This is a genomic window from Streptomyces sp. NPDC040718 (assembly GCF_055593565.1).
Window position 1 is genome coordinate 1 of record NZ_JBVIXO010000023.1, and the last position, 56,136, is coordinate 56,136.

Sequence of the window (56,136 nt, forward strand, 5' to 3'; positions counted from 1 at the left end):
AACGCCCTCCAGAACACCGGCGAAGGCGCCGCCCTCACCATCCACGCCACCACCGCCTACGGCAACATCACCGCCCTCACCGCCTGAACACGGCCACGGCGGCAAGGCCCGGCCACCGCCCGGGACCGGCTATCTCGAACGGGTCGACCGGGAGAGCCGCGGTTGACGGGCGGTCAAAGGACGTAGGTCGCCTCGTTGCGGCCCAGCAGGTACCCGAGCTGGAGCCGGTTCAAGGCTCCGAGGTCCTGTTTGATGGCGGCGATGTGGGCCTGGAGGGAGCGCTCGCTGATCCCTATGCGGCGCGCGATGGCCTTGTCGGAGTAGCCCTCCACGAGCAGCCGGCTGATGGACTCCCGGATCGCCGGAACCACCTCGTCCGCCGCCTTGGCCGCGTGCAGCGGGACGAAGGGAAAGGGTTTCGCCCGGTCCCAGGCCTTGTCGAACGTATCTCTGAGAAATCGTACGATGGTCGGTTCGGTAATGGAGATCGCCGTGGTACGGTCCTCGTTTGCCGAAATGAAGGCGACATCGTCCACAATGATCAAACGGTCAAAGAATTCTTCCAGCGTCCGTACTTGAGCACCGTATTCGGTGACGGTGCGGACGTATTCCTTCGTCGCCTCGTCGAATCTCGTCGTGTGCTGATACAGCGTCCGCATGGCGATCCCCGCCGCGATCTGCCGCCGTACGGATTCCAGGGCGTCCTTCAGCACCGCGCTCGGGCGCGCCCCGTCGGGCTGCGCCGTGAGGATGTCCCGCCGGACCGACGCGAGGGCGTCGTTGATCGCCGTCGAGATGCTGCCCAGGCCGTGCAGGTACCGGACCCCGGGCCCCACCACCTCCTCCCCGTCGGCATCCGGCGCCGCGGCCGGGGCGGGGTGCGCCGCCGCCTGCTGCGCGGCTTCCTGCGCCAGCAGGCCGAGGTGCGTTGCGAGTTCCCGCAAGAACGCCTGAGGTTCCCCCGCCGCGGCCGGGTACAGCCCCTCAGGTGCACCGCTTTGTGCGGTTTTGACGTATTTGACTACGTCCACTTGCCACCCCTGTCTGTCCGGTATGCAGGTATTTGCGGCGGTTGAGACCCCGTGGGTTCCCGCAATGCGGAAACCGGAGCCATCGTAGGTCTACCTGGTCTCGAGTCGGCAGGGGAGATTTGGTCTCACCGCAGGAACGAACACCGAGAAGGCGCACCGGAGATCAGCACCGCCGGAAACCGCCTCGGTTTGGCGTTCCTGGAATGGCCAAAGGCGAAACGACTCGAGGGGACTGGGAAAAATGGGGAAGAACCACACGGTGACTCGTCCGGCCGGCCGCGTTTCGGGAATCCGCGGCCGCGTCGTACTCGTGACCGCGGGCATCGCCCTCGGCCTGGGTACGACGGTCGCCGGCATCGCCACCCAGGGGGGCTTCTCCGCCGACTCCGCCGACCACCTGCGCCTCGGCGACGTCGGTTGGAACAACGCGAACCCGCACGTCGTGGCCGGTGGCGCCGATGACGTCGGCTGGAACAACCCGCAGCCGGTCACCACCCCCGCGCCGACGCCCTCCTCCAGCGACGACGTTGGCTGGAACTGATCCGCCCCCAGAGCCCCGTACTGCACTGCCTCACCTCCCGCCACTGACCGACCGGCAAAGGAATGGCTGATCCTCGTGGTTGCCTCCCCCTGGTTCCTGACCTCCGAGAGCGTCGCCGTTCCCGGCCCCGCCGCCCGCGTCTTCTGCTTCCCGCACGCCGGCGGCAACCCCCGGACCTTCCTCGGCTGGCAGCCCGCGATGCAGGACGACGCGCAGGTCCTCGCCGTCTGCCCGCCCGGCCGCGGCCACCGTTTCCGCGAACCGGCCCCCGCCTCCCTCGCCGGGCTCGCCGACGGCTCCGCCGCCGCCATCGCCCTCGCCGCCACCACCGACGACCGGCCCTTCCTCCTCTTCGGCCACAGCTTCGGCGCCGCCCTCGCCTTCGAGGTGGCCCGCCGCCTCGACGGCGTACGCGGCCTCGCCGGGCTCGTCGTCTCCGGCTGCAGTGCCCCCTCGCTGCTGCCCACCCCCCGCGTGGTCCAGGCGGCCCGGCTGGAGGGCCGCGCCTTCACCGAGGCCGTCGGCTTCTTCGGCGGGCTGCCCCCCGAGGTGCTGGAGGACGAGGCCGTGCAGGAGCTCCTCCTGCCGCACCTGAAGGCCGACTTCCGGATGGTCGCCGGCTACCGCTACCGGCCCGGCGCCCCCCTCACCGCCCCCGTCACCCTGCTCAACGGCACCGAGGACCCGCACGTCAGCGCCGCCGCGCTCGACGCATGGTCCCGCGAATGCGCCGCGCCGCCCGACCGGCACTGGACGGACGGCGGCCACTTCTACTTCGAGGACCGCCCCGACGCCGTCACCTCCGTCCTGCGCCCGCTGGCCCGCGCGGCGGCGGCCGGAACAACCCGCCCCGACGCTGAGTACGTTGAGCTGATCTAGCCCCCGTACCAGGCCCTGCGAGGAATCCCATGCACCCCACCACCACCCCGAGCACCGACCACGCCGCCCGGCTGCGGCGCGCCGTCGCCTTCCGCGACCTGCACGAGGGGCCCCGACCGTTCGTCGTCCCCAACCCCTGGGACGCGGGCACCGCACGCATCCTGGCCTCCTTCGGCTTCGCCGCCCTCGCCACCACCGGAGCCGGCCTCGCGCACAGCCTCGGCCGCCCCGACGGGGCCAACCAGGTCAGCCGCGCCGAGATCCTCGCCAACGCCACCGCGATCGTCGACGCCACCGGCCTGCCCGTCACCGCCGACCTGGAGAGCGGCTTCGGCGAGCGCCCCGAGGACGTCGCCGAGACCATCCGCCTCGCCGCCGGAGCAGGCCTGGTCGGCGGCTCCGTCGAGGACTCCACCGGCCGCGACGAGGACCCCGTGCGGCCCCTCGACGAGGCCGTCGAGCGCGTCGCCGCCGCCGTCGAGGCGGCAAAGGGGCTGGACTTCCCCTTCACCGTCACCGCCCGCGCCGAGAACTTCTTCCAGGGCCGCCCCGACCTCGACGACACCATCCGCCGCCTCAAGGCGTACGAGGCCGCCGGCGCCGACGTGCTCTACGCCCCGGCGCTCCCGGACGCCGACGCGGTCCGCGCCGTCTGCGCCGCCGTCGAACGGCCCGTCAACGTCCTGATGACCGCCGCCCTGAAGCTCTCCGTCGCCGACCTCGGCGCCCTCGGCGTACGCCGCATCAGCACGGGCTCCGCCCTCTCCCGAGCCGCCCTCGGCGCCCTCACCCGCGCCGCCCGCGAGATCACCGGGACGGGCACCTTCGGCTTCGTCGCGGACGCCCTCCCGTACGACGAGGCCAACGCCCTGCTGGCCGCCGCCCCCGCCCCGTCCGCCGACCCAGAGAGCGAACCGGCACCGTGAGCCTTCCGTACGCGCCACCCGCCGCCTCCGCACCGGCCGAGGCCCCCGCCGTCCACCTGTCCGCGCCCCGCTACGTACTCGGCGAGACCGCGGCCGACCACACCACCGTCGAGGGCCTGCTGGAGCGCGCCCGCGGCTTCGGGATGCCTCCCCGCGCCGACCTGTGGGGCTGGGGCACCGTCCACCGCACGGCCAAGTCCCTGGAGACCCTCGCCGCCGAGACCGCCGCCGCCACCCTCGACGGCGCGGGGGTCTCCCCGGGGGAGGTGGACTGCCTCATCCTGTGCTCCACCCGCTTCCCCGGCGGCCCCCGCACCCACGGCGCGTTCGTCGAGAACGTCATGGCCGCCACCGGCCTCGGCGCCGCCGCCTTCACCGGCCTCACCCTCGGCCGCTGCGCCAACCTCCTCGCGGGCATCCGCACCGGCCAGGCGTACGTGGCCTCCGGCATGCACCGCCGGGTGATGGTCATCACCGCCGACCGGGTCACCGACGAGGCCGTCCGCATGGAGAACTTCGCCCTCTTCACCGACGGCGCCGCCTCCTGCCTGGTCAGCGCCGACCCCCTCGGAGCCGACGCGTACGAGATCGTCGCCGGGGCCGGGGCCCAGGACCCCGCCGGACTCGACTGGTCCAACGAGATCAGCTCCGACCTCGCCCGCGAGGTCAACGAGAGGATCCTCGACGAGGCCGGCATGAAGATCGGCGACATCCACGGCGTGCTCCACGCCAACCTCTACAAGCCCCTGGTCGTCCTCAAGGAACGCCAGGCCGGCTTCACCCGCGAGCAGCTCTTCCTCGACAACATCCCGCGCGTCGGCCACTGCTTCGCCGCCGACCCGCTGATCAACCTCGTCGACCGCGACGCCGCCGGAGCCCTCAAGCCCCACGGGCACTACCTGCTCGCGTCCAGCGTCCCGGGCGTGCGGATCGGAGTCCTGCTGCGCAAGCTCCCGCACCACACCGCACCGGACACCGCGCCCACCACCGCACCGGACGCCGCACGCCTGGGGGACCACTGACATGACCGCGCCCATCACCCCCGACGAGGAGACCTCCCTCGACATGGCGCGGAGCTCCTACGCCCCCGCCTTCGCCCTCCCCGACCTGACCACCTCGCTCCCGGCCGGCCCCGTCGAGGCCTCGGCGGCCGGCGCGGACGAGGCCGCCCGGATCACCGCCGCACCGCCCGCCGACCTGTTCCGCCGGCTGATCTGCGACCAGGAGAGCGAGGCCGTCCTGCTCGCCGCCCGCCGGGTGCTCACCGCCTTCCTGCCCCCCGACGCCGACGGCACCCCCGACGAGGAAGAGGACGCCGACTCCGTCGCCGCCGAGGTGCTCGCCGCCCGCGACGGACTCGCAGCCGTCCTCGCCCCGCTGCGCACCCACCCCGACCCGGAGGTGCGCGACGCCGTCCTGCGCCAGCGCGCCCCCCTCGCACTGACCGGCGGCTGCTGGCTCGACACCCTCTCCCAGGCCGCCACCCAGCCCGCCGAGATCGTCGGCCGCCTCTTCGGCCAGCACTGGCGGCTCCAGGGCGAGGGCACCGCCGAGGCCGGGCTGCCCGCGCGCCGCCGCCGGGCCCTGGTCGCGCAGGGCGTCTTCCTCCCCGGGGTGGAGGCCGCCGCCTTCCTCGACGACGCCGCCGCCCTGCCCCTGACCGCCCTGCACGGCGCCTTCCGCCTCGCCCTGTCCCGGCTGCCCGCGTCGCACCTCCCCGAGGTCGTCGGCGTCCACTACGCCGCCCACGCCCTCGGCCTCGACGAACTCCTGCTCGGCGGCGAGCCGCTGCTCGCCGAGGGCGACGTACGCCCCCTGCTCGCCGCGTACCTCTCCCACACCCGGCAGTCACCGACCGGGCCCGACGACCGCCGCCGCACACTGGCCGCCGTACGCCTCCTCGTCCGCCTGGAGCGCGAGCACACCGCCGCCCTCGCCGAGCTCGCCGCCTGGCACGAGGGGCTGTCCCTCGACGCCCGGGTCGCGCGGATCGTCGAACGGCACGCCCCGCACGCCGGCCGCCAGCACCGCGCGGTACGCCTGGGCACCCGCAAGCTCACCGACTGGCTGGCCGACGGGCAGCTCGACGCCCCCGCCTTCGTCCGTGAGTTCCGCACCGCCCGGCAGCTCCGGCCCGCCCGCGACGGAGGCCCCTGCCGCTTCCTGAAGTCCATCAAGTTCGGCGGCCCCATGTTCGGCATCTTCGACGAGCGCGAAGCGGCCGTCCTCGCCGCCTGGGCGCGGTCCGTCGCCGACGGCGAGCCCGCCGGCGCCGACCTGGTCCCCACCACCGCCGGGCAGGACGCCGCCCGCGCCTGGAGCGAACGCCTCGCCGTCGCCGAACCCGCCGGGCTCCTCGTACGCGACCCCGACGGGCCCGGAGGCCCCGCCGACACCCGCGACCACCGCCGGTTCTTCCACCGCCTCGTCAACTTCGAGCGCCACCCCGGAGTCCTGCCGGCCGCCCGAGCCCGCGCCGAAGCCGGACTCGCCGAGGCCGAGCTGCTCTTCGAGCACGGCGCCGCCGGGCTGCTCACCGACGCGTCCTGGTTCACGTACACGCCCGAGGCCCTGCTGGAGCGGGTCGAGCGGATCTACTGGGACAAGCTCGTGGACCCGTACGAGCCGCTCACCGAGATCCCCTCCCGCGACGAGGTCGTCTTCGAGCAGTCCACGTACGCCCTCGGCAGCCTCATCGACGGCGCCTGGGCGCACCGCGTCGGCAACCTCGGCCGGCGCGGACGGCGCAGCGACGACATGCTCTTCTCCATCTACGCGGACGAGATGGGCCGCGGCGACATGGACAAGAACCACATCACGATCATCCACAAGGTCCTCGCCAGCATGGACATGGACCTGCCGCACATCCGGCAGGAGGCCTTCCTGCACCAGGGCGACCTGCCCGACCACCTCTACGGCTTCTCGATCCACCAGCTCTGCCTGTCGCTGTTCCCCGACAGCCTCTACAACGAGATCCTCGGCTACAACCTGGGCATCGAGATGTTCGGCCTCGGCGCGATGCGGCTCCACGAGATCCAGAAACTGCGCCGGCACGGCCTCGACGTCTCCTACGAAGAGGCCCACCTGTCCATCGACAACTTCTCGGCGGGCCACGCCCGCCAGTCCGCCGACATCGTCGTCGCCTACCTCGACGACGTCCGGCACCTGTCCGGCGAGGAGGCCGTCCAGCGCGAATGGCGCCGCATCTGGCGCGGCTACGCCTCCTTCGCCTTCTTCATCGAGCACGCCCTGGTGAAGAAGGTCCGCGCAGACACCCCCGCCGACCTGGTCATCTGAGGAGCGAGGCGATGGAAATGACGACGAGCTTCGACCCCGAGGTCCTCGCACTGCCCTTCTACGAGGACTCCCACCGCCGCCTCGCCGCCGAGGCGGGCGCCTGGTGCGACAGCAACCGGGTGCTGTGGGAGGAGATCCGCGGCCTCGACCCCGACGCTGCCGGACGGCGCCTCGTACGCGTCCTCGGCGCGGCGGGCTGGCTGAGCGAACTCGACCCGCGCGGCGCCCCGGTGGACGACTTCCGCGCGGTGTGCCTGCGCCGCGAGGCCCTCGCGTACACCGAGGACCTGGCCGACTTCGCCTTCTCCATCCAGGCGCTGGCCGCGACCCCGCTGCTGCGCTTCGGCAGCGAGGCGCAGCGCCGCCGCTACCTGCCGGGGATGGCCGCCGGAACCCTGATCGGGGCCTTCGCCGTGTCCGAGAAGGAAGCCGGGTCGGACGTGGCCTCGGTCGGGCTGGAGGCGGTGCGCGACGCGGACGGGGACGGCTCGTACGTGCTGAACGGCCGCAAGGCGTGGATCGCCAACGGGACCATCGCCGACGTGTTCGTGGTCATCGCCCGCACCGGCCAGGGCCCGGGGCCGCTGGGCCTGTCCGCCTTCCTGGTGCCGGCCGGCACCCCCGGGCTGCGGGCCGAGCGGATCGACGCGATCGCCCCCCGCTCCTTCGCCCACCTGTCCTTCGAGGACTGCCGGCTGCCGGCCGACGCGGTGCTCGGGCGGCCCGGGAAGGGGTTCGTGGTCGCGGTCGACCTGCTGGAGCGGTTCCGCACCACGGTGGGGGCCGCGGCCCTCGGCTTCGCCCGGCGGGCCTTCGACACGGCGCTCGCGCACGTGCTGGCGCGGGAGGCGTACGGGGCCACCCTCTTCGACCTCCAGCTGGTCAAGGCCTCCCTCGCCGACATGGAGGTCCAGCTGAACGCGGCCGCGCTGCTGGTGGCGCGCGCCGCCTGGGAGACCGACCGGGGCAGCCGCCGGTTCGCCCGGCACTCCAACATCGCCAAGGTCCACGCGACCGAGGCCGCCCAGGGCGTCGTCGACACCGCGGTGCAACTCCTGGGCGCGGCGGGCATCGTGGAGGGCTCGGTCACCGAGCGCCTGTACCGGCAGATCCGCTCGCTGCGGATCTACGAGGGCACCTCCGAGGTGCTGAGGATGGCCATCGCGGGCTCGCTGGACATGCGCAGAGCCGCCCGCGCGGTTGCCTGAGACCGCCTTACCCGTACCACCGTTCAACAGGGAGTTCCACAGTGAGCACCACCACCGTCAGCAGTCCCGTCGAGGCCGTCCGGCTCGCCGACCCGTACCCCTACTACGCGCGCCTCGTGGCCGAGCGCCCCTTCGCCTGGGACGCGGCGCTCGGGGCCTGGGTCGCCGCCGACGCGGCCGCGGTGCGCGCGGTGCTGGGCAGCGGCGCGCTGCGGGTACGGCCCGTCGCGCAGCCGGTACCGGCCGGGATCGCCGGCACGGCCGCCGGGGAGGTGTTCGGCGAGCTCGTACGGATGACGGACGGCGCCCCGGCGGCCCGGCTGAAGGGGGTCGTGGCCGGTGCGCTGGCCCGCGCGGACACCGCGTACGCGGCTTCGCTGGCGGCCCGCCTCACCCGCGAGGTGCTGGCGCAGGGCGGCGAAGTCCCGTACGAGGAGCTGATGTTCGGGGTCCCGGCGCGGGTGGTGGCCGCCCTCAGCGGCCTCACCGACGGGGCGGGCCGGGAGGCGGCCCGCGCGATCGGCGACTTCGTGCAGTGCATCCCCGCCACCGCCACGGAGGAGCAGTACGCGGCGGCTTCGGCCGCCGCCACCCGGCTCCGCGCCCTCCTGGGACCGGCCCTGGCCGAGGCCCAGGCGGCGCCACTGGCGGACCCGGCTCCCGGCCCCGGGCAACCGGCACCCGCGCCCGGCCCGGCGCCCGGGTCCGGGGCGATCGCCGCCTCCGGCGCGTCCGCCCGGGTCCCGTACTCCGCCCGGCAAGGGCAGGGGCTGCTGCGGGAGCTGGTCGCGGCCGCCGGGCGGGACGGCTGGGCGCGCACGGGGCCGCTGCTGTCCAACGCCATCGGCTTCCTCTCCCAGACCTACGACGCCACCGCCGGGCTGATCGGCAACACCCTCGTCGCCCTCGCCCGGGGCGCCGACGGCACCGATACCGGCGCCCTGGTGCGCGAGGTGGTCCGGTACGACGCGCCGATCCAGAACACCCGCCGCTTCGCCGCCGGACCCTTCGCGTACGCCGGTTCCACCGTGGAGCCCGGACAGCAGGTCCTCGTCCTCCTCGCCGCCGCCAACCGCGACCCCGCCGTCAACCCGGACCCGCACGCGCTGACCCCCGGCCGGGTGAATCCGGCCGTCTTCACCTTCGGCGCGGCGGCCCACCGCTGCCCGGGTGCGGAGCTCGCCACGGCCCTCGCCGGCGCCGTCGTCACCGAACTGCGCGCGGCAGGCTTGGGCACCACCGCGACCCCCGCCTACCGCCCGCTGGCGAACGCACGGATCCCGCTCCTCTAGCGCGCGGGCCGTCCCCGACGGAAGCCGACGCAGCCCCCGCAACCGCGATCAGGCCGGGGGCCGGTCACCCCTATGCCTTCAGACAGGACAAACCGCATCATGTCGGACAGCCTTCATCTCTGGATGCGTCACGAGGCCCGCCCCACCGAACGCCGGGCCCCCCTCACCCCCGAGGACGCCGCCCGCCTCGTCGGGGCCGGCATCCGCGTCACCGTCGAGGAGTCGGACCGCCGCGCCTTCCCCCTCACCGCCTACACCGCCGCCGGCTGCGCCACCGCCCCCACCGCCTCCTGGCACGAGCAGGCCCCCGACGACGCCTACGTCCTCGGCCTCAAGGAACTCCCCGCCGGCCCCGACGCCCCCGCCCTGCGCCACCGCCACATCTACTTCGGCCACGCCTACAAGGGCCAGGCCGGCGCCCGCGAGCTGCTCGCCCGCTTCACCGCGGGCGGCGGCGCCCTGCTCGACATGGAGTACCTCACCGACGAAGCCGGCCGCCGCGTCGCCGCGTTCGGCTACTGGGCCGGCTACGTCGGCGCCGCCCTCGCCGTCCTGCACCACCGCGGCGCCCTCACCACCCCGCTGCACCCCACCGACCGCCCCGCCCTGGACGCCCTCCTCGCCGCCGGGGCCCCCGCCACCGGCACCACCGCCCTCGTCATCGGCGCCCTCGGCCGCTGCGGCCGCGGCGCCTGCGACGCCCTCGTCCAGGCCGGACTGGAGCCCACCCGCTGGGACCTCGCCGAGACCCGGAACATCGACCGCCCCGCCCTCCTCACCCACGACCTGCTGGTCAACACCGTCCTGACCACCACCCCCGTGACGCCGTTCCTGACCAAGGCCGACCTCGACGACCCCGAGCGCCGGCTCTCCCTGGTCAGCGACGTCACCTGCGACGTCACCTCCGACTGCAACGTCCTGCCGGTCTACGACGAGACCACCACCTGGACCGAGCCCGTCCGCACCCTCCGCGAGGGCGAACGCCCCCTCGACCTCATCGCCATCGACAACCTCCCCTCCCTCCTCCCCGTGGAGGCCGCCACCGCCTTCTCCGCCGAACTCACCCCGCACCTGCTGCGGCTGGCCGAGTGGGACGGCGTCTGGGCCCGCGCCCTGCACACCTTCGAGGCGGCCGTGCAAGCCCAGGAGGCACCCCTTGACCACTGACCAGCAGCCCGCCGCGCCGGCCTCCGGCACCGTCCACTGGATAGGCACCGGCCTGTCCACCGGCCGCTCGGGCCTCTCCCTCGTCTGCGAACGCGCCCGCCGCGTGGTCCTGTGGGACCGCACCGCCGAACGCGCCGCCGCCCGCCTGGCCGCCCTCGGCCTGGCGGGCCGCGCCGAGGTCCGCGCCCTCACCCCCGCCGCCCTGGCGGCGGAGACGGGCGCGGGCGACGTCCTCGTCTCCATGCTCCCGGCCGCCGAACACCCCGCGCTGCTGCGCCTGGCGGCCGACCGCGGCGCCCACTTCGCCTGCACCAGCTACACCACCCCGGAGCTGGCCGAGCAGGCGCGGGAGGCCGCCGCACGGGCCCGTTCCGTCGTCCTCACCGAAGCCGGACTCGACCCCGGCATCGACCACCTGATGGCCCACGACCTGGTCGCCCGCGCCCGCGAGGCCGTCGGACCCTCCCCGGCGACCGCCGTGTTCACCTCCTACTGCGGAGGCGTCCCGGCGGACCCGGGCCCCTTCCGCTACCGCTTCAGCTGGGCCCCGTACGGGGTCCTGGCCGCCCTCGGCACCCCCGCCCGGTACGTGGCCGAGGGCGGCGAGGCCACCGCCGCCCGGCCGTGGGAGGCCACCCGGACCCTGACCCTGGCCGGCGAGGAGTTCGAGGTCTACCCCAACCGGGACAGCCTCCCCTTCGTCGCCCAGTACGGCATCCCGTACTACTGGCACCTCGACACCTTCGTACGCGGCACCCTGCGCAACTCCGGCTGGCGCGCCGCCTGGCAGCCGGTCTTCGACACCGTCGCCGCCGGGGACGCCGGAGCCGTCCGCGCCCTCGCCGCCGAACTCGCCGCCCGCCACCCCACCACCCCCGCCGACCGCGACCGCGTCGTGCTCTCCGCCTCCCTGGAACTGCGCACCAGGGCGGGCGGGCACTGGCGCGGCTCCCGGCTGCTCGACCTCACCGGCGACCGCGCCGAATCCGCGATGGCCCGCTGCGTCTCCCTCCCCCTCGCCTACGGCGTCACCCGGATCCTGGCCGGCGCCCTCCCCGCCGGCCTGGTCCGCGCCGCCGAAACCCCCCGGGAGGCCGGCCGCTGGCTGACCTTCCTCGGCGCCCACGGGCTCGCCGGGACCCACACCGAAACCGCCTCCACCACCGCACGAATACCCGCCTGACTCCCTCCTCACCTCACCCACCGAATCGAACGAGAGGTTCCGACAATGGGGCACGAGAGCTTCCGGCCGGGCACCACGCACTTCCGCTGCGTGGGAGTCGGCGTGGGGCCGGCCAACCTCAGCCTGGCGTCCCTGCTGCACGGCAGGCCGGACGTACCCAATCTCTTCCTCGACCGCAAGGAGTCCTTCGGCTGGCACGACGGCCAGCAGATCCCCGGCAGCACCCTCCAGGTCTCCCAGTTCAAGGACCTGGTCAGCCTCGCCGACCCCGCCAACCCCTTCTCGTTCCTGTCGTACCTGCACGCCAAGGGACGCGTCTACCACTTCCTCAACGCCCAGTTCGACGACGTGCCCCGGCTGGAGTTCCGCAACTACCTGGCCTGGGCCAGCCGCCGCAACGAGAACGTCGTCTTCGGCGAGGGCGTCCGCGAGGTCGACTTCGACGACGGACTCGGAGTCTTCACCGTCCGCACCGACCGGCGCACCGTCACCGCCGACAACGTGGTGGCCGGCGTCGGCAGCCGCCCCTGGGTACCGCCACAGGGCGAACACCTGCTCGGCCCCACCCAGTTCCACGTCGCCGACTACGTCCACGCCGCGCGCGACGTCGGCGGCAAACGGGTCGTCGTCATCGGCGGCGGCCAGTCCGGAGCCGAGGCCTTCCTCGACCTGATCTCCCGGGGCGGCTGGGAACTGCCCCGCCGGGTCTCGTGGATCTCCCGGCGGCAGAACTACTTCCCCATCGACGACTCGCCCTTCACCAACGACTACTACATGCCCAGCCACGCCGACTACTTCTACGGACTGCCCCGCGAGCGCCGCCAGTCGCTGAACTCCCGCAACGTCCTGACCAGCGACGGGATCTCCGAATCCACGCTGCGCGAGATCTACCAGACCATCTACGTCCACCGGTTCGTCGAGGGCAACGAGGACCTCGTCGCCCTGCACCCCGGCCGCGAGGTCTTCGACGTCCGCCCCGGCCCCTTCGGCGGCTGGGAGGTCTGCGCCCGCCACACCGGCGAGCCCGAGTCCGCGGAGAAGTTCGAGGCCGACGCCATCGTCTGGGCCACCGGCTACCGGCCCGCCGCCATGGACTTCCTCGCGCCCCTCGCCGGACGCCTGGAGCACGAGGGGGAGGAGCTGCGCGTCGACGAGGACTACGCCGTCCGCTGGGACGGGCCCGCCGACCGCCGGATCTTCGTACAGAACGGGGTCCGCGGCCAGCGCGGCCTCGCCGACCCCAACCTCAGCCTCAACGCCTGGCGCAGCCGGCGCATCGCCGACCGGCTGTGCGGCGTACGCGGCGACGAGCAGCTCGCCTCCTTCATCGAATGGTCCTCGAAGGCCCCCCAGGAAGAACGGTGGACCGCCTGATGAACACGGACAGCACCCGCCCCTGCCGCACCCTCGCCACGGACCTCCTCGCCACCCCCGTGACCACCGACCCCGCCGACCCCGCCGTCTACCGCGCCACGGCCGCCGCCAGCGGCGGCCCCGCCGGGGCCCGTACCGACGTCGCCGTCGTCGGCGCCGGAATCCTCGGCGTCCTCATCGCCCGCGAGGTCCTCACCCGCGACCCCGCCGCCACGATCACCGTCCTCGACCGCGACATGATCGGCTCCGGCGCCACCCGCCGCTCCGCCGGACTGCACTTCCCGCGCGGAGCCAACGACACCGTCCGCGCCCTCGCCGCCGAGAGCGAGCGCTTCTACGCCGACCTCCACACCGCCCGCCCCGACCTGCCCATCCACCCCCTCGGCATGACCGTCCTCGCCCCCGAGGCCGCCGAGGCCCGGCTCCGCGAGGTCTACCTCCCCGAGGCCAAGCTCCGCTGGACCACCGAACTCCCGCCCGCCGTCCCCGCGCTGCCGCGGGACTTCGGGGCCTGGGAGGGCGACGGCTGCCAGTACGCGGACGTCCACGCCCTCACCCAGCTCCTCGCCGCCGAACTGCGCCCAGCGGTCTCCTTCCGCGAGGGCGTCGCCGTCGAGACCGTCGCCGCCGGTCCCGGCGGCGCCCGCCTCACCCTGACCGGCGGCGCCACCCTGACCGCCGGGCACGTGGTCATCGCCCCCGGGCCCTGGCTCGCCGAACCCGCCTGGCGGGAGCTCGTCGCCCCGCTCGGAGCCCGCGTCAAGAAGATCGTCGCCCTGCACGTGGAAGTGCCCCCGGCCCCCGGCGACCGGGCCCTCGTCCTGCACACCGAGGACGCCTTCCTGCTGCCCCTCCACCACCGCGGCCACTGGCTCTTCAGCTACACCTGCCGGGAGTGGGACGCCGACCCCGCCACCGTCGACCCGGCCCTCACCGCCGGCCACCTGCGCGAAGCCCGCGCCCTGCTCACCCGCTACGCCCCCGGCCTGGCCGCCCACTGCCGGTCGGGCCGGGTCTTCTGCGACGCGTACGGGCCCGACGGCACGCCGCTGGCCACCCGCCTCGACCCCTACGGCCGGCTCCTCTTCGCGGGCGCCGCCGGCGGCTCCGGCTACCGGCTGGCCCCGGCCCTCGCCGCCCGGGCCGCCGACCTGATCCCCTCCCTCCCGTCACCGCGAAAGGCCACGACATGATCATCGCGAGTTATGACGCCGCCGCCCTGGAGCAGGCGTTCGGCATCGGCATGAGCGACGTGGAGGGCCTGGGCACCGGCGCCGGCTGGGGCCGCGTAGCCCCCGGCGGCGCCACCGACGGCCACCACCACGACGAGACCGAGCTGTTCGTCATCGTCTCCGGCAGCGGCGAGCTCGTCGTCGACGGCGAGACCCACCCCGCCGCCCCCGGCACCGTCGCCCTCTTCGAACCCTTCGAATCACACGTCCTGCGCAACACGGCCGGCGACGGCGCCGACCTCGTCTTCTTCACCCAGTACTGGCGCGACGCCGAACGGGCCGTGGCCTCCGCCGCCGCCCCCGCCCGCGAGGGCTTCGCGGGCCGCCCCGTCTTCGTCTTCTCCACCCCGCCCACCCCCAACGGCGACCTCCACCTCGGCCACCTCTGCGGCCCCTACCTCGGCGCCGACGCCTTCACCCGCTTCCAGCGCATGAACGGCGCCGAGGCCTACCACCTCACCGGCAGCGACGACTACCAGAGCTACGTGGTCGGCGCCGCCCGCGCCGACGGCCGCACCCCCGCCGATACCGCCGCCCACTACAGCGCCGAGATCGCCGAAACCCTGCGGCTGATGGACATACCCGTCGACCAGTACACCGTCACCGACCAGGACCCCGGCTACCGCGAGGGCCTGAAGGACTTCTTCACCAAGGTCACCGCCTCCGGCGGGGTGTCCGTCGCCGAACACGACGCCCTCTTCGACGCCCAGACCGGCCGCTACCTCTACGAGGCCGACGTCAAGGGCGGCTGCCCCGGCTGCGGCAACGACACCTCCGGCAACATCTGCGAGGAGTGCGGCGAGCCCAACACCGTCACCGACCTCGCCGAGCCCCGCTCCGCCGCCCCGGAGGCCCCGGTGCGCGGCACCTCCGCCCGCTGGACCCTCCCCCTGCACACCTTCTCCGGCGAGGTCCGCGACCACCACGGGCAGGGCCGCGTGCCCGCCCGGCTGCGCGAACTCGCCGACCGGCTCTTCGCCCGCCCGAGCCTCGACATCCCGATCACCCACCCCTCCGCCTGGGGCGTCGAGCCGCGCGAGAGCGACACCGACGGGCAGGTCATCTGGGTCTGGCCCGAGATGAGCTACGGGTTCCTGCACGGCATCCAGTCACTCGGCAGCCGGCTCGGCCGCCCCTGGCGGGCCGCCGCACCCACCCCCGACTGGAAGATCGTCCACTTCTTCGGCTACGACAACAGCTTCTACCACTCGGTCCTCTACCCCGTCCTCTACCGGCTCGCCTTCCCCGGCTGGACCCCCGACATCGACTACCACGTCAACGAGTTCTACCTGCTGGAGGGCGAGAAGTTCTCCACCAGCCGCCGTCACGCCATCTGGGGCAAGGAGGTCCTCACCCCCGACACCGTCGACGCCGTCCGCTGGTTCCTCGCCGCCACCCGCCCCGAGGGCCTGCGCACCGACTTCCGGCGCGCCGACTACGAGGCCGCCCTCGACGACACCCTCATCGGCACCTGGCAGCAGTGGCTGACCGACCTCGGCGCCCGCACCGCCAAGCACCACGGCGGCCGCGCCCCCGACGCCGGGAACTGGACCCCCGAGCACACCGCCTTCCTCGCCCGGCTCGGCACCCGGCTCACCGCCGTCACCGCCGCCCTCGGCAAGGACGCCTTCTCCCTCAACCAGGCCGCCGCCGAACTCGACGGCCTCGTCCGCGACACCGTCCGCTTCGCCCGCGCCGAGAGCCTCCTCACCGACACCCCCGGCTGGGAGGCCGAGAACCGCACCGCCACCGCCCTCGAACTCGCCGCCGCCCGCCTCCTCGCGCACGCCGCCGCCCCCGTCATGCCCCGCTTCGCCGCCCGCCTGGCCGCCGCCCTCGGCCAGGACGCCCCGCGCACGTGGCCGCGTACCGTCGAACTCCTCGCACCCGGCACCGCGATCGCCCTCGCCGACGCCGTCTTCTTCCGGCCCGCCCCCGACACCGGCGGCGCACCCGACGCCGACCCCGTCCTCACCCCCTGGCTCACCCGGATCGCCCGCACCGCCCTGCGCCTCGGCGAGGACGAGCAGATCGCCCACCGCACCCTCACCCAGCTCGCGGCCGGCTCCCTCCAGGCCGTCACCGTCCAGTACCAGATCCTCGACGCCCTCGACGTCGACCTCTCCATGGACGAACTCCTGCACGGCGGCACCCTCGCCGAACTCGCCGCCGTCATCGCCGAGCGCGCCGAGCCCTCCGCCGTCGCCGCACTGACCTCGGGGGACGCCCGATGAACACCCGCCAGATCCTGCGCGAGATAGCCGAACGCGGACTGTCCGTCGCCCTCGCCGACGGCGACCTGCGCCTCCAGGGCAACCGCGAACGGATGGACGCCGAGTTCATCTCCCGCGTCAAGGCCGCCAAGCCCGCCCTCGTCGCCCACCTCGCCCGCGAGGCCGAACACGGCCCCGGCTTCCCCCTCACCCCCCTCCAGCGCAGCTACTACGTCGGCCGCAGCGGCGTCTTCGAGATCGGCGACGTGTCCAGCCACGTCTTCCACGAGATCGAGGGCGACTGGGACCTCGACCGGCTCCAGAGCTCCCTCGACACCGTCGTCGCCGCCCACAGCGCCCTGCGCTCCCGCTTCCTCTCCGACGAACGCCAGGCCACCGAACACGGCGACGCCGCCACCCCGCGCATCGGCGTCCTCGACCTGCGCGCCCACAGCCCCCGCCAGCAGGAACTGATCCGCACCGAACTGCGCGAGATGCGCTCCCACCAGGTGCTGCCCGCCGACCAGGCCCCGCTGCTCACCGTCGACGCCACCATCCTCGACGACGACAAGATGGTCCTCCACGTCGGCCACGACGGGCTCGTCATGGACGGCATCAGCATGTTCCTGTTCTTCCGCGCCTGGTGGCACGCCTACCGGAACCCCGCCGCCGAGGTCCACGAGGAACTCCCCTACGAGGACTACCTCGCCGCCCTCGAAGCCGCCCGGGACCGAGCCCCCGCCCGCCGCTCCCGCGAGTACTGGACGGCACGCGCCGACGACCTCGCCCCCCACCCTGACCTGCCGCTGCGCACCAGCCCCGCGGCCCTGACCGGCACCCGCTTCACCCAGCGCGCCGTCCGCCTCGACCGCGCCGCCTGGACCGCCCTGAAGGAGCGCGCCGCGAGCAGGGGCCTGACCCCCTCCGCGCTGCTCCTCGCCGCGTACGCGGAAACCCTCGCCACCTGGGGCGCCGGCGAGCGCTTCACCCTCACCACCACCGTCGCCAACCGGCCGCCCGTCCACCCCCGGGTCTTCGAGGCGATCGGCCAGTTCTCCGACACCCTCCTCGTCGAGGCCGAGATCGACCGCTCGCTGCCCTTCGCCGCCCGCGCCCAGGCCCTCCAGACCCGCCTGCACACCGACATCGACCACCGGCACTTCTCCGGCATCGAGGTCCTCAAGGAACTCGCCCGGCGGCGCGGAGGCCTCGCCGGAGCCCGCATGCCGTACACCTTCAACAGCGCCATCGGACACGTCAGCAGCGAGGTCGACGGCTCCGCGCTGGAACTCTTCGGCAAGGAGGTCTTCTCCGTCAGCCAGACGCCCCAGGTGTGGCTCAACGCCTTCGCGATGGAGCAGCACGGCGAGCTCGTCGTCCAGCTCGACGGCATCGACGAACTCTTCTGCGAAGGCCTCCTCGACGACCTCGCCCACGGCTACGAGAGCCTGCTCCGCACCCTCACCGACGAGGACGCCTGGCAGCGCCACGCCTTCGACCTGCTGCCGCCCGCCCAGCGCGAACGCCGCGCCGCCGCCAACGACACCGCCGTACCGCGGCCCGAGGAGATGCTCGGCGACGCCGTCGTCGCCCAGGCCGCCCGCACCCCCGCCGCCCCCGCGATCCTCACCGCCGACCGCACCGTCAGCTACGGCGAACTCCTGCACCGCGCCGCCACCGCCGCCACCTGGCTGCGCGAACAGGGCGTCGGCCGCGGCGAACTCGTCGGCCTCGTCATGCGGCGCGGACCCGAGCAGATCGTCGGCATCCTCGCCACCGTCCTCTCCGGAGCCGCCTACCTGCCCGTCGACGCCGGTCTGCCCGCCGCCCGGCAGGAGTACATGCTCGCCGACGGGCAGGTGCGCTGCGTCCTGACCAACACCGGCTGGACCTCCGCCGGCTCCATGGCCGCCTTCGACCTCACCCGGCCCTGCTCCGGCCGCGCCGAACTCCCCGACCGGCTCCCCGGATCCGGCCCCGACGACCTCGCGTACGTCCTCTACACCTCCGGCACCACCGGCGCCCCCAAGGGCGTCATGGTCACCCACCGCAACGTCGCCAACGTCGTAGCCGACTGCCAGGACCGCTTCGGAATCACCCCCGAGGACCGGTTCATGGCCGTCAGCGCCTTCAACTTCGACCTGTCCGTGTGGGACGTCTTCGGCGCCCTCTCGGCCGGCGCCGCCCTGGTCATGCCCGACCACGACCGGGCCGTCGACCCCGCCCACTGGCTGGAGCTGTGCTGGCTCTACCAGGTCAGCGTCTGGAACTCCGTCCCCGCCATCGTCGGCCTGCTCCACGGACAGGCCCGCGCCGACGGCGACGTACCGCCCGGCCTGCGGCTCGTCATGATGAGCGGCGACCGGCTCCCGCCCGCCCTGCCCGCGCAGCTGCGCGAGATGATGCCCGGCCTTGAGGTCGTCTCCCTCGGCGGTCCCACCGAGACCACCGTCTGGAACGTCCTCCACCCCGTCGGCGAGGACGAGGACGGCAGCGAATCCATCCCCTACGGCCGCCCCAACGCCAACAACCGCGCCTACGTCCTGGACCGCGACGGCCTCGACGCCCCCGACTGGGTCACCGGCGAGATCACCGCCGCCGGCACGGGCCTCGCCCGCGGCTACTGGGGCGACGAACAGCGCACCGCCGAACGGTTCTACGAGGACCCCGAGCGCGGCGAACGCATGTACCGCACCGGCGACCTCGGCCGCTACCTGCCCGACGGGAGCATCCAGATCCTCGGCCGCACCGACTTCCAGATCAAGATCAACGGCTACCGGATCGAAGCCGGCGAGGTCGAGACCCGCCTCGCCGCCCTCGCCGAGGTCTCCCGCGCCGTCGTCGCCGCCCAGGGCAACCGCCTCATCGCCCACCTCGTCCCCTCCGGCGGCCACCGCCCGCCCCTGACCGAGCTGCGCCGGGCCCTGCGCGCCGACCTGCCGGACTACATGCTCCCGGCGGCCGTCCTCTGGCACGAGGAGCTCCCGCTCACCAGGAACGGCAAGGTGGACCGTACGCGGCTGGCCGCGCTCGGCGACGAGCAGGGCGCCGTCCGGGAGAGCGGCGGCAACGCCCCCGCCACCCAGGCCGAGAAGATCCTCTGCGACATCTGGTCCACCGTCCTGCGCCGCCCCGACATCGGAGCCCTCGACACCCTCGCCTCCCTGGGCGGGGACTCCATCGCGGCCGCCCGCATCCTCACCGCCGCCCGCAAGCGCTTCGGGGTCACCATCACCCTCGACCAGTTCTCCGAGATGGACACCGTCCGCGCCATGGCCACCGCCCTCATGCCGGAGCCCGCCCGATGACCCCCCAGGGGCGCGCAGAACCGCGCGACCAGCCACAGCCGCCCCGTCAGGGGCGCGGGGAACCGCGCGACCGGCCACAGCCGCCCGGCAGCCGACACACGACCCTCCCCGCGGAGCAGCCGGCGCCCGACACGATCCGGCGCATCGTCTCCGAGGAACCCGCCGGCGGCCACCTCCACGTAGCCCGCCTGGAAGGCACCCGCACCGTCCCCCTGCGCGAGCTCCACGCCCGCTCCGGCCGCCTCGCCCACCACCTGCGCGAGCACTACGGCATCGGCAGGGGCGACCGCATCGGCGTCCTCGCCGCCAACAGCCTCGAATGGGTCCTGCTCGACCTCGCCGCCCTGCGCCTCGGCGCGCAGACCGCCGGCCTGGAACCCGGCAAGTTCACCCCGTCCACCGAACTCGTCGACGGCTACGGCCTCCACCTCCTCTGCACCGACCAGGACACCGGCGGAGTCCCCGGCACGATCCCCATGACCGGCCTGTGGGAGCTGACCGCTCCCGGCGACGGCCCCGACACCCCGCTGCCGCCCGTCACCTGGGCCGCCGAGGACGTCACCACCATCAAGTTCACCTCCGGCAGCACCGGCATCCCCAAGGGCCTCGGCGCCACCGCCGGCAGCATCGACAGCTCACTCCGGGCCGTCCAGGAGATCTTCGAACACACCCCGGACGACCACCTCTTCGTCTTCCTGCCCCTCTCCCTCCTCCAGCAGCGCTACTGGGTGTACTCCGCCCTCCTCCACGGCCACGACGTCACCATCACCACCTACGAGGCCGCCTTCGCCACCCTGCGCCGCGTCCGCCCCACCGTCGTGATGGGCGTACCGGCCTTCTACGAGAGCGCCCGCCGCCAGATCGAGGCCCGCCTGCGCCGCACACCCGACCGCACCCCCGCGGAGGTCGCCCGGACCCTCTTCGGGGACCGCATCCGCTACCTGTGGACCGGCTCCGCCCCCGCCTCGCCCGCCGTGCTGCGCTTCTTCGACGACACCGCCGGCCTGCCGCTCTACGAGGGCTACGGACTCAACGAGACCTGCATCGTCACCAAGAACCACCCCGCCGCCCACCGCGAGGGCAGCGTCGGACGGGCCGTGCGCGGCAAGGAGGTGCTGATCGGCGACGACGGCGTCATCAGCGTCCGCAGCACCCACCCCGTCAACAACCACTACGAGTACGCCCGACCCGGCGACTCCGAGAAGGTCTTCTCACCCGACGGGACCGTCCGCACCGGAGACCTCGGCCACCTCGACGAGGACGGCTTCCTCTTCGTGCACGGCCGCGCCGACGACGTCATCGTCCTCGACAACGGCAAGAAGGTCATCGTCCGCCCCATCGAGGAACTCATGCGCGCCGACCCGGCCATCGCCGAATGCGTCCTGTTCAGCCCCACCCAGACCGACCTCGTCGCCGTCGTCTCCCCGGCCGCCCTGCCCGCGGACCACCACGCCATCGCCGCCCGCCTCGCCGCCGTCAACGCCGCCACCACCCCCGACGAGCGGATCAGCCGCGTCGTCGTCGCCGACCCGCCGTTCAGCATCGAAGGCGGCCTGCTGACCTCCCAGTACAAGCCGAAGCGCCCCGACATCCGGGCCGCCTACCACTCACCGCTGCACACCCAGGAGGCCGGAATCCATGCCTGACACCACCGACACCCGCGCGGCGATCGAGGCCGCGGCCCGCGACCAGCTCTCCCTCGTCCTGGTCCCCGAGGTCGAACCCGAAGCCATAGACCCCGGCGCCGACATGGTCTCCGCCTACGGACTGACCTCCCTCAACAAGGTCCTCTTCCTCACCGAGGTCTGCGAGGAGACCGGTGTCGACCTCGCCCACTTCACCGAGCACGACCTCGCCGACATGAAGACCCTGCGCGACGTCACCGAAGCCCTCGCCCGCCACCACCACGCCACCGCCACCACCACCGGAGTCTGAACGATGAGCGCCCTGAGCTGGACCGAGCACACCGCCGCCGTCCTGGAGAACGACCGGGTCCGCCTCACCCCCGTCACCGAGGCCGACCGCGAGGGCGTCCGGGCGGTGGCCATGGACCCCGACATCTGGCGCTACTTCGTCGCCGCCGTCGACACCGACGCCGACTTCGAGGCCTTCTTCGACGCCACCCTCGCCGACCACGCCGCCGGCCGCCGCGCCGTCTGGACCATCACCGACAAGGACAGCGGCCGCATCGCCGGCAGCATGAGCTTCGGCAACATGGCCGAGGCCGACCGGCGCCTGGAAGTCGGCTGGTCCTGGCTCGGCCGCGACTTCCGCGGCCGCGGCGTCAACCACTGGGCCAAGGCCCTGCTGCTGGAGCACGCCTTCGAGGTGCTCGGCGCCGAACGCGCCGAGTTCAAGACCGACGTGCTCAACGTCCAGGCCCGCCGCGGCCTCGCCAACATCGGAGCCACCGAGGAAGGCGTCCTGCGCAGCTTCAACTACATGCCCGGCGGCCGCCGCCGCGACGCCGTCTTCTACAGCGTCCTGCGCTCCGAATGGCCCGCCGTCCGCGCACTCCTCGCGCAAGGCCCCAAGAAGGCCGTACCGGCATGAGCGAGGACACCGCAGACCCCGGCATCGCCCACATACGGGCGTCCGGCACCCCCTGGGACATCGGCCGCGCCCACGGCACGGCCCTGGCCTCCCCCCTGAGGGCCTTCCTCGACGACGGCCTCGCCCGCCTGGGCCACCTCGTCGACCGGCCCCCGGCCCTGCCCGCCCTGCTGCCCTCGATCGCCGCCCACCGCGACGCGGTCGAGGCTGCCCTGCCCGACCTCGCCGAGGAAGTCGCAGGCCTCGCCGACGGGGCCCGGATCAGCGAGGACGAGGCCTGGCTGCTCCAGCTGCGCCGCGAACTGACCGGCTACTCCAGGATCCGGACCGGCGGCGACTGCACCACGTACGCCCGCACCGGCCCCGGCGGCCCGCCCGTCCTCGCCCAGACCGTCGACCTCAGCGGCAACCTCGACACCCACGTCGCCGTCCTGGAGACCGCCCGCGCCGGCGCCGCCCGCAGCTCCCTCGTGCTCAGCTTCGCCGGACTCCTCGGCTACCTCGGCGTCAACAGCGACGGCCTCGCCGTCGGGATCAACCTGGTCCTCGGCGGCACCTGGCGCCCCGGCGTCCCCCCGTACCTGGCCGTCCGGCACCTCCTCGACACGGCCGCCACCGCCGAACAGGCCGTCAAGGTCCTCGCCGACCTCCCGCTGACCAGCTCCCGCTCCCTCATGCTCTGCGACCACGAGCGGGTCCTGTACGCCGAACACCTCGACGGCGACCTGCGCGTCACCGAAGCCGCCCCCGGCGCACTCGCCCACACCAACCACTACCTCCACCCGGACTTCGCCCCCGCCGACGAGCTGAACGTCTTCGCCCGCAACTCCTCGCTCCGCCGCCTCGCCGCCGCCCGCGAAGGGATCGCCGCCCTCCCCGGCGACGCGGACGCCGAGGACCACTTCGCACTGCTCGCACGGCCCCCCGTACGCGTCCCCGACCGGGGCGACATCCGTGCCGAACGCACGGTCGCCGCGGCCGTGCTGTTCCCGGCGGCCGGGCGGCTCCACCTCCGGCCCGGCGACCCCGCGCGCTCCCGCACGAGGGTGTTCACCCTGTAGCCCCACGGCAGGGACAGCAGGGATGTGTCCGAGAAAGGAGAATGATGGACGCATGGCTGGTCGACCTCGACCAGGTCGCCCCCACCGAGATCACCGCGCGCTATCCCGAGGGCCTCACCGAGGACGAACTGCGGCGCGGCGCCGAGTTCGTCCACGCGCGTGCGGCCCACCGCTTCTACCGCGCCCGGCTCACCGTCCGCCGCCTGCTGGCCGAACGCCTCGGCGTCGACGCGCACGACCTGCGCATCCACTACGACCCCGCCGGCAAGCCCTACCTGCCCGACCAGCCCGGCACCCACGTCAGCTGGTCCCGCTCCGACGGACTGCTCCTGCTCGGCGCCACCGAGACCGGACCCATCGGCGTCGACGTCGAGCTGGTCCGCCCGGCCTCCAGCAGCCTCGACGTGCTCACCTTCATCTACCCGGGGGTCCCGGACGGGGTCGGCCCCGAGACCTTCTTCCACGCATGGACCCTGCTGGAGGCCGCGGTCAAGGCCACCGGCCGCGGCCTGACCGACGGCGCCCGCGAAGTCGACCTGGCCTTCGGCCCGGACGGCTCCGTCGGCCTGCGCGGCATCACCGGCCACGGCGCCCTGCCCTGGCACGGCCACACCGCGCTCCAGCCGACCCGGCAGGACTGCCCGTGGGCGATGACGGCCTTCGTCTCCCGGGAACTGCCCCCGGTCACCGTCCTGACCTGGCCGGACCGGGCCGGCGACCTCGTACGGCCACCGGCCCGGGCGCCCTCCGGGCTCACTCCGCGCTGACCACCGGCGAACCGTCGGGGGCGATCGCGGAGAAGCCGGCGTACGGAACCAGCGCGGGCGGCACGGCCACCGAGCCGTCCGCGCGCTGGTACTGCTCCAGCAGTGCCACGAGCGTCCGCCCCACCGGCAGCGCCGAACCGTTCAGCGTCGCCGCGAACCGCTTGCGCCCGTCCCGGTCGCGGACCTTGATGCCGGCCCGGCGCCCCTGGAAGTCCCCGCAGTCGGAGCACGAGGAGATCTCCCGGTACGTGCCCTGCCCCGGCAGCCACACCTCGATGTCGTAGGTGCGCCGCGCGGCGAACCCCAGGTCCCCCGCCCGCAGTTCCACCACCCGGTGGGCCAGCCCCAGCCGCCGGAGCGCCGTCTCCGCGTGCCCGGTCAGCAGCTCCAGCTCCGCCGCCGAGTCCTCCGGCCGGCAGATCCGCACCAGCTCCACCTTCTCGAACTGGTGCAGCCGCACCAGCCCCCGAGTGTCGCGGCCGTACGAGCCGGCCTCCGCCCGGTAGCAGGGCGTGAACGCGGTCAGCGCCAGCGGCAGTGCGTCCTCCCGCAGGGTCTCCCCCCGGTACAGGTTCACCAGCGGCACCTCGGCCGTCGGGATCAGCAGCAGGTCCCGGTCGGCGGCGTTCGTCAGGAACAGGTCGTCCTCGAACTTCGGCAGCTGCCCGGTACCCGTCATCGTCTCCCGGGTCACCAGGTGCGGCACCCCGTGCTCGGTGTACCCGTGCTCGGTGGTGTGCAGGTCCAGCAGGAACGCGGCCAGGGCCCGTTCCAGCCGGGCCCCCGCCCCCCGGGTCACGGCGAACCGGGACCCCGACAGCCTGGCGGCGCGCACCTGGTCCAGGATCCCCAGCCGGGTCCCGATGTCCACGTGGTCGCGCGGGGTGAACTCGAACCCCGGGACCTCCCCCCAGGTCCGCCGCACCACCGGCGGGTCCTGGTCGGTTCCGTCGGGCACGTCCGGGTACGGCCGGTTGGGGACGGCCAGCAGCAGCGCGCCGAGCCCCTCCTCCGCCTCCCGGAGCTCCTCCGACACCGACTTCAGGCGCTCCTTGGCCTCCGCCATCCGGGCCCGGGCCGCGTCGTCGGGGCGGCTCCCACCACGGGCGGAGCGGTTCTGCTCGGCCCGCAGCTTGTCCCGCTCGGCGATGAGCCGGGCGCGCCGTTCGGTCAGGTCGCGCAGGGCGGCCCGGTCCAGGACGTGTCCGCGGCGGGCCAGATCGGCCCCGGCCGCCTCCTGGAGCAGGCTGTGCGGGTCGTGCATGACGGCTCCTCAGTCCTCGTCGGTGACGTGCGCGGTGGCGATGGCCCGGTACCGGCCCGGCCGGCGGGCCCGCAGCCGACGGGCGCGGCCGAGCCCGCCCAGGGCGGCGACCGCCACCAGCCACGGGATCCGGTTCACCCAGGGCGAGGTGTTCCCGGTGACCAGCGCGAAGTTGTCCAGCAGCAGCCAGAGCGCCCCCACCAGCCCCACCAGGGCCAGCACGGGCGCCAGCCGGGTCCGCCACCAGTGCGCCTCGGGGTGCCGGCGGAAGAAGACCGGCACCGCCACGGCCACCGCCGCCTGGAGGGCGACGATCCCGACCGTGCCCAGCGCCAGCATCGTGGTGGCCAGGTTGGTGTACGGATGCGCCCCCGCGAGCGCGAACACGGCGCACACGGCGGCCGTGGCCACCGACAGCACCACGCTCGCCCGGTGCGGGGAGCCGTGCCGGGGGTGCACCCGGGCCAACGAGCCCGGCAGCACCCGCTCCCGGCCCAGGACGAACAGGTACCGGTTCGCGGCGGTGTGCAGCCCGAGCAGCGCCCCGAACAGGCTGGTGCACAGCAGCACCTGCATCACGCCCGTCGCGAAGCCGCCCAGGTAGTCGTCCGACAGGTGGAAGAACAGGTCGCCCAGCTCCTTCCCGGCGGTGTCCGCGACCCGGTCCGCGCCGACCGCCCCGACCGCGGCCCAGCTGATCACCGCGAAGAAGACGGTGATCAGCGCGACGGAGGTGTACGTGGCGACGGGCACGCTGCGCTTCGGGTCGCGGCTCTCCTCGCCGTACAGCGCGGCCGCCTCGAAGCCCACGTACGAGATCAGCGCGAACATCAGCGCCACCCCCAGCCCCGGGGCGAGGACCGTCTCCGGCCGGAACGCCGCCGCGGGCAGGGTGTCCGTCCCGTGCCGCACCCCGATGGCCAGCGCCAGCAGCCCCAGCACCGCCACCTCGGCGACCATCAGAACCGCCAGCAGCCGGGCGCTCAGGTCGATCCGCCGGTAGCCCATCACCCCGGTCAGGGCCAGCGCCCCGCCCGTCCACACCGGCCACGGCACCGGCAGGCCGTGCGCGGCGGAGACCAGCCCGGCGAAGTACCCGAACGCCCCGCCCACCCCGGCGACGGCCGCCGTGTACGCGAGGACGGCCGTCAGCCCGGCCGCGACGGCCGGGGGCCGCCCGAGCCCCTGCCCGACGTACGTGTAGAAGCCGCCCGCGCCGACCACGTGCCGGCTCATCGCCGCGTACCCCACGGAGAAGCACAGCAGGATCAGCCCGGCCAGGGCGAAGGTCGCGGGCACCCCCGCGCCGTTGCCGATGGCGTACGCGAGGGGGACCGAGCCCACCACCCCGGACATCGGGGCGGCCGCCGCGACCACCAGGAAGACGATCCGGGGAGTGGTCAGCGTCCGCCGCAGCCCGGGCACCGGGGAGGCTTCCTGCTCCGTCGCCCGGACGGGGATCGTGGAGGTCACCGGATCACCTCGGGTGGTTGCGGATGATGTCGACGGCCTCCGGGACGCCCATGTACGGCAGCCGCACCTCGGCCATGTCGTCGGTCCACTGCTCGGCGAGGTCGTAGCGCTGCTCGGGCGTGGTCTCCAGCAGCCTGCAGCCGGGGAACACCTCGTAGTCCTTGAGCAGCTCGGCGTGCGCGAACATGCCCTGCTGGAACAGTTCCTCGCGCTCCAGCACGAACTCCTGCGACGGCAGCTCGTCCCACAGCCGCCGGCCGCGCCGGATCAGCTCGATCAGCCGCGGCCGGTACGAGGGGTTGCGCGCCAGGTGCTCGCGGACGATCGAGCTGCCCACGGTCAGGTGGCGGATCTCGTCGATGGACGCCCCGCGCGCGATCTCCGCGGCGGCCGGGTCCAGCAGCGTCCACTTGCGCTCGCTCAGCTCGGCGGCGGGCGCCAGCACCCCCTCGATGACGATGGTGAACACCGCGACCGCGCCGATGAAGTCGCCCTCGTCGCGCACCACGCCCGTGGCGAACTCCGCGATCGGGTTCAGCACCCGGCGGGTGTAGTCGGCGCCCTGCTCCTCGATGAACCCGAGCAGCCCCGCCGCGGGCACCCCGAGGTCCACCAGGTGCTTCCGGAAGATCATCGCGTGCCGGGCCTCGTCGATCACCTGGGTGGTGAAGAACTCCTGCTCCACCACCCCGGGCGCGCCGATCACGTAGTGCGACAGCACGTCCACCGCCCGGGACTCGGCCAGCGACCGGTTGCCCAGCTCCAGCACGAGCGCCTGCCGCAGCGGCCCGTCCTCCTTCATGTGCGCCGGCGTCCCGGCGTCGTGCCCGGCCTCGGCCCGCCCGCGCAGGGTCCCCTGGGCGACGGCCGACAGCCAGTAGCCCAGATCGCACTCCTCGGCGGTCAGGGTCATCTCCTGCGCCCCGTCGAGCAGGTTGGGCGCACGGTCCCAGTCGGCCTCTACGGGGATCTGCGGAAGGGTGGTCATGACGCAACCTCACTGGGGGAAGCGGGAACGGAGACGGAAGCGGCGGGGGTGACGCAGGCGCTGTGCATGCGGCCGGCGAAGCTGAGCATCGGGGAGTCGACGGTGTGCGAGCCGCCCGTGACCTCGGCCAGGAGCATGTCGTGGTCCCCGACCTGGTGCCAGCCCAGCACCCGGCACGCCATGTGCGCCAGGCTCCCGCCGATCAGCGGGGCGCCGGTGAGCGGGTCGGCGGTCCAGTCGAAGCCCTCGAACTGGGCGTCGCCGAGCGGGCGGGAGGGATTGGCGAAGCGCCGGGCCACGTCCTGCTGCGCCGAGCCCAGCACGTTCACCGAGAAGCGGCCCGCCCGCCGGACCATCCCCGCGAAGGTGGACGTCGGCCGCAGGCACGCGCCCAGCACCAGCGGGTCCCGCGACAGGGTGACCACGGCGCTGGCGGTGGTGCCGTGCCGGACCCCGTCGCGGCTGACGGTCAGTACCGTCACGCTCGACGCCAGCCGGCGCAGCGCCAGCCGGGCCGCGTCCGGGTCCTCGTACCCCTCGGCGGCCGCCGAGGGGCCGCGGTCCGTCAGCCAGGCCGGGTAGCGGCTCACCGGTGCGCCCCGACGGCCGGGGCCGCGGCGGTGGCGGCGATCGTGGCGGGGTGTTCGTCGTACGGCAGCGGGACCGGGCCGGCGGTCGCCGAGCGGCGCTTCAGCATCGCCGTCAGCTGGTGCACCAGCGGCGTGTCCTCCGGCTCGAACGGCAGCCCGAACGGCTTCAGGAAGTTCCCGAAGACGCCCCGGTCGCCGAACACGTGGAACGGCAGCGCCAGCAGCGCCCACTCCGGCCCGATCAGCCACATCCACAGCAGGCCCACGGCGGCCACGCTGAGCAGGCTGTGCATCGAGTTGTAGAGCACGTAGTACGCCTTGTGGATCCGCCCGTCCCCGCTGCGCCGGTAGGCGATCGCGCCCGGGATGTAGCCGAGCAGGTCGATGTACAGGAACAGGCCGATCGCCGCGAACCAGTTGATGTCCGTGAAGTGCCACAGGACGAACCCGATCGTCACGGCGAACGCGACCAGGTACTCCAGGCGGTGCAGGTTGAAGGTCACCGGTGACTCGACCGGGTTCTTGATGTCCATGAGGGGTCGTCCTTCCGACGGGCCGGGGCTGCGTGGCGGGCTGGGCGGGGTCAGGACAGCCGCAGCGGACCGCCGGCGAACCAGCCGGCCAGCTCCGCGGCGACGCTCGCGCGCGACGGCGGGTGGAAGGCCAGGGCGCGCACCGCCGAGGACAGGTACGCCACGTCGGCGGAGCGGATGAAGGCCATCCCGCCGAGCATCTCCACGGCCTGGTCCACGGTCTGCGCCAGCAGGTCCTGCGTCGCGTAGCGGGCGGTGAGCACCGCCGCGACCGCCTCGTCGCCCTCCGTGCCGTCCTCCAGGGACCGGGCCGCACCCTCCACCAGCGCCACCGCCGCCTCCAGCCGCACCGCGAGCTGCGCGCGCTCCGACGCGCTGCCGCGGCCGCCGTCCAGCACCTGGGCGACCAGCGCGGACGCGGCCCCCACGTACGAGGAGGTGGCCAGCAGCTCGAACCAGGTGAACCCGGCCGTCTGGAGGTCGTCGAGCCGTTCGGCGTCCTCGGGCGTGCTGTGGATGACCAGGTCGTCCGGCACCTCCACGTCGGTCAGCCGGACCTCGTCGCTCTGCGACGCCGCGAGGACCGGCGTGGCCCAGAACGGCCGGGTCCCGATCCCGGGGGAGGAGGCGGGGATCAGCATCAGCGCGAGCGAGGAGCGCCCGTCGTCGTGCGCCACCATCACGCTCGCCGTCAGCACGTCCATCGAACGCGACAGGCTGCACGGCTTCTTCGACCCGTTGACCAGGTAGCCGCCGCCCGGGGCGCGGTCGGCCACCACCGCCGGCGCCAGGATGTTCTGGTCGGTACGCCCCTCCGCCCAGCCCGACGCCAGCAGCAGCCCGTCGGAGGCCACCGCCGACATCAGCTTCAGCTGGGCGGGGGTGAGCCGGTCCGCGACCTCCGCCAGCCGGAACAGCATCGCCACCGTGAAGTGGTGCATCACCGTGGCCACGCCCAGCGAGGGCGAGGCGGCGGCGACCGCCCGCTGCACCCGCACCGCCTGGAGCGCGGAGGCGGCCGCGCCGCCGTACGCGGCCGGTACGAGCAGCCCGGGACCGCCGTGCTTGCGGTACAGCTCCAGCACCGGGCTGTCCGCGGCCTCCCGGGCCATGAGCGGCAGCTCTTCGAGTGCGTCGAGAAGGCCTGCGTGGAATTGCTCGCAGACCCCGCGCGCTGTCGTCAGGGAACGCATCGCCGTGTTCTCCTCGGGCTGTCTCGGAATTCTCCTTCCGCGCCGGGCGGGGATTCGCCTCGACTCGAAAGTGAATATGCGGTGAGAAGTCTTTCACCCGCTGTCTGACTGAGGCCTGACACTCATCTGACCAGCGTTTTCAACTGACCCACCACTGACCGGCAGCTGACCGCAAGGCCGTCCGGGGGTTGTGGTGCATGGCCTCGCATGCCATAAGTGAGGAAGTTGTCGGCGCGAGAATGGATCTGAAATGACCGGAACGGTTCTGGATACGGATGCCGCGCTCGACGCCATCCGGAAGTACGCCGACGCGGGAAATCCCAGCGCGTATTTCGCCTTCAGCGACGGGAACAGCCATTTCCGGCTCCCGGACGTCCCCGGGGTGATCGTCCACCGCCCCGTCGGCCGCTACCTCGTCCAGTTCGGCGGCCCGTTCGCTCCCTTCGCCCCCGCCGGCCCCGACGGCCCCCGGGCCCGGCTGCTGGCGGGCTTCACCGCCTTCGCCGCCGAGCAGGGCCGCGAGATCGTGTCCGTACAGCTCCAGGGCGCGGACGCCGACGTCTACGTCGACCAGGGCTTCACCGTGAACCAGATGGGCGCCTCGTACGCCGTCGACCTGGAGACCTTCACCCTGGCCGGCACCAAGTTCATGCAGCTGCGCAACAAGATCTCCCGCGCCCTGCGCAGCGGCCTGGAGATCAAGGAGGTCGAGTACGACGACTACGCCGACCGGATCGCGGCACTCGACACCGCCTGGCTCTCCACCAAGGGCGAGGGCGTCAAGCCCCTGGAGTTCCTCGTCGGCCAGACCGGCGGCCGCTACCAGCACCTGCGCCGCCTGTTCGCCGCCGTCCGCGACGGCGAACTGATCGGCTACGTCTCGTACGCCCCCGTCTACGGTCCGCAGGCCGGCTGGATGCACGACCTGAGCCGACGGCAGCCCGACTCCCCGCCGGGGGTGATGGAGGCCCTCAACAAGGCCGCGATCGACGTGTTCACGGCCGAGGGCACCCGCTGGCTGCACTTCGGCTTCACCCCCTTCACCTCGCTGACGGCCCCGCGGTTCCCGGGCCACAGCCTCGGCTTCCACTGGTTCATGGAGCACCTCTGGGAGCACGGCGCGCACATCTACCCGGCGCGCACGCAGCTGGAGTACAAGCAGAAGTGGGCGCCCTCCGCCGTGCTGCCGGAGTACATCGCCTTCCAGCACGGCGCGAGCCTGCCCGCGCTGGTCCACGTCTTCCGCGCCTGCAACGCGGTCTGAGAGGGAGGTCGTACGTGATGCCGTCGCACGTGACGCCGTCGTACGTGACGCCGCAGGAGATCCAGAACCAGGGCCTGCTGGTCGTGGAACGCTTCCAGGCCTGCGCGGCCGCCCCCGACGACCTGGAGGCCGCCCGCCTCTGCGAGACGGACCTCGCCCGCCTGGACGAACTGCTGCGCGCGGCCGAGGAGTAGGGGAGCAGAGGAGCAGTGGGCTTCGCGCGGCCCCGCCGGCACGGCCGGCGGGGCCCTTCCGCGCGCAAGCGCGCGAAGGAGGGGGCGGCGGGGAGAGTGCTCCCCACCGCCCCCTCGGGGGTGCCCCGGCGCTGTCAGCGCAGCGCCGGGCGGGTGCTGATCAGGGTGCCGGCCGGGCCGCGGACCAGCATCGGACGCCTGCGCAGGGCCGGTTCGGGGCCGGCGGGCCGGGCCACGTGGGCGACCAGCAGGTCCTGCACCACCGGGCCGGCCGGGCCCGCCACCAGCTCGTGGCGCTCGTGCGTGACCGCCCGTCGGTCGAACAGCAGCCCCTGCCCCGGAACCGGAGCCGCCTCCAGCAGGGGCGCCGTCCGCCCGGCACCGAACAGCCGCACCCGGCCCGACCCCGCCCCGGCCCGCCCGACCACCGCCACCAGCCCGAACCCGCCGCCGCCCGCGCCCGGCGGCCGGGGCAGCCGCACCGGGACCGTGGTCCCGGCCGGTGCCACGGTCCGGACCCGGTGCAGCTCGATCAGCCAGTCCGCGTGGACGTCCAGCCACGGCCCGCCCAGGGCCCGCCGCAGCAGCGCCGCCATCCCCGCCTCCAGCCGCCGGTCGGCCCCGTCGTACGGGACGTCGTACGGGACCTCGTACGAGGGGACGGGCAGGAACAGCCAGTCGTCGTCCGCCGTCCAGGACATCCGCAACCGCACCACCCGGTACGCGGGCTCGGCGAAGGCGGACACGACCGCCCCCGGGACGGGCTCCAGGCCGACGAACGCGAAGCCGTGCTCCCGCAGTGACACGGCGGCTCAGCCCGCGGCGACCGGGGTGCGCTCGGCGAGCGCGCCGCCCTCGGCGCCGGGCCGCGCCAGCTCCAGGCGCTCGTCGAGGTGGCGGGCGGAGGAGTTGGCGCGCCACAGCGCGCCGCGGGCGATGCCCCGGCGCATGTAGGCGGAGTCGGCGCTCGGGATGACCACGTTGTGGAACCAGCCCGCCGCGTGCTGGGAGTCGATGGTGATGTGCAGCCGGTGGTAGGTGATCCCGACCTCCGGCAGCCCGAGCCGCTCCCAGGCCCGTACGACGTTGCGGAACCGGTCGGGCGCCAGCCACTCGGTCATCCCGAGGAAGCCGACCGCCTCCGGGTACAGGTGCCGGTAGCGGCACAGCAGCACGGCGAGGTTCCCGGAGTGCAGGTCGGTGGTGGTCATGGCGGCTTCCAGGTCCTCGGCGCGGACGTCGAAGACCTCGTAGATCTTGTTGAAGAGGTGGGTGTGCACGGCCTCCGGGTCGCCGTTGCCCATCTCGTCCCAGTAGTTGCCGGCGATCTCCATCTTGCTGGCGCCGACCGTGCCGATCTGCATCATCGCGAGGAAGTCGTCGAAGCGGCCGTCGATCAGCGACTCCTGGATGACGTACGTGCGCAGGTCCTCGCTGCGCGCCTCGCGGTTGATGAAGTCGGTGTAGTACGGGTGCTTGAAGGCCCGGTGCTTGCGGACGATGCCCTTGAGCCAGGACAGGAACTGCTTGGGATCGGCGGGCGCCGACTCCAGGAGCCCCGGCTCCAGGTGGGCGTCCTCGGCCTGGAGGGTGGCGTTCTCCAGCAGCCGGGTCACCTCGTGCAGCAGCACCGAGCCCTCGGCGGAGGGGCGGTCGGGTATCTGCATCACCGTCTGGTAGATCCGCGACAGCAGGAGCTGCTGGTGGTAGTGGGCGTCCTCGCGGCCGGGGCCGGCGACGGCCGCGGCGTTCATCTCGGTGACGGCCTCGACGATGCGGGAGCGTTCGCCCGTGAACTTGGCGTCGATCTCGTCGGCGTCCACGGTCAGCCAGGACGAGACCTCCTCCACGAGCGCGGCGGCGTCGGTCCTGCGGATGCGGATCGCGGGCATGCTGGGGTGGTCGCTGGTGGGCAACTGCGTCTCCATGTCTCTCGGGGTCCCTCGGGAAGACGACGCCGTGATCGGGGTCGCGCCGGGTTGCGGAAGAGGGAAGAGGAAGGAAGGACATACGTCTCCGCCGCGCGGACCCGCGCGTACGGGCGGCCCCTCATGCCAAAGCACGCGCATCCCTCGTCGTCCTATCGGGATGCGCGTGCCTGGGATGAGCACCTGCGGAGAGGGCAGGATTCGAACCTGCGTGGGCAGAGCCCGTCCGGCGAAGGGCCGGACCCCATTCGGCCGCTTTGGGTACCTCTCCAACGGCCTTTCTCTGCCATCAGCTTGGCACGGTCCGGCTGACGGGCTGCTGATGAATTTCTGAGACGGCAATTGCGGGTTGGGTGGGAAATCGGTCAGGGGCCCATCAGCGTCGACCGGGATAGTGGAAGGCGGTCGATCGAACTACTTCGCAGGGAGTTTCCGTGAGCGTCGCCGAGACCGCAAAGATCGCCGTTTCCCGTCTCTACAACGACGAGAACGGCGAATCGCATTTCATAGACGAGACGCTGGAGGTGACGGCCCTCAATTTCGCCCCGCCCGCGCCCTCGCTCTTCGTCTCCGAGGGCATACCGGCCAAGCAGGCCGTCTACCTCTACATCCCGGCCGGCTGGTTCGGCGACTTCCACCCCGCCCCGCGCCGCCAGATCATGACGCTGGTCAGCGGCAAGATGGAGTGCGGGGTCAGCGACGGCACCTGGCGCACGTTCGTGCCCGGCAACACCCAGCTGGTCGAGGACACGAAGGGCAAGGGGCACGCCACCAGGGCCCTGGAGGACTGCGTGATGATCGTCTCGCAGCTCGCCGACTGAGGCCGACCGGCGCCGTCCGTACGCACGGGAAGGGGCCCGGCCGGAATTCCGGCCGGGCCCCTTCGCTCTCTTTCGTTCTTCGGGGTGCTTATCCCTTGACGTATCCGAAGCTCTCGGCGAGGAGACCGTTCTCCAGGCGGTGCACGTTCACCCCGCGTACGAAGTCCCGCGCCCCGCTGCCCCAGCGCAGCGTCCAGCGGCAGACCGAGCGCTCGCCGGCCACCCAGACGTCCTCGACCTCGAAGGTCATGTGCTCGTTGCCCGCGATCGAGGTCCAGAACTGCAGACATTCGTCATAACCGGCGTGCTTCGAGCCGTCGGGGGCGGGGCCGGAGTTCTCCAGCCGGCAGTTCGGGGCGAGGATGTCCTTCAGCAGGCCGGGGTCGTGCAGCTGGAATGCCTGGTTGAACTGTTCGATAACCTTGCGCGTCTGCTCATCGGACATCGGGACTCCTCATGTCTCATGGCTCATGACTCGGCACGGATGGCGGCAGGTTGCCTGGGGCAGCCAGGGCCACAGGAGAAAGTAATACAGTCCAACGGGCCCCTGTCCAAGGTTTCGGAAGTTCCGGCCATTCGAGTCAGTCGCACGTCAGTGCCAGCCGCCTAGCTTTGTACTATGACCACAGCAGACAGTGCGCCTCTCGCATTGGCCTATCAGCAGGCCATCGAATATCTGGCGGGTCTCGCCGATCGTCCGGTGGGTGCCACTGCCGGCTCCGAACAATTGCTGAAAATGTTCGGTGGCCCGCTGCCCGAAGGCCCGGCCGACCCGACCGGGACCGTCGAGGTCCTGGGCCGCGCGGTGGCCGAAGGCGGCATCCCGACCGCCAACGGCCCACGCTACTTCGGCTACGTCACCGGCGGCACCCTCCCGGTCGCGATCGCCACCGACTGGCTCGTCGCGGCGTACGACCAGACCGCCAGCCTCTACAACCTGTCCCCGGCCATCGCCGTGGCCGAGGACGTGGCCGCGCAATGGGTGCTGGAGCTGCTGGACCTGCCCGCCCACGCCTCCGTCGGCTTCCCCACCGGCTGCACCATGGCCCACCTGACCTCGCTCGCGGCCGCCCGCCACAAGCTCCTCGCGGAAGCCGGCTGGGACGTGGAACGCGAGGGCCTGGGCGGCGCGCCCGACGTGGCCATCGTCGCCGGCGCCCAGCACCACATGACCATCGACCTGGCCGCCCGCTACCTCGGCTTCGGCACCGCGCGCATCCGCAACGTGCCGGTCGACGACAAGGGCCGCATGATCCCCGCGGAGCTGGAAGCCGCCCTCGAGGGGATCGACGGCCCGGTGATCGTCTGCGCGCAGATCGGCGACGTCAACTCCGGTGCCATCGACCCCGTCGGGGAGATCTGCGACATCGCCCACCGGTACGGAGCCTGGGTCCACGTGGACGGCGCCTTCGGCCTGTGGGCCGCGGCCAGCCCGAAGCTCCGCCCGCTCGTCGAGGGCGTGGAGCGGGCCGACTCCTGGGCCCTGGACGCCCACAAGTGGCTCAACGTCCCCTACGACTGCGGCATCGTCGTCATCGCGCACCCCGAGGCCCACCGCGCGGCCATGCTCAACGAACGCGCCGGCTACCTCCCGCCGGGGACCGATGGCGAACGCGACGCCATCGAATGGGTCCCGGACTTCTCCCGCCGCGCCCGCAGCCTCCCGGTCTGGGCGGCGCTGCGCACCCTGGGGCGGAGCGGTGTGGCCGACCTGGTGGAACGCTGCTGCGCGCACGTGAGCCGCTTCGCGGAGCGTCTCGCCGGGGTCCCGGGGGTCGAACTCCTCAACGACGTGGTCCTCAACCAGCTCCTGGTCCGCTTCGGGGACGACGACGAGACGACCCGCCGGGTCATCGCCCGCATCCAGCGCAGCGGCGAATGCTGGTTCGGCGGGACGCTGTGGGAGGGGCGGGCGGCGATGCGCGTCTCGGTGGTCAACTGGCGTACGACGACGGCGGACGTCGACCGGAGCGTGGGGGTCATCCTGCGGTCCCTGGCGGAGGAACTGGCGGCTGGCTGAGCGGGCCGCTCTCTCCCGTCGAGGTACCGGGCTCGGTCGGTGGTTGCCCACCCCTCCCCGTCTGCGGGCCGGTGGGGTGGGGGGCGGGGTGCCGACTGGGCGGTCTCAGAGCCGGTTTGGGGGTTTCCCGTCAGTCCCATCGTCCTTCCGTGTCGGGCAGGCCTGTCAAGGGCGCTCCCTTCGGTCGCGTCACTTCGTGATCGCCTTCGGCGACCCTTGACAGGCCGTCCCGCCCCGGAAAGCCGAAAGACTGACGGGAAGCCCCCAAAAGAACGGCACGGTCCAGAGGGGGAGAGGCGGGTCTCTCAGCGATGCGGCGAGGGGCCGGGCGTTGGCCCGCCGGGCATCCGGGGCCCTCAAAGCCGAGATTCGGGGCTGGGGCCGCGACTACCCGCACGAGAGGCCGACCAGAGCGACCTCCGGAGCACCCGGACGCGACAGATCGCTACGCGCTCCTCATTTATCGGCGTCCGCCGACCGTCTGGGGCTGGTCATTCGCGCGTCAGGCGCGTCAGCGGTCGGACCATCGCCGTGAGCACGGGGGAGTCGGGGGCGGGCTGGACGGGGCCGATCGCCTCGTAGCCCCAGGACTCGTAGACCCGCTGGACCTTTCCGTCTCCGGCGGCCGGATTGACCATGAGCGATGCGTACCGGTCCTCGCGGCCGGCCAGCAGCTCGTCATGGATCCGCCGGGCCAGTCCCGTCCCCTGGTGAGGAGCCGTCACGCCGATCTCCCTGAGTGCCAGGGTCGGCGCACGGGTGTACTCCTCGTCCAGGTCGTCGCCGATTCGCTTCCACCAGAGGTCCCCGGCCTCCACGGTGTTGCCGTAGGCGTACCCGACCGGCCGCTCCTCGGCGTCGAAGGCGAGCACGACTGTGAAGCCGGGCGTTGGGCCGTAGCGCTCCAGACGCTCGGCCAAGGTGGGCACCGAGTAGTTCGGCAGGTGCAGCAGCGGTGCGCGGACCTCGGCGTACGCCTCGATGAGCGGGCCGCGGGCCTGCTCCACGTGAGTGAAGCGACTTAGTCGGTGCGTCATGTGATCCGCCTTCGGGTGTCGCGGCTACGGTTCCCGGACCATGATCGCGTAGACGGGCGAGTCGTCGGAGGGCTTGGCCTCGTCCCGCTTCTCGTAGCCCCACCTCTCGTACAGGGCCTGCACCTTCGCGTGGGTGGAGTTCACGAGGAGCGTCGCGAAGTCCACGTCCATCGAGTGGAGCAGAGCGTCATGGATCCGTTGTGCGCGGCCGGTGCCCTGCCACTTGGGTGTCACCATCAGCTCGGACAGGGCGAAGATCCGGCCCCGCACGCCCTTGGGCCGATCCTTTCCCTTCCACCAACCGCCCGGCTTGAATTTTGATCCGTACGCGTATCCGACCGGCCCGCTGTCTTCCCAGCCTGAGACACACGTCCAGTCCTCGCGCCCCGACCACAGGTCGACGAAGTAGGAGAACCGCTCGCGGGAGTGGAAGGGGTCGGGATCGTTCGCGTACACCTCGTCGTGGATGTCCAGGAGCAGGGACCGGACGTCCGACGCGTCGGCGTGCGTGTACCACTTCAGGTCCATTGTCGTGACTCCTCGATCCAGCTCGGAGCGCCAGGTGCCCGTGCAGTCAGCGGCCGGTCAGGCCGTTCAGCATCACCGCGTACACCGGCGAATCCGCGAACGGCTGGTTCTCCCCGATCTTTCGATAGCCCCATTCCTCGTACATCGCCTGGAGACGCGGTCGCTTGGTGTCCACGGTGAGTACCGCCAGCGCCTCCGGTCGCCCTGCGAGGAGTGTGTCGTGCAGGCGCGGGCCCAGCCCGGTCTTGCGCCACTTCGGGCGCACCATCAGCTCCGAGACGGAGAACGTGGAGACCTGTTCTGGTGAGGTGTCGAGGTGGCCTTGCCACCACTCCCGGCCCGGGGCGGCGGGCGCGCCGTAGGAGAAGCCGACCGCCACGAGCCCCTCCCAGGCGATCACGCAGGAGAAGCCGGGATTCCCGCCCCAGTGGTCCACGAACCAGGGGAAGCGTTGTACGAACTCCTCGTGCCGGCGGTCCGCGTACGCGTCCTCGTGCACGTCCAGCAGGGTCTGGCGGATGCCGCCGAGATCGTCGTGGCCGTAGCGCTTCAGCTCGATGGTCACCCAGTGCTCCATTCGGTGCGGTAGCGGTCCGTCCATTCCCGGGCCACCTGCGCGGAGGCGGCAACCGTGAACAAGGCCCGGTGGAAGTCCCCGATCATCGTGCGGAGACGGCCGGGGAGCGGGTCACCGGCCATCAGCTCGAAGATGGTGCTCGTCGTCGCACATGCCTGTTCCACCTCGCCCTGGTGGAGTTGGGCAGCGCCGAGCCGGGCGATGGTCATCGACCGGTTCCGCCTCAGCTCCTCGGGCAGGGAGGAGAGGGCTCGGTGAGAGGCTGCTTCGGCATGCGCGTGCTTGCCGAGCAGTTCGTGCACGATCGCGGCGAGCGCCGCGAGCTCGGCCGGCCCGTAGAACCCGATCCACGGGGCCCGAGGGGCTGCCGGGTCTGCCTTCGCGAGGGCGGCTTCAGCGTGGTCCAGGGAGTGCAGGGCCGGATTGCGGTCCCCGCGGGACGCGTGCCCGATCGCCGTTCGGGCGTGGGCCAGGGAGGACAGCAGGGGGTCGCGCCTCGCCGCTGCCGTGGACTGGGCGGCCTGCGAGGCGGCGATGCCTTCGCCGTACTCGTGCCGCTGGTGCGCGAGCATCGCGGTCGAGTTCCAGACCCGCAGCTGGGCCACTGAGTCCTGGGCCATGCCCGCCAGACGCAGGGCCTCGTTCAGGTGGGCGCGGGCCCGGTCGAACTGCCTGGCGTCGACGCATGACCATGCGGCCGTCGACGTGTAGTGCGCGGCCACGGACAGAAGGCGCTGGCGCACGGTCTGAGACACGGCGTTCCGTTGCAGCCGCAGCGCTTCGGACGCCCGGGTGAGGGCGGCACCCTCCAGTGCCACATGCCCTCCCCGGGACTGGTCGAGAGCCGTCAGTGCCACCATTCCGTCCCGCAGGCGGATCACGTCCGACATGCCAACGGACCGGCCGTTCGTGATCCCCGGAACGGGCGTGGCGAGGGCGCCGGCCGTGGCGGCGAGGAAGGAGCGGCGGAGCACGGGGTCCTCCGGAGGTCTGGTGGCGGCAGCCGGTACGAACCCTAGTTCCGTGCTCGGGCAGCCGAACACCTTCTCAAGTGCCGCACGCGTCCGCCCGATCGGCCGCCGGGTGGCACCGCTGAGCAGGTTCCGCACCGTGCGGGCGGAGACGTCACCGAACCGGCCGGTGATCTCCAGCAGTGCGGCGTTCATCTGACCTGCCAGCTCCTCTTGGGTGAGCCCCAGGTCAGCCATTCGTGCCCGTAGTACGGCGTTCCCGGCCATGCCGCCGAACGTAGCCCCGGCCTCATACGGCGGACAAGAATGCCCGTAAAGGGCAGACAAAGTCTTCCGGTCCCCGGCCGGGCGGAGACAGAGAGCCCTTCCTGTTCCGCCCGGGTCGTCGGCCGTTCACTGGTCACAGTCACGCGAGGCGAGGACGCTTCGCGGCCGCCTCTCGTCTGACGACGGTTGGGAGCCCCTTTGACCAGTCCACTTCCGCGCGACGTGCTGAGCCTGGACACCCCCGACGGAACCGGGACCCGCACCGCCCCGCTGTCCTTGCCCAGTGCGGAACTGCTCGCGCGGGCCCACGTCGGGTGGGAGCACTTCCTCCTCGGCATGAGCTCGGAGGCGCCGAATGAGTGAGTGCTACGAGTACGTGCCGCACCGGCTGCTGCGCAAGCGTGTTCGCGATGTCGCCTCCGGTGTCGAGGGCGAGCTGATGGCCGTGGTCAACGAGAACGTCTCCGACACCGGGATCGAGCGGTGGATGGAGCTCGCGTACATCCGGGGCGCGTCCGGGCGCGAGTTCACCACCGCCGTTGGCAACGTCGAGCTCGCCCAGGATCAGGAAGAAGCTGTCCGGCGGGGTGCCGCGGACATCTCGGAGTGGACAGACGCCACAGGGTGTTGATCCGAATCGACCCTGCCTGTGGGCTGGTTCATGCATCCGATCGACAGGGGGACACAGTCATGCCGGGCCCGGAGGCCAGCGGTCCCCTTGCAGGACCGCGAAGAACAGAACGGGGGGCATGCGGCCCGTGGTGACGTCAGACCTTCTCGGCGGTCACGCGGGGGTGCTCGGCTGTGAGCATGGAGATGTCATCGACGTCGGACGTCAGGATCGTGACCTGGCCCGGCTGTGCGAGGGCCGTGGCGCAGAGCATGGCGTCGATCGCGTACTTGTGGCCGTGCAGGCCGGCGGCGCGCAGCAGGGCGGCGGCGGACTGGGCGAGGGTCTGGGTGAGGGGCTCGACCCGGAGGCGGGACAGCGTCCATCTGAGCGCCGCGTCGTTGATCCGGGGATGGATCACCTCGACCAGCACTGCGGCCGAGGTGATCACCGGAAGGTCGGCGGCGTGGGCGGCGGCGAGCCACTCGTGGATCTCCCGGTCGCGCTGCACGGCCTTGGCGAGGCCCTCGCTGTCCAGGATCAAGGCACCACTCACGCCGCCGCCCCGGCTCCGGTGGAGGCGCCGCCGGTGAGTTTGGCCCGCTTGGCGGCCACGGCCTCGGGATCGGCGGGACCGTTGACCGCCTCGAACTCGGCGATCAGCTCCTCGAGGTTGTCACGCTCGATCTGCCGTTGGGCCGCCTTCTCGAGGTAGGCGGACACGCCCCGCTTGCCGACCCGGTCCCTGATCGCTTGCAGGGTGCCTGCGGTGAGCGAAACGGAGATGCCGCTGCTGGGGCCGTCGCCGGGTGGGAAGTCGATGTCGTCTTCAGCCATGACACGATTATGCCATTTCCAATGCTAAACGGCGTGCCGAGTCGCGCCGTCCCCTGACCCGGTTCATGGGTCGAGCCCGTATGCGGTGGGCTCGGCGGGGGCTACTGGAGGGACGACTCGTCGCAGCGGGTGACCCAGGCCGTGAAGGATTCCGACGGGTCAGTGCGGTCCGAGAGGTAGGTGCGGGTGAGGCGTTCGACGTAGTCCGGGAGGTCCGCCGCCGTCGTTTTGAGGCCGCGGAGTTTCTTGCCGAAGCCGCCCTCCTGGTCGGCGGAGAGGGACAGGGTGCCGCCCAGGTGGACCTGGAAGCCTTCTACCTGGCGGCCGTGCTCGTCCGCCACCAGCTGGCCCTTGAGGCCGATGTCCGCGACCTGGGTGCGGGCGCAGGAGTTGGGGCAGCCGTTCACGTTGATGGTGAGGCCCGCGCCGACGTCCTCGCCGGCCAGGCGTTTTTCGAGTTCTGAGATCAGGGTTGCCGCTCGTTCCTTCGTTTCCACGATCGCCAGCTTGCAGTACTCGATTCCCGTGCACGCCATCGTGTTGCGGCGCCAGGGGGAGGGGCGGGCCTGGAGGCCGATTTCGGCCAGGTCCGTGATCAGGGGTTCCGGGTCCGCCACGTCCAGGACCAGGAGCTTCTGGTACGGGGTCAGGCGGACCCGGCCGCTGCCGTGGGTTTCGGCGAGGTCGGCCAGGGCCGCGAGCTTCGTGCCCGAGAGGCGGCCCGCCACCGGGGCCGCGCCGACGTACGACAGGCCGTCCCGCTGCGGGTGTACGCCGATGTGGTCGATCGGGGCCGGGGGGAGCGAGGGGGCCGGGCCGTCGAGGAGAGGACGGCCCAGGTACTCCTCCTCCAGCACCCGGCGGAACTTCTCCACGCCCCAGTCGGCGACCAGGAACTTCAGGCGGGCACGGCCGCGCAGCCGCCGGTAGCCGTAGTCGCGGAAGAGGCGGGCCACCGCCACCCACACGTCCGGGACGTCCTGGAGGGGGACCCACACGCCCACGTGCTGGGCCAGGATCGGGACCGTGGAGAGGCCGCCGCCCACCCACATGCCGAAACCCGGGCCGTGCTCCGGGTGGACCGCGCCCAGGAAGGCCAGGTCGTTGATCTCGTACGGGACGTCCGGCAGCCAGGACACCGCCGACTTGTACTTGCGCGGCAGGTTGGAGAGGGACGGGTCACCGATGTAGCGGGCGGCGATCTCCCGCACCGCCGGGGTCGCGTCCAGCACCTCGTCCGCGCCCACCCCCGCCACCGGGCTGCCCACGATGACGCGCGGGCAGTCCCCGCACGCCTCGGTCGTCGACAGCCCGACCTCCTCCAGCCGCCGCCAGATCGCCGGGACGTCCTCGATCCGCACCCAGTGCAGCTGGATGTTCTGCCGGTCGGTGACGTCCGCGGTGTTGCGGGCGAACCGCATCGAGATGTCGGCGATCGCCCGCAGCTGGGCGGCGTCCAGGGTGCCGCCGTCGCTGCGCACCCGCATCATGAAGTGCTCGTCTTCGAGCTCCTCCGGGGCGAGGGAGCCGGTCTTCCCGCCGTCGATGCCTGGCTTTCGCTGGGTGTAGAGGCCCCACCAGCGCATCCGGCCGCGCAGGTCGTCGGGGTCGATCGAGGCGAAGCCCGTCTTGGAGTAGATCTGCTCGATGCGCTCCCGGACGAGGAGGGGGTCCTCGACCGCCTTGAACTCCTCGTTGGAGTTCAGGGGCTCCCGCTCGCCCAGCGCCCACTGGCCCTCGGGGCGCTTGGGGGCGGCGGGGCGCGCGGTTCTGGCGGTCCGGACCGGCGGCGCGGTGACTGTTTCCGTCATGTCCTGCTCCTTGTCAGGTGGTGCCCAGGGGCGAGACCGGGACGATCATGCCGCTGGGGAGCCAGCTCGCGGACGCGGTGTGGTGATGGCCGCCGCCCGCCGACGGGCCTCCGCTGCCGGGTACGTACAGCACGGCGGCGGCGTACAGCTTCGCGGGCGCCGGGCCCGCCGAACCGCGGGCCGTACGCCACGCCTCGTACCCGGCGGCGGTGGGCACCTCGCCGGGCAGCCGGGCGCCGAGCGCCGCCGCGTACTCCACGGCGGCCGGGCTGTTCGGGGCGTACCGCAGCGGGATCAGCTGGCCCGCGCTCGGTGAGAGCAGCGGCGCGGTCAGCAGCCAGGGCGCCAGGTACGTCCCCTCGGCGACGGTACGGCCGGCCTCGACGTCGCGTACGGCGGTGTCCGCGCCCGCCCAGCCGGCGGTGACCACGAGCGGCCGGCGGGCGGAGGCGTCGGGCGCCCCCACGGTGATGCCCGCCCGGGCCGCGGCGGCACGTACCTCGGCGGCCGCGGCCCGCCCGCGCGGCGAGTCGTCCCCGACCAGCGCCAGCGAACGCGCCCCGCGCCCCGCGAGGAACCCGACGGTGTCCCGCAGCGCGGCCGCGTCCGCCTCCGCCAGGGCGTCGGACGGGCAGCCGGCCGGCGCCTTCGCACTGCCGCCCAGCACCGCCCCGGCGGCGGCGCTCGCGCACTCCGCCCCGTCGGCGCCGCTCAGCCCGGCCGGCGCCGGCTCCCCGCCCGCGCGGCCCGTGTCCACCGCCAGCGGCGCCGAGGACCCGCCGGCCGACACCCACACCTGCCCGGGCCCGGCCGGCAGTTCCACCGGGATCCACGTCAGCGTCGACCCGGGACGCACTCCGCCCCGCACGAGCCGCGCCCGGTCCGTCCCGGCCGAGGCTCCGGCGGCGGCGACGCCCACCAGGTTGTGTCCCGGCCGGTTCGGCACCACCAGCACCGGCACCTGCTCCCCGCCGAGGCCCAGCGAGCCCAGCAGCGGCCCGGCCGACACCCGAGCGCCCGCACCGCCGCCCGAGGGGCCGAGGGTCCCGGCGAGGGCCGCGCACGCCACCGCCGCGGCGAAGTACGCCGTGGCGGTGGTGCGGCGGGCGAGGAGCCGCGTGCGGAGCAGCAGCAGTACGCCCACCGCCAGGGCGGCGGTCAGCACGACCGCCGCCAGGAGGACCGCGTTCACCGTCGGACGGCGCTGTCGCTGACCACGAACAGGACGCCGTGCGGCTGCGCGTCGCCGAAGTCGCCGTGCGGCCACGACGCCCGGTTGAAGCCGACGCACGGCTTGCCGGTGTTCTCGTCCCGGAAGGACCGGTCGAGGGTCACCCGGCCGCGCCGGTCGAGGTCGAACATGCACACCCGGTGGTCACCGCCGCCGCCGAAGGACCCGGCGACGAAGTAGTTGGCGACCGCGATCCGGCTCACCTGCGTCGTCTCCCGGTAGACGCCGTCCGCGCCGCGCTTGAAGTTGTCCATGGCGCCCCAGTGCGGGCCGCCCGCGCTGACGTCGCGGATCGGGACGGTGCTCACCAGCTCCGGGCAGTCCCGCTCGCGCCCGCCCCGGCTCGCCTCGGCGAGCTCGTCGACCGAGCACTTCGCGCCCGTCCCCGCCGCGAGGAGCTTCTGGATGTCCAGGACGTAGATCATGCCCGTGGTCTCGTCCAGCGGCTTGCCGTACGGAACGGACTGGCCCATCACCGTGTGGAAGAGGAAGCGGTCGTCGGGGCTGACGGCCAGCCAGCTGCCGTTGTCCCCGCTGCCGGTGATCTCCTTGTCGCGCTGGAAGGACCGGTAGGCGGTGGTGTCGTCGAAGACCTCCTTCCACTGCGGTGCGGGCGCGGTGATGTCCGGGGTGTAGAAGACCGCCCCGCCGGCCATCGAGGAGACGAACGCGCCCTTGTGGCCGGGCCGGTTGGTCAGCGCGGTCTCCATGACCACGCGGGACTCGCGGAAGAAGGCCCGCTGCTCCTGCGCCCCGCGCGGACCGTCGGCGACCTTCGACACCGACTTCAGGGTCGGGTCGTCGCGGTTGGTGATGTCGAAGACGCGGACGGTCTGGCGGGCCAGGTTCTCCTTGAGCGCCGAGTCGGGCGTCATGAAGTTGCGGGCCTCGGCGAAGTCGCTCGCCACCATGATGTTGAGGTCCTCGCGGACCGCGATGCCGTGCGGGTTGGCGCAGGTCGCCGCCGGCAGTGCGGGCACGTTCCCGCACTGCGCCGGGTCCTCGCCGGCCGCGGTGGCCGCCGGGATCTCCGCGATGGTCCTGCCGTCCTCGCCGATGCGCACGATCTCGCCGGGCGAGCCCGCCGCGCCGTTGCCGACCCGCACCTCGCCGTTGGTGTAGGTGCAGGGGCCGGTCACGTTCGGCCCGCCCATGTACGTCCCGTACGCGGTCCCGTCGCTCAGCACCTGGTAGGCGTCGGGCAGGGTCCCGCAGGGGGTGTCGGCGGTGGTGTTGACCCCGGCGATCGTCAGCGCGGGCAGGGCCTTCGCGTCGAAGACGAAGGTGGTGTCGCTCATGATGCCGCCGGCGTAGATCCGGTCGCCCTTGTGCCACACGTACTGCATGTGGTGCGGCTCGTTGCCGTTGTTCGGGCCGACGGTGACCGTGTTGGCGACCTTCCCGTACGTGGGCGAGCCCGGCGTGGCGTCGATGACGGTCAGGAAGTCGGGCGCCGGCTGCTTCGCCGGCCCGGACCAGACGAGCATCCACTGCCGTCCGGGCCCCCGCGAGGCGTCCACCAGGTGGTTGGTCGCCGTGTACGTGACGCCGTCGCCGCCCTGGAAGCTGGAGGTCCAGGTCTCCGGCGAACCGGCGGCGGCGGGGCCCGCCGCGGTGAGCATGGAGGCGGTGAGTCCCACCGCCGACAGACAGAGCGCGAGGCGGCGTATCAGCCTTCCTCGGCGTAGACCTTGCAGACCTTGCAGGCTCATTTCTCCGCGTGCCCTCTCCGGGGTGTCGGTCGAATTGCCGAGTGATTTTCGGATCACTGTGGCACAAGGGCGCTGGCGGTCCGCTGATAGGAGACTTACCGTGCCCTGACATTCGTCAGGAGGAACTCCGCAAAGCCCCCAATATTCTGTGTAACGGCTGGTGAGAGGTGTGGGGTGGCCGGTTCTCGTCGAAAGTGCCGCGATCAGCGGACCGTCAGTGCTTTATGTGTCGGCATTGCTAGTCTCGGCGCAGAGAATTCCTGCCCGTTCGCCGCGTTCCCCATTCGAAGGAGCCGCCGGATGACGACGACTCAAGTGCACGGAAATGTGAGAGAACTCGCCGAACGGGCGGGCCGGGACCTGGAGGACGCTTCCGCGCTGGATGTCCTGCGGTGGGCGGTGGAGACCTTCGGGAAGGGGTTCTGTGTGACGTCCTCGATGGAGGACGCGGTCGTCGCCCACCTCGCCTCGCGGGTCGCTCCTGGTGTGGACGTGGTGTTCCTGGACACCGGTTACCACTTCGAGGAGACGATCGGCACGCGTGACGCGGTGGAGGCGGTGATGGACGTCAACGTCATCACGCTGACTCCGCGCCGGTCGGTGGCCGAGCAGGACGCCGAGTACGGGCCGAGGCTGCATGACCGTGACCCGGACCTGTGCTGTGCGCTGCGGAAGGTCAAGCCTCTGGAGGAGGGTCTGACCGGGTACGCGGCGTGGGCGACGGGGCTGCGCCGCGACGAGTCCCCGACCCGGGCGAACACCCCGGTCGTCGGCTGGGACGAGAAGCGGGGCAAGGTCAAGGTCTCCCCGATCGCCCGCTGGACGCAGGACGACGTGGACGCGTACGTCGCCGAGCACGGGGTCCTGACCAACCCGCTGCTGATGGACGGCTACGCCTCCGTCGGCTGCGCCCCCTGCACCCGCCGGGTCGCGGAGGGCGAGGACGTACGGGCCGGCCGCTGGGCCGGACGCGGCAAGACCGAGTGCGGACTCCACGGCTGATGACCACAACACCTACGGACACCACGGAACTTACGGAGAAGCGGATGAGCGTGACCGGCCAGGGAGCCACGGTGTGGCTGACCGGTCTGCCCAGCGCGGGCAAGACCACCATCGCGTACGCGCTGGCCGAGCGGCTGCGCGCCGAGGGCCACAAGGTGGAGGTGCTCGACGGGGACGAGATCCGCGAGTTCCTCTCGGCGGGCCTGGGCTTCGGCCGCGAGGACCGGCACACCAACGTGCAGCGGATCGGCTTCGTCGCCGAACTCCTCGCCAGCAACGGTGTGAAGGCCCTCGTCCCGGTGATCGCGCCGTTCGCCGACAGCCGCGAGGCCGTCGCGAAGCGGCACGCCGCCGCTTCGACGCACTACCTCGAAGTGCACGTGGCCACCCCGGTCGAGGTGTGCTCCGAGCGCGATGTGAAGGGCCTGTACGCCAAGCAGGCGGCGGGCGAGATCTCCGGTCTGACCGGCGTCGACGACCCCTACGAGGCACCGCAGCAGCCGGACCTGCGGATCGAGTCGCACACGCAGACCGTCCGGGAATCCGCAGCGGCGCTCTTCGCGCTGCTCGAACAGAGGGGTCTCGCGTGACCACCGTCATCCCCATCAACAGGGCCGCGAGGGCGCTGGACCACCTGGACTCCATGGAGTCGGAGGCGGTGCACATCTTCCGTGAGGTGGCGGGCGAGTTCGAGAAGCCGGTGATCCTGTTCTCCGGCGGCAAGGACTCCATCGTCATGCTGCACCTGGCGCTGAAGGCGTTCGCGCCGGCGGCGGTGCCGTTCTCGCTGCTGCACGTGGACACCGGGCACAACTTCCCCGAGGTCCTCGCCTACCGCGACCGCGCCGTGGAGAAGCACGGCCTGCGCCTGCACGTGGCCTCCGTCCAGGAGTACATCGACGCCGGCAAGCTCCGCGAGCGCCCCGACGGCGTCCGCAACCCCCTCCAGACCGTCCCGCTCACCGAGGCGATCCAGCAGCTGAAGTTCGACGCCGTCTTCGGCGGCGGCCGCCGCGACGAGGAGAAGGCCCGCGCCAAGGAGCGCGTGTTCTCCCTGCGCGACGAGTTCTCCCAGTGGGACCCGCGCCGCCAGCGCCCCGAGCTGTGGCAGCTCTACAACGGCCGCCACGCCCCCGGCGAGCACGTCCGCGTCTTCCCGCTCTCCAACTGGACCGAGCTCGACGTGTGGCAGTACATCGCCCGCGAGGAGATCGAACTCCCCGAGATCTACTTCGCGCACGAACGCGACGTCTTCCAGCGGGGCGGCATGTGGCTCACCGCCGGCGAATGGGGCGGCCCCAAGGACACCGAACCAGTGGAGCGCCGGAGGATCCGCTACCGCACCGTCGGTGACATGTCCTGCACCGGTGCCGTCGACTCCGACGCCGCCGACCTGGACGCCGTGATCGCCGAGATCGCCGTGTCCCGCCTCACCGAGCGGGGCGCGACCCGCGCCGACGACAAGCTGTCCGAGGCCGCGATGGAAGACCGCAAGCGCGAAGGGTACTTCTAACCATGGACGACACGACGACGCTGCTGCGCTTCGCGACCGCGGGTTCCGTGGACGACGGCAAGTCCACCCTCGTGGGCCGCCTGCTGCACGACTCCAAGTCGGTCCTCGCCGACCAGCTGGAGGCCGTGGAGCGGGTCTCCGCCGACCGCGGCCAGGACGCCCCGGACCTCGCCCTCCTCACCGACGGCCTCCGCGCGGAGCGCGAGCAGGGCATCACCATCGACGTGGCCTACCGCTACTTCGCCACCGCCCGCCGCCGGTTCATCCTCGCCGACACCCCCGGGCACGTGCAGTACACGCGGAACATGGTCACCGGCGCCTCCACCGCCGACCTGGCCGTGGTCCTCGTCGACGCCCGCAACGGCGTCATCGAGCAGACCCGCCGCCACGCCGCCGTCGCCGCCCTCCTGCGCGTTCCCCACGTCGTCCTCGCCGTCAACAAGATGGACCTCGTCGGTTACGACGAGGGCGTCTTCGCCGCCATCACCGCCGAGTTCAACGGCTACGCCGCGGACCTCGGCCTCGACGACATCACGGCGATCCCCATCTCGGCCCTCGCCGGCGACAACGTGGTCGAGCCCTCCGCCCACATGGACTGGTACGGCGGCCCCACCGTCCTGGAGCACCTGGAGACCGTCCCGGTCAGCGACGAGCTGACCGCCGGACCCGCCCGCCTCCCCGTCCAGTACGTGATCCGCCCGCAGACCGCCGAGCACCCCGACTACCGCGGCTACGCGGGCCAGATCGCCTCCGGCGTCCTGCGCGTCGGCGAGCCCGTCACCGTCCTGCCGTCGGGCCGTACCTCCGTCATCGAGGGCATCGACGCCCTCGGCGAGGCCGTCGAGACGGCCTGCGCCCCGCAGTCCGTCACGGTCCGCCTCGCCGACGACGTCGACGTCTCGCGCGGCGACCTCATCGCCCCCGCCGGGGCCGCCCCGACCACCACGCAGGACGTCGTCGCCACCGTCTGCCACGTCGCGGACCGGCCCCTCGCCGTCGGCCAGCGCGTCCTCCTCAAGCACACCACCCGCACGGTCAAGGCGATCGTGAGGGAGATCCCGTCCCGGCTCACCCTCGCCGACCTGTCCCAGCACCTCGACCCCGGCCGGCTGGTGGCCAACGACATCGGCCGCGTCGTCGTCCGCACCGGCGAGGCCCTCGCGCTCGACGCGTACGCCGACTCCCGCCGCACCGGATCCTTCCTCCTCATCGACCCCTCGGACGGAACCACCCTGACCGCCGGCATGGCGGGCGAGGCCTTCACCGGGCACGAGCACGAATGGACCCTCTGACGATGTCCCCACCGCACCGCCGCCCCCATCTCCTGCTCCGCCCCCGGCCCATCGCGGCCCTCGCGCTGCTGCTCGCCGCCGCCCTCACCTCCTGCGGCTACGGATCCCGGGCGGTCGGGGTCCCGGACGCCGCCCCGGCCGGCGCGGCGGGCCGGAAGCTCTCCGTGTCCGAGGTCCGCGTCGGCTACTTCCCGAACCTGACCCACGCCACCGCCCTGGTCGGCGTACGGGAGGGACTGATCCAGCGGGAGCTGGGCGGGACCGCCCTGAAGACCACCACCTTCAACGCCGGGCCCGCCGAGATCGAGGCCCTGAACGCGGGCTCCGTCGACATCGGCTTCATCGGCCCCTCGCCCGCCGTCAACGGCTACGTCAGGTCCAAGGGCTCCAACCTGCGGATCATCTCCGGATCCGCCTCCGGCGGCGTCAAGCTCGTCGTGAACCCCGACAAGATCAAGACCCTGGACGACCTCAAGGGCAGGAAGATCGCCACCCCGCAGCTCGGCAACACCCAGGACGTGGCCTTCCTCAACTGGATCGCCGCACGCGGCTGGAAGGTCGACGCGGCCGGCGGCAGGGGCGACGTCTCCGTCGTCCGCACCAACAACACCATCACCCCCGACGCCTACCGCTCCGGTGCCGTCGACGGCGCCTGGGTGCCGGAGCCCACCGCCTCCAAACTCGTCGCCGAGGGCGCCGCGGTCCTGCTCGACGAACGGGACCTGTGGCCCGGCGGGAAGTTCGTCATCACGAACGTCGTCGTCTCGCAGAAGTTCCTCAAGGAGCACCGGGACGTGGTCGAGGCCGTACTGCGCGGCACGGTGAGGACCAACGAGTGGATCAACGCGGATCCGGACCGGGCCAAGGCCTCCGCCAACGCCGCCCTGAAGACCCTCAGCGGGAAGGAGCTGGAGCCCGAGGTCGTCGACGCGGCCTGGCCCGGGATCGTCGTCACCGACGACCCCCTCGCCGCGACGCTGAAGGCCCAGTCCGACCACGCCGTCGCGGCCGGGCTCCTGGAGGAACCCGACCTCGACGGCATCTACGACCTCGGACCGCTCAACGAGGTACTCGGCTCCCTCCACAAGCCCACCGTCGACCACGCGGGTCTCGGCACCGCCGACCAAGGAAGGTGACCCGCCATGGCGACCGCCCTCATCAACGCGGAGCACAGCACCGCCACGGCCCGCACGGCCGTCCGCGTCGAGCACGTGTCGAAGTCCTTCCCCGGACCCGCAGGCCCCCAGCCGGTCCTGGAGGACATCAGCCTGGACGTGGCACCCGGCGAGTTCGTCACCCTCCTCGGCGCCTCCGGCTGCGGCAAGTCCACCCTGCTGAACCTGGTGGCCGGCCTGGACTCCCCGACCGCCGGCACCATCGCCACCGAGGGCCGGCCGGCCCTGATGTTCCAGGAGCACGCCCTCTTCCCGTGGCTCACCGCGGGCAAGAACATCGAGCTGGCCCTGCGGCTGCGCGGAGTGCCCAAGGCCGAGCGCAGGCCCGAGGCCGAACGGCTGCTGGAGCTCGTCCGCCTCGGCGGCGCCTACGGCAAGCGCGTCCACGAACTCTCCGGCGGCATGCGCCAGCGCGTGGCCCTCGCCCGGGCCCTCGCCCAGGACAGCCGCCTCCTGCTGATGGACGAGCCCTTCGCGGCCCTCGACGCCATCACCCGCGACGTCCTGCACGGCGAACTCACCCGCATCTGGGAAGAGACCGGCCTGTCCGTCCTCTTCGTCACCCACAACGTGCGCGAGGCCGTCCGCCTCGCCCAGCGCGTCGTCCTCCTCTCCTCCCGCCCCGGCCGCGTCGCCCGCGAATGGGCCGTGGAGCTGGCCCAGCCGCGCCGCATCGAGGACGCGGCCGTCGCGGACCTGTCCCTGGAGATCACCGAACACCTGCGAGGGGAGATCCGCCGCCATGGCCGCCAGTGAGCTCAGGCCCCGTGAACCCAGGTCCAGTGAACCCAGGTCCAGTGAACCCAGGACCCGTGAGCCCAGGACCCGTGAGCCCAGGACCCGGACCGCCGCCAACGAGCTGGCCGGGCTGGACGCGCTCGAAACCCGCCAGGGAACCAGCACCCCGCTGCGCCGGGTGCTGTTGGCCAAGGCCCTGCCCCCGCTCACGGCCGTGCTCCTGGTGCTGACGGCCTGGCAGGTCCTCGCCCTGGCCGAGGTCACCGACGCCCACAAGCTGCCGCCGCCGTCCGCGGTCTGGGACAGCCTGGCCGACCTCTGGTTCAAGGGCACCCTCTTCGACGTCCTCTGGACCAGCGTCTGGCGCGGCCTGTCGGGCTTCCTGCTGGCCCTCGCCATCGGCACCCCGCTCGGCCTGGTCGTGGCCCGGGTGAGGTTCGTCCGCGCCGCCGTCGGCCCGGTCCTGTCCGGGCTGCAGTCCCTGCCCTCGGTGGCCTGGGTGCCCCCGGCGGTGCTCTGGCTGGGCCTGGACAACTCGATGATGTACGCCGTCATCCTGCTCGGCGCCACCCCCTCCATCGCCAACGGCCTGGTCTCCGGCATCGACCAGGTCCCGCCGCTGTTCCTGCGCGCCGGCCGCTCGCTGGGCGCCACCGGCCTGCGCGGCGCCCGGTACGTCGTCATGCCGGCCGCGCTCCCCGGCTACCTGGCCGGGCTCAAGCAGGGCTGGGCCTTCTCCTGGCGCTCCCTGATGGCCGCCGAGATCATCGCCAGCTCCCCCGACCTGGGCCTCGGCCTCGGCCAGTTGCTGGAATCGGGGCGCGAGACCTCCGACATGGCCCGGATCTTCCTGGCCATCATCCTGATCCTGCTCGTCGGCATCGCCGTCGAACTGCTCGTCTTCGCCCCGGCGGAGCGGCGGATGCTGCGCCGCCGCGGCCTGCGCGGCTGACCCGCCGCGGCCCGGACCGGCGCCGGTCAGCCCGTCAGGGCCAGGGCTGCCGCCCGGGCGGCGTCGTAGCGGAGCAGTACGAGCCGCGCCAGTTCCGGCGCGGCGCCGAGCACGGCGCCCAGGTGGTCCGCCCCGGCTTCGGCGGCGCCCGCCGCGATCCGGTCCGGGAGCCGGCCGGGTGCCAGGACGTACGGGGCCACCGCGATCCGCTCCGCGCCCTCGGCGCGCAGCGCCCGTACGGCGTCCTCGGTGCGGGGGAAGGCGCCCCCGGAGGAGAACGCGGGCCGTACCGCCCGCCATCCGGTGCGCTGCCACCGCCGGGCGATCCCGGCGAACGAGGCGGCCGCCTCCGGGTCGGAGGTGCCCGCGGCCGCGAGGACCACGGCGGTCGCCGTACGCGCTTCCGGGCCGAGGCCGGCCCCGTACAGCCGGAGCTCCAGTACCGCGGTCAGCAGCGGGTCCGGGCCCAGTACCCCGGCCTGCCGCACCGTCAGGGACGCCGGCGCCCGGCGCAGTACGCCGGGCAGGTCGACCGAGGCGTGGAAGGCGCGGGTCAGCAGCAGGGGCTGTACCACCACCCGCCGTGCCCCGTGACGGGCCAGCCGCGTCAGCTCTCCCGGAACGGAAGGCCGGTCGAAGTCCAGGAAAGCCGCGCTGACGGGCAGTGCGGGCCGCGCCGAGCGGATCCGCCGGGTGAGCGCGCGTACCGTCCTCGCGTGCCGGGGATCGCGGCTGCCGTGCGCGACCAGTAGCAGGAACTCGTCCACGCCCTAGCCCGCGACGAGGGCCGGCACCGGCCAGTAGGGCTCGTCCTGGAGCAGCATCGGGTCGTGGGTGAGGATCGCCCGCTCGTACTGGCTCAGGACGGGGGAGGGCTCGATGCCCTGGGACTCGATCATGTTGTGCCGGCACTGGCGGTAGACCGTCAGCGCGTCGAGCTGCCGGCCGGAGCGGTACAGGGCGCGCATGAGCAGCATGCAGAACTGCTCGTGGTTCGGGTTGCGCGAGTACAGCTCGGTCAGTTCCGGGAGGATCCGTTCGTGTCCGCCGGTGCGGAGTTCGAGATCGTAAAGCAGAATGAGCGCCGAATTCCGTGCCTCCAGATATCGCGTGGAGGCGGTCCGGCAGATGGGCCCGCCGGTCAGTCCGCCGAATACGGGTCCGCGCCAGTGGGATAATCCCTCGCGGAGGTCGGCGATGTTCCGGCGGTGGCCGGCGAGGGTGTCCGTTCCCGAACGCGCGTGGATCGCGTCCACGGTGTCGAGGAACACGTAGGCGTCGAGTTCCCACCGGTCGAAGAGGAACTGGTAGCCGGAGGTGCTCGTCACCACCCGTGAGCCCTGGCGTTCGGGCTCCACCGCGGCGAGGGTCCTGCGGACCCTGCTGACCTGCGCCTGAAGGGCGTTCTCGACCTTGTTGGGGGGTGTGGTCCCCCACAGTTCGAGGATGAGGGAGTCGACGGTGACGAGCGATCCGCCGGCCGCGAGCAGGGTCGCCAGGAGCGTCTGCTGCATGGCGCCGCCGAGCCTGACGGCGACTCTGTGTTTCATTATTTCCATGGATCCCAGGACTGAGAACAGCAACACAAACATCTCCCCGCGAGATGGAAAGAGAACGGTGTCGTGTGCGAGCTGGTGATGCTCTGAATTCCTAGTGGACCGATCGGTCCCGACCGTACTTGCTCAGATGCGAGCGTGTCAATGAAGCCCCCGCGTCCCCGCGCCCCACCGGCTGGGATGCCGCACAGGTGAGCAAACGCGACAAAGGCCGTGCAACACGCCCGGCACCGGATGCGGGGGATCCAATGGGTGCGCCGGACGTGCTGCACGGCCGTTCGGGGGAGGGGGCGCCGCCGCGGCGGCGCCCCCTCCGGTCAGGCGGCGGTCTTCTGCCGGTAGCGGGCGGCGCCCGCCAGGGCCACGAGGGTCACGCCGAGGGTGAGGACCGTGACGGTCCACAGACCGGCCCGGTAGGGGGCGATCCCGCCGGTGCTGAGCGAGAACACGGTCGCGGTGAGCGCGATGACCACGCCGTTGCCGATCTGCGCGCCGGCGTTGAACAGGCCGGAGACCAGGCCCTGCTCGTCCGGCGAAGCCGTGCCGACGGCGGCGATGTTCAGCGCCGGGTAGACGGCGGCGAAGCCGAGGCCGCCGAGGAGCTGCTGCGCGAACAGGGTGACCAGCGGGTCGACCTGGCCCATCAGCAGGACCCAGCCGAGGTAGCCGATGCTCAGCAGGACCAGGCCGCCGGTCGCGACCGGCCAGGCGCCGTACTTGGTGACCAGCGCGGCGCCGTAGCGGGCGGTTCCCGCGGTCAGCACGCCGCCGAGCAGGAAGGCGAGGCCGGCCTCCAGCGGGGTCCAGCCCAGCTGCTCCTGGTAGTAGAGGGTCAGTACGAACTGGAAGGAGACGTAGGCGCCGAAGAAGAGCATCGCGATCAGGGACCGGGTCAGCTGGCCCTTGCGGAAGACCGACAGCGGCACCAGCGGGGCCGGGTGGCGGCTCTCGACGACGGCGAACAGCGGGAAGAGGACGGCGGCGGCGATCAGTGAGCCGATGGTCTGGGCGTCGGCCCACCCGTCACTGGCGGCCCGGCTGAGTCCGTACACCAGGGCCACCGCGCCCGCCGTCACCGTGACGGCGCCGAGGATGTCGAGGCTGCCGCTCTTGCCCTTCTCCTGCTGCGAGGGGACGACCGACGCGGCGAGCAGTGCGACCAGCACACCGGCGACGGCCGGGGCGAACAGGACGAGCCGCCAGGAGACGCCCGCCATCAGACCGCCGAGGATCAGGCCGAGGGAGTAGCCGGCCGAGGCCACGGCCAGGAACGTGCCCAGGGCTCGGTTGCGTGACTGCTCGTCACGGAAGGCGTCGAGCAGGATCGCCATGGCGGCCGGTGCGGTGATGCCGGCGCTGACGCCCTTGAGGAGACGGGCGACGACCAGGACCACGCCGTCGTCGGCGATGCCGCCGAGGACGCTCGCGACGACGAACACCACCAGCCAGCCGATCAGCAGCTTCTTGCGGTTGTAGAGGTCGGCCAGCCGGCCGCCCAGGAGCAGGAACCCGCCGAAGCCCAGCGCGTACGCCGAGACGACCCACTGGAGTGCGGAGGTCGACATCCCCAGGTCCGCCTGGACCAGGGGGAGGGCCGGTCCCATGCTCGCGATGTCCATCGCGTCGAGGAACTGCACCGCGCACACGACCAGGAGCAGCAGGGGCAGGCTCTTGACCGCGGGGGCGGGCGGGACCACCCGTGCGATGGGAGGAGAGGTCGGGGATGCCTCGGTCATGATCAGACTCCGATCGGAGTGTCGTCGGAAGCAGTGAGCTCTACGGGAACGCTCGGAAACGCACCAAGGGAACAAATGACGGACCGATCAGTCCAGGACTGATCGGTCCATTTCTAGCGCTCACAAACCCCGGTGTCAAACGTATGCTGGGAACCGCGGGGGAGAGGCGAAGGAGTTGAGACATGGCGCGCACACCGGCACCAGGCACGAGGCGGCGGATCCTGGAAGCCTCGGCCAAACTCTTCGGTGAGCAGGGGGTCCGGGCCGTCGGCATGCAGCAGGTGATCGACG

Annotated in this window: 54 protein-coding genes and 1 tRNA gene (1 of these 55 only partly in view); 32 read left to right on the forward strand and 23 right to left on the reverse strand. The window is 72.7% G+C overall.

Translation table 11 applies throughout. The features are described 5' to 3' along the window. Positions 1-173: 173 nt before the first annotated feature. Positions 174-1,031: a helix-turn-helix transcriptional regulator gene (locus ACZ597_RS33560; protein ID WP_471338784.1), complete on the reverse strand. Its 858-nt coding sequence runs from the start codon at positions 1,029-1,031 to the stop codon at positions 174-176. A 241-nt stretch (positions 1,032-1,272) separates the two neighbouring features. Between ACZ597_RS33560 and ACZ597_RS33565 the strand changes: the two genes are divergently transcribed. The 18 genes from ACZ597_RS33565 (at position 1,273) to ACZ597_RS33650 (ending at position 24,032) form a co-directional block, all read left to right on the forward strand. Beyond that, positions 1,273-1,572 (forward strand): hypothetical protein, encoded by a 300-nt coding sequence (locus tag ACZ597_RS33565; protein WP_471338786.1) that lies wholly within the window; start codon positions 1,273-1,275, stop codon positions 1,570-1,572. A 75-nt stretch (positions 1,573-1,647) separates the two neighbouring features. Then, complete coding sequence (locus ACZ597_RS33570; RefSeq protein ID WP_471338788.1) at positions 1,648-2,451, forward strand: thioesterase II family protein; 804 nt, start codon at positions 1,648-1,650, stop codon at positions 2,449-2,451. 29 nt (positions 2,452-2,480) lie between these two features. Beyond that, positions 2,481-3,377: an isocitrate lyase/PEP mutase family protein gene (locus ACZ597_RS33575; protein WP_471338790.1), complete on the forward strand. Its 897-nt coding sequence runs from the start codon at positions 2,481-2,483 to the stop codon at positions 3,375-3,377. Then, positions 3,374-4,399 carry a beta-ketoacyl-[acyl-carrier-protein] synthase family protein gene (locus ACZ597_RS33580; RefSeq protein WP_471338792.1) on the forward strand — a complete coding sequence of 342 codons (1,026 nt, stop codon included), beginning with the start codon at positions 3,374-3,376 and terminating at the stop codon, positions 4,397-4,399. Before ACZ597_RS33575 ends, ACZ597_RS33580 begins: the two co-directional genes overlap by 4 nt. A 1-nt stretch (position 4,400) precedes the next feature. Further along, entirely contained in the window at positions 4,401-6,674 is a 2,274-nt protein-coding gene (locus tag ACZ597_RS33585; RefSeq protein ID WP_471338794.1) for an iron-containing redox enzyme family protein, read from the forward strand. Positions 6,675-6,691: 17 nt separating this feature from the next. Next, positions 6,692-7,882 carry an acyl-CoA dehydrogenase family protein gene (locus ACZ597_RS33590; protein WP_471338902.1) on the forward strand — a complete coding sequence of 397 codons (1,191 nt, stop codon included), beginning with the start codon at positions 6,692-6,694 and terminating at the stop codon, positions 7,880-7,882. A 41-nt stretch (positions 7,883-7,923) separates the two neighbouring features. Further along, complete coding sequence (locus ACZ597_RS33595) at positions 7,924-9,174, forward strand: cytochrome P450 (protein WP_471338796.1); 1,251 nt, start codon at positions 7,924-7,926, stop codon at positions 9,172-9,174. A 99-nt stretch (positions 9,175-9,273) separates the two neighbouring features. Beyond that, on the forward strand, positions 9,274-10,341 hold the full coding sequence (locus ACZ597_RS33600) for a saccharopine dehydrogenase (RefSeq protein ID WP_471338798.1): 1,068 nt from the start codon (positions 9,274-9,276) through the stop codon (positions 10,339-10,341). After that, complete coding sequence (locus ACZ597_RS33605; RefSeq protein ID WP_471338800.1) at positions 10,331-11,524, forward strand: saccharopine dehydrogenase C-terminal domain-containing protein; 1,194 nt, start codon at positions 10,331-10,333, stop codon at positions 11,522-11,524. Before ACZ597_RS33600 ends, ACZ597_RS33605 begins: the two co-directional genes overlap by 11 nt. 45 nt (positions 11,525-11,569) lie before the next feature. Beyond that, positions 11,570-12,898: a lysine N(6)-hydroxylase/L-ornithine N(5)-oxygenase family protein gene (locus tag ACZ597_RS33610; RefSeq protein WP_471338802.1), complete on the forward strand. Its 1,329-nt coding sequence runs from the start codon at positions 11,570-11,572 to the stop codon at positions 12,896-12,898. Then, on the forward strand, positions 12,898-14,091 hold the full coding sequence (locus tag ACZ597_RS33615; RefSeq protein ID WP_471338804.1) for an NAD(P)/FAD-dependent oxidoreductase: 1,194 nt from the start codon (positions 12,898-12,900) through the stop codon (positions 14,089-14,091). The genes ACZ597_RS33610 and ACZ597_RS33615 overlap by 1 nt, the downstream gene beginning before the upstream one ends. Beyond that, on the forward strand, positions 14,088-16,364 hold the full coding sequence (locus ACZ597_RS33620; RefSeq protein ID WP_471338806.1) for a class I tRNA ligase family protein: 2,277 nt from the start codon (positions 14,088-14,090) through the stop codon (positions 16,362-16,364). Before ACZ597_RS33615 ends, ACZ597_RS33620 begins: the two co-directional genes overlap by 4 nt. Next, positions 16,361-19,651 (forward strand): non-ribosomal peptide synthetase, encoded by a 3,291-nt coding sequence (locus ACZ597_RS33625; protein ID WP_471338808.1) that lies wholly within the window; start codon positions 16,361-16,363, stop codon positions 19,649-19,651. Before ACZ597_RS33620 ends, ACZ597_RS33625 begins: the two co-directional genes overlap by 4 nt. Further along, positions 19,648-21,297, forward strand: coding sequence for an AMP-binding protein (locus tag ACZ597_RS33630; RefSeq protein ID WP_471338810.1), 1,650 nt, complete (start codon positions 19,648-19,650; stop codon positions 21,295-21,297). Before ACZ597_RS33625 ends, ACZ597_RS33630 begins: the two co-directional genes overlap by 4 nt. Next, the gene (locus ACZ597_RS33635; protein ID WP_471338812.1) at positions 21,290-21,586 is read left to right on the forward strand and encodes an acyl carrier protein; all 297 of its coding nucleotides are present in this window, start codon (positions 21,290-21,292) and stop codon (positions 21,584-21,586) included. The genes ACZ597_RS33630 and ACZ597_RS33635 overlap by 8 nt, the downstream gene beginning before the upstream one ends. Positions 21,587-21,589: 3 nt before the next feature. Then, positions 21,590-22,204: a GNAT family N-acetyltransferase gene (locus tag ACZ597_RS33640; protein ID WP_471338814.1), complete on the forward strand. Its 615-nt coding sequence runs from the start codon at positions 21,590-21,592 to the stop codon at positions 22,202-22,204. After that, positions 22,201-23,265, forward strand: coding sequence for a C45 family autoproteolytic acyltransferase/hydolase (locus ACZ597_RS33645; protein WP_471338816.1), 1,065 nt, complete (start codon positions 22,201-22,203; stop codon positions 23,263-23,265). The genes ACZ597_RS33640 and ACZ597_RS33645 overlap by 4 nt, the downstream gene beginning before the upstream one ends. 44 nt (positions 23,266-23,309) lie before the next feature. Continuing rightward, complete coding sequence (locus ACZ597_RS33650; RefSeq protein WP_471338818.1) at positions 23,310-24,032, forward strand: 4'-phosphopantetheinyl transferase family protein; 723 nt, start codon at positions 23,310-23,312, stop codon at positions 24,030-24,032. Here the strand turns inward: ACZ597_RS33650 and serS are convergent. The 6 genes from serS to ACZ597_RS33680 are packed head-to-tail and all read right to left on the reverse strand — an operon-like array spanning position 24,019 to position 30,073. Continuing rightward, positions 24,019-25,296 (reverse strand): serine--tRNA ligase, encoded by a 1,278-nt coding sequence (serS, locus tag ACZ597_RS33655; protein WP_471338821.1) that lies wholly within the window; start codon positions 25,294-25,296, stop codon positions 24,019-24,021. The genes ACZ597_RS33650 and serS overlap by 14 nt on opposite strands. A gap of 9 nt (positions 25,297-25,305) precedes the next feature. After that, complete coding sequence (locus ACZ597_RS33660) at positions 25,306-26,769, reverse strand: APC family permease (RefSeq protein WP_471338823.1); 1,464 nt, start codon at positions 26,767-26,769, stop codon at positions 25,306-25,308. A gap of 4 nt (positions 26,770-26,773) precedes the next feature. Next, positions 26,774-27,757 (reverse strand): ferritin family protein, encoded by a 984-nt coding sequence (locus tag ACZ597_RS33665; RefSeq protein ID WP_471338825.1) that lies wholly within the window; start codon positions 27,755-27,757, stop codon positions 26,774-26,776. Then, positions 27,754-28,347 carry a flavin reductase family protein gene (locus ACZ597_RS33670; protein ID WP_471338827.1) on the reverse strand — a complete coding sequence of 198 codons (594 nt, stop codon included), beginning with the start codon at positions 28,345-28,347 and terminating at the stop codon, positions 27,754-27,756. Before ACZ597_RS33670 ends, ACZ597_RS33665 begins: the two co-directional genes overlap by 4 nt. Further along, positions 28,344-28,880 carry a hypothetical protein gene (locus ACZ597_RS33675; protein ID WP_471338829.1) on the reverse strand — a complete coding sequence of 179 codons (537 nt, stop codon included), beginning with the start codon at positions 28,878-28,880 and terminating at the stop codon, positions 28,344-28,346. The genes ACZ597_RS33670 and ACZ597_RS33675 overlap by 4 nt, the downstream gene beginning before the upstream one ends. A gap of 50 nt (positions 28,881-28,930) precedes the next feature. Further along, positions 28,931-30,073: an acyl-CoA dehydrogenase family protein gene (locus tag ACZ597_RS33680; protein ID WP_471338831.1), complete on the reverse strand. Its 1,143-nt coding sequence runs from the start codon at positions 30,071-30,073 to the stop codon at positions 28,931-28,933. Between the two features lie 250 nt (positions 30,074-30,323). On the opposite strand from ACZ597_RS33680, the gene ACZ597_RS33685 reads away from it, so the two are divergent. Then, positions 30,324-31,337 (forward strand): bifunctional lysylphosphatidylglycerol flippase/synthetase MprF, encoded by a 1,014-nt coding sequence (locus tag ACZ597_RS33685; RefSeq protein ID WP_471338833.1) that lies wholly within the window; start codon positions 30,324-30,326, stop codon positions 31,335-31,337. Positions 31,338-31,354: 17 nt separating this feature from the next. Next, complete coding sequence (locus tag ACZ597_RS33690; RefSeq protein WP_471338835.1) at positions 31,355-31,531, forward strand: hypothetical protein; 177 nt, start codon at positions 31,355-31,357, stop codon at positions 31,529-31,531. A gap of 134 nt (positions 31,532-31,665) precedes the next feature. Here ACZ597_RS33690 and ACZ597_RS33695 read toward each other — a convergent pair whose 3' ends face one another. The 3 genes from ACZ597_RS33695 to ACZ597_RS33705 all read right to left on the reverse strand — a co-directional run bounded on the left by ACZ597_RS33695 (position 31,666) and on the right by ACZ597_RS33705 (position 33,730). Continuing rightward, entirely contained in the window at positions 31,666-32,337 is a 672-nt protein-coding gene (locus tag ACZ597_RS33695; RefSeq protein ID WP_471338837.1) for a hypothetical protein, read from the reverse strand. 6 nt (positions 32,338-32,343) lie between these two features. Further along, positions 32,344-33,459: an iron-containing redox enzyme family protein gene (locus tag ACZ597_RS33700; protein ID WP_471338840.1), complete on the reverse strand. Its 1,116-nt coding sequence runs from the start codon at positions 33,457-33,459 to the stop codon at positions 32,344-32,346. Between the two features lie 186 nt (positions 33,460-33,645). Further along, positions 33,646-33,730, reverse strand: a tRNA-Lys gene (locus ACZ597_RS33705). A 163-nt stretch (positions 33,731-33,893) separates the two neighbouring features. Between ACZ597_RS33705 and ACZ597_RS33710 the strand changes: the two genes are divergently transcribed. Next, the gene (locus tag ACZ597_RS33710) at positions 33,894-34,280 is read left to right on the forward strand and encodes a cupin domain-containing protein (RefSeq protein ID WP_471338842.1); all 387 of its coding nucleotides are present in this window, start codon (positions 33,894-33,896) and stop codon (positions 34,278-34,280) included. Positions 34,281-34,368: 88 nt separating this feature from the next. Here the strand turns inward: ACZ597_RS33710 and ACZ597_RS33715 are convergent, their stop codons facing one another. Continuing rightward, positions 34,369-34,725 (reverse strand): nuclear transport factor 2 family protein, encoded by a 357-nt coding sequence (locus tag ACZ597_RS33715; RefSeq protein ID WP_471338844.1) that lies wholly within the window; start codon positions 34,723-34,725, stop codon positions 34,369-34,371. Between the two features lie 291 nt (positions 34,726-35,016). On the opposite strand from ACZ597_RS33715, the gene ACZ597_RS33720 reads away from it, so the two are divergent. Continuing rightward, positions 35,017-36,300: a pyridoxal phosphate-dependent decarboxylase family protein gene (locus ACZ597_RS33720; protein ID WP_471338846.1), complete on the forward strand. Its 1,284-nt coding sequence runs from the start codon at positions 35,017-35,019 to the stop codon at positions 36,298-36,300. Between the two features lie 491 nt (positions 36,301-36,791). Here ACZ597_RS33720 and ACZ597_RS33725 read toward each other — a convergent pair whose 3' ends face one another. Genes ACZ597_RS33725 through ACZ597_RS33740 form a run of 4 tightly spaced genes read right to left on the reverse strand, consistent with a single transcriptional unit; the run spans position 36,792 to position 39,650 of the window. Beyond that, a complete protein-coding gene (locus ACZ597_RS33725) occupies positions 36,792-37,337 on the reverse strand; it encodes an N-acetyltransferase (RefSeq protein ID WP_471338848.1) in 546 nt (181 codons plus the stop codon). Positions 37,338-37,361: 24 nt separating this feature from the next. Continuing rightward, positions 37,362-37,865 (reverse strand): GNAT family N-acetyltransferase, encoded by a 504-nt coding sequence (locus tag ACZ597_RS33730; RefSeq protein ID WP_471338850.1) that lies wholly within the window; start codon positions 37,863-37,865, stop codon positions 37,362-37,364. 46 nt (positions 37,866-37,911) lie between these two features. After that, positions 37,912-38,430: a GNAT family N-acetyltransferase gene (locus tag ACZ597_RS33735; protein WP_471338852.1), complete on the reverse strand. Its 519-nt coding sequence runs from the start codon at positions 38,428-38,430 to the stop codon at positions 37,912-37,914. Then, positions 38,427-39,650, reverse strand: coding sequence for a helix-turn-helix domain-containing protein (locus ACZ597_RS33740; protein ID WP_471338854.1), 1,224 nt, complete (start codon positions 39,648-39,650; stop codon positions 38,427-38,429). Before ACZ597_RS33740 ends, ACZ597_RS33735 begins: the two co-directional genes overlap by 4 nt. A gap of 228 nt (positions 39,651-39,878) precedes the next feature. On the opposite strand from ACZ597_RS33740, the gene ACZ597_RS33745 reads away from it, so the two are divergent. Continuing rightward, positions 39,879-40,043 (forward strand): hypothetical protein, encoded by a 165-nt coding sequence (locus ACZ597_RS33745; protein WP_471338856.1) that lies wholly within the window; start codon positions 39,879-39,881, stop codon positions 40,041-40,043. After that, the gene (locus tag ACZ597_RS33750; RefSeq protein ID WP_471338858.1) at positions 40,036-40,311 is read left to right on the forward strand and encodes a hypothetical protein; all 276 of its coding nucleotides are present in this window, start codon (positions 40,036-40,038) and stop codon (positions 40,309-40,311) included. The genes ACZ597_RS33745 and ACZ597_RS33750 overlap by 8 nt, the downstream gene beginning before the upstream one ends. A 136-nt stretch (positions 40,312-40,447) precedes the next feature. Here the strand turns inward: ACZ597_RS33750 and ACZ597_RS33755 are convergent, their stop codons facing one another. The 5 genes from ACZ597_RS33755 to ACZ597_RS33775 all read right to left on the reverse strand — a co-directional run bounded on the left by ACZ597_RS33755 (position 40,448) and on the right by ACZ597_RS33775 (position 45,809). After that, complete coding sequence (locus ACZ597_RS33755; protein ID WP_471338860.1) at positions 40,448-40,846, reverse strand: PIN domain-containing protein; 399 nt, start codon at positions 40,844-40,846, stop codon at positions 40,448-40,450. Next, positions 40,843-41,127 carry a hypothetical protein gene (locus ACZ597_RS33760; protein WP_471338861.1) on the reverse strand — a complete coding sequence of 95 codons (285 nt, stop codon included), beginning with the start codon at positions 41,125-41,127 and terminating at the stop codon, positions 40,843-40,845. Before ACZ597_RS33760 ends, ACZ597_RS33755 begins: the two co-directional genes overlap by 4 nt. 101 nt (positions 41,128-41,228) lie before the next feature. Then, on the reverse strand, positions 41,229-42,938 hold the full coding sequence (locus ACZ597_RS33765; protein WP_471338862.1) for a nitrite/sulfite reductase: 1,710 nt from the start codon (positions 42,936-42,938) through the stop codon (positions 41,229-41,231). Between the two features lie 13 nt (positions 42,939-42,951). Further along, positions 42,952-44,130 (reverse strand): hypothetical protein, encoded by a 1,179-nt coding sequence (locus ACZ597_RS33770; RefSeq protein WP_471338864.1) that lies wholly within the window; start codon positions 44,128-44,130, stop codon positions 42,952-42,954. Continuing rightward, positions 44,127-45,809 (reverse strand): hypothetical protein, encoded by a 1,683-nt coding sequence (locus ACZ597_RS33775; RefSeq protein ID WP_471338866.1) that lies wholly within the window; start codon positions 45,807-45,809, stop codon positions 44,127-44,129. The genes ACZ597_RS33770 and ACZ597_RS33775 overlap by 4 nt, the downstream gene beginning before the upstream one ends. Positions 45,810-46,181: 372 nt before the next feature. Between ACZ597_RS33775 and ACZ597_RS33780 the strand changes: the two genes are divergently transcribed. The 7 genes from ACZ597_RS33780 to ACZ597_RS33810 are packed head-to-tail and all read left to right on the forward strand — an operon-like array spanning position 46,182 to position 52,553. After that, complete coding sequence (locus tag ACZ597_RS33780) at positions 46,182-46,883, forward strand: phosphoadenylyl-sulfate reductase (RefSeq protein ID WP_471338868.1); 702 nt, start codon at positions 46,182-46,184, stop codon at positions 46,881-46,883. A 44-nt stretch (positions 46,884-46,927) separates the two neighbouring features. Then, the gene (cysC, locus tag ACZ597_RS33785) at positions 46,928-47,473 is read left to right on the forward strand and encodes an adenylyl-sulfate kinase (RefSeq protein WP_471338870.1); all 546 of its coding nucleotides are present in this window, start codon (positions 46,928-46,930) and stop codon (positions 47,471-47,473) included. 53 nt (positions 47,474-47,526) lie between these two features. Then, positions 47,527-48,396 carry a sulfate adenylyltransferase subunit CysD gene (gene cysD, locus ACZ597_RS33790; protein WP_471338904.1) on the forward strand — a complete coding sequence of 290 codons (870 nt, stop codon included), beginning with the start codon at positions 47,527-47,529 and terminating at the stop codon, positions 48,394-48,396. Positions 48,397-48,398: 2 nt separating this feature from the next. Then, complete coding sequence (locus ACZ597_RS33795; protein WP_471338872.1) at positions 48,399-49,688, forward strand: sulfate adenylyltransferase subunit 1; 1,290 nt, start codon at positions 48,399-48,401, stop codon at positions 49,686-49,688. A 2-nt stretch (positions 49,689-49,690) separates the two neighbouring features. Beyond that, the gene (locus ACZ597_RS33800; protein ID WP_471338874.1) at positions 49,691-50,824 is read left to right on the forward strand and encodes an aliphatic sulfonate ABC transporter substrate-binding protein; all 1,134 of its coding nucleotides are present in this window, start codon (positions 49,691-49,693) and stop codon (positions 50,822-50,824) included. 6 nt (positions 50,825-50,830) lie between these two features. Further along, a complete protein-coding gene (locus tag ACZ597_RS33805; protein WP_471338876.1) occupies positions 50,831-51,619 on the forward strand; it encodes an ABC transporter ATP-binding protein in 789 nt (262 codons plus the stop codon). Beyond that, a complete protein-coding gene (locus ACZ597_RS33810) occupies positions 51,606-52,553 on the forward strand; it encodes an ABC transporter permease (RefSeq protein WP_471338878.1) in 948 nt (315 codons plus the stop codon). Before ACZ597_RS33805 ends, ACZ597_RS33810 begins: the two co-directional genes overlap by 14 nt. Before the next feature lie 26 nt (positions 52,554-52,579). On the opposite strand, the gene ACZ597_RS33815 is transcribed toward ACZ597_RS33810, so the two are convergent. The 3 genes from ACZ597_RS33815 to ACZ597_RS33825 form a co-directional block, all read right to left on the reverse strand. Beyond that, entirely contained in the window at positions 52,580-53,320 is a 741-nt protein-coding gene (locus ACZ597_RS33815) for a sirohydrochlorin chelatase (RefSeq protein WP_471338880.1), read from the reverse strand. 3 nt (positions 53,321-53,323) lie between these two features. After that, a complete protein-coding gene (locus ACZ597_RS33820) occupies positions 53,324-54,103 on the reverse strand; it encodes an AfsR/SARP family transcriptional regulator (RefSeq protein ID WP_471338882.1) in 780 nt (259 codons plus the stop codon). Between the two features lie 323 nt (positions 54,104-54,426). Next, positions 54,427-55,845 (reverse strand): MFS transporter, encoded by a 1,419-nt coding sequence (locus ACZ597_RS33825; protein ID WP_471338884.1) that lies wholly within the window; start codon positions 55,843-55,845, stop codon positions 54,427-54,429. Between the two features lie 182 nt (positions 55,846-56,027). Here ACZ597_RS33825 and ACZ597_RS33830 point away from each other — a divergent pair, with 182 nt between their 5' ends. Further along, positions 56,028-56,136 carry the 5' portion of a TetR/AcrR family transcriptional regulator gene (locus ACZ597_RS33830; protein WP_471338886.1) on the forward strand. 491 nt of this gene lie beyond the right edge of the window, so the window shows 109 of its 600 coding nt (coding positions 1-109); its start codon is at positions 56,028-56,030; its stop codon lies off the right edge, out of view.

Excerpts from the sequence above, each read along its gene's own strand:
- ACZ597_RS33565 (WP_471338786.1), top strand. The coding sequence starts at position 1,273 with ATGGGGAAGAACCACACGGTGACTCGTCCGGCCGGCCGCGTTTCGGGA.
- ACZ597_RS33575 (WP_471338790.1), top strand. The coding sequence starts at position 2,481 with ATGCACCCCACCACCACCCCGAGCACCGACCACGCCGCCCGGCTGCGG.
- ACZ597_RS33585 (WP_471338794.1), top strand. The coding sequence starts at position 4,401 with ATGACCGCGCCCATCACCCCCGACGAGGAGACCTCCCTCGACATGGCG.
- ACZ597_RS33590 (WP_471338902.1), top strand. The coding sequence starts at position 6,692 with ATGACGACGAGCTTCGACCCCGAGGTCCTCGCACTGCCCTTCTACGAG.
- ACZ597_RS33600 (WP_471338798.1), top strand. The coding sequence starts at position 9,274 with ATGTCGGACAGCCTTCATCTCTGGATGCGTCACGAGGCCCGCCCCACC.
- ACZ597_RS33610 (WP_471338802.1), top strand. The coding sequence starts at position 11,570 with ATGGGGCACGAGAGCTTCCGGCCGGGCACCACGCACTTCCGCTGCGTG.
- ACZ597_RS33615 (WP_471338804.1), top strand. The coding sequence starts at position 12,898 with ATGAACACGGACAGCACCCGCCCCTGCCGCACCCTCGCCACGGACCTC.
- ACZ597_RS33620 (WP_471338806.1), top strand. The coding sequence starts at position 14,088 with ATGATCATCGCGAGTTATGACGCCGCCGCCCTGGAGCAGGCGTTCGGC.
- ACZ597_RS33625 (WP_471338808.1), top strand. The coding sequence starts at position 16,361 with ATGAACACCCGCCAGATCCTGCGCGAGATAGCCGAACGCGGACTGTCC.
- ACZ597_RS33630 (WP_471338810.1), top strand. The coding sequence starts at position 19,648 with ATGACCCCCCAGGGGCGCGCAGAACCGCGCGACCAGCCACAGCCGCCC.
- ACZ597_RS33635 (WP_471338812.1), top strand. The coding sequence starts at position 21,290 with ATGCCTGACACCACCGACACCCGCGCGGCGATCGAGGCCGCGGCCCGC.
- ACZ597_RS33640 (WP_471338814.1), top strand. The coding sequence starts at position 21,590 with ATGAGCGCCCTGAGCTGGACCGAGCACACCGCCGCCGTCCTGGAGAAC.
- ACZ597_RS33645 (WP_471338816.1), top strand. The coding sequence starts at position 22,201 with ATGAGCGAGGACACCGCAGACCCCGGCATCGCCCACATACGGGCGTCC.
- ACZ597_RS33650 (WP_471338818.1), top strand. The coding sequence starts at position 23,310 with ATGGACGCATGGCTGGTCGACCTCGACCAGGTCGCCCCCACCGAGATC.
- serS (WP_471338821.1), bottom strand. The coding sequence starts at position 25,296 with ATGCACGACCCGCACAGCCTGCTCCAGGAGGCGGCCGGGGCCGATCTG.
- ACZ597_RS33665 (WP_471338825.1), bottom strand. The coding sequence starts at position 27,757 with ATGACCACCCTTCCGCAGATCCCCGTAGAGGCCGACTGGGACCGTGCG.
- ACZ597_RS33675 (WP_471338829.1), bottom strand. The coding sequence starts at position 28,880 with ATGGACATCAAGAACCCGGTCGAGTCACCGGTGACCTTCAACCTGCAC.
- ACZ597_RS33680 (WP_471338831.1), bottom strand. The coding sequence starts at position 30,073 with ATGCGTTCCCTGACGACAGCGCGCGGGGTCTGCGAGCAATTCCACGCA.
- ACZ597_RS33685 (WP_471338833.1), top strand. The coding sequence starts at position 30,324 with ATGACCGGAACGGTTCTGGATACGGATGCCGCGCTCGACGCCATCCGG.
- ACZ597_RS33690 (WP_471338835.1), top strand. The coding sequence starts at position 31,355 with ATGCCGTCGCACGTGACGCCGTCGTACGTGACGCCGCAGGAGATCCAG.
- ACZ597_RS33700 (WP_471338840.1), bottom strand. The coding sequence starts at position 33,459 with ATGGAGACGCAGTTGCCCACCAGCGACCACCCCAGCATGCCCGCGATC.
- ACZ597_RS33715 (WP_471338844.1), bottom strand. The coding sequence starts at position 34,725 with ATGTCCGATGAGCAGACGCGCAAGGTTATCGAACAGTTCAACCAGGCA.
- ACZ597_RS33720 (WP_471338846.1), top strand. The coding sequence starts at position 35,017 with ATGTTCGGTGGCCCGCTGCCCGAAGGCCCGGCCGACCCGACCGGGACC.
- ACZ597_RS33725 (WP_471338848.1), bottom strand. The coding sequence starts at position 37,337 with ATGACGCACCGACTAAGTCGCTTCACTCACGTGGAGCAGGCCCGCGGC.
- ACZ597_RS33730 (WP_471338850.1), bottom strand. The coding sequence starts at position 37,865 with ATGGACCTGAAGTGGTACACGCACGCCGACGCGTCGGACGTCCGGTCC.
- ACZ597_RS33740 (WP_471338854.1), bottom strand. The coding sequence starts at position 39,650 with ATGGCTGACCTGGGGCTCACCCAAGAGGAGCTGGCAGGTCAGATGAAC.
- ACZ597_RS33750 (WP_471338858.1), top strand. The coding sequence starts at position 40,036 with ATGAGTGAGTGCTACGAGTACGTGCCGCACCGGCTGCTGCGCAAGCGT.
- ACZ597_RS33760 (WP_471338861.1), bottom strand. The coding sequence starts at position 41,127 with ATGGCTGAAGACGACATCGACTTCCCACCCGGCGACGGCCCCAGCAGC.
- ACZ597_RS33765 (WP_471338862.1), bottom strand. The coding sequence starts at position 42,938 with ATGACGGAAACAGTCACCGCGCCGCCGGTCCGGACCGCCAGAACCGCG.
- ACZ597_RS33780 (WP_471338868.1), top strand. The coding sequence starts at position 46,182 with ATGACGACGACTCAAGTGCACGGAAATGTGAGAGAACTCGCCGAACGG.
- cysC (WP_471338870.1), top strand. The coding sequence starts at position 46,928 with ATGAGCGTGACCGGCCAGGGAGCCACGGTGTGGCTGACCGGTCTGCCC.
- cysD (WP_471338904.1), top strand. The coding sequence starts at position 47,527 with ATGGAGTCGGAGGCGGTGCACATCTTCCGTGAGGTGGCGGGCGAGTTC.
- ACZ597_RS33795 (WP_471338872.1), top strand. The coding sequence starts at position 48,399 with ATGGACGACACGACGACGCTGCTGCGCTTCGCGACCGCGGGTTCCGTG.
- ACZ597_RS33800 (WP_471338874.1), top strand. The coding sequence starts at position 49,691 with ATGTCCCCACCGCACCGCCGCCCCCATCTCCTGCTCCGCCCCCGGCCC.
- ACZ597_RS33805 (WP_471338876.1), top strand. The coding sequence starts at position 50,831 with ATGGCGACCGCCCTCATCAACGCGGAGCACAGCACCGCCACGGCCCGC.
- ACZ597_RS33810 (WP_471338878.1), top strand. The coding sequence starts at position 51,606 with ATGGCCGCCAGTGAGCTCAGGCCCCGTGAACCCAGGTCCAGTGAACCC.
- ACZ597_RS33820 (WP_471338882.1), bottom strand. The coding sequence starts at position 54,103 with ATGAAACACAGAGTCGCCGTCAGGCTCGGCGGCGCCATGCAGCAGACG.
- ACZ597_RS33825 (WP_471338884.1), bottom strand. The coding sequence starts at position 55,845 with ATGACCGAGGCATCCCCGACCTCTCCTCCCATCGCACGGGTGGTCCCG.